This window comes from Bacillus massiliigorillae (genome assembly GCF_000380245.2).
Lineage (GTDB): Bacteria > Bacillota > Bacilli > Bacillales > DSM-1321 > Bacillus_AD > Bacillus_AD massiliigorillae.
This window is the reverse complement of record NZ_HG428741.1, coordinates 1035790-1093460: the sequence shown is the minus strand read 5'-3', so window position 1 is coordinate 1093460 and position 57671 is coordinate 1035790. Positions and strand designations below refer to the sequence as shown.

53 protein-coding genes and 2 pseudogenes (2 of these 55 only partly in view) are annotated in these 57671 nt (G+C 32.6%); 14 read left to right on the top strand and 41 right to left on the bottom strand.

Translation table 11 applies throughout. The annotated features are described in order from the left end of the window. The 4 genes from yhfH to TX86_RS27555 form a co-directional block, all read right to left on the bottom strand. On the bottom strand, positions 1–124 hold the 5' portion of the coding sequence (yhfH, locus tag TX86_RS26140; protein ID WP_081707564.1) for a protein YhfH. 17 nt of this gene lie to the left of the window's left edge; only the first 124 of its 141 coding nucleotides appear in the window; the start codon lies at positions 122–124; the stop codon falls past the left edge of the window. Between the two features lie 78 nt (positions 125–202). Continuing rightward, positions 203–1483: an isocitrate lyase gene (aceA, locus tag TX86_RS05160; protein ID WP_042346880.1), complete on the bottom strand. Its 1281-nt coding sequence runs from the start codon at positions 1481–1483 to the stop codon at positions 203–205. A gap of 717 nt (positions 1484–2200) precedes the next feature. Then, positions 2201–2743 (bottom strand): MFS transporter, encoded by a 543-nt coding sequence (locus tag TX86_RS27560; RefSeq protein ID WP_336469850.1) that lies wholly within the window; start codon positions 2741–2743, stop codon positions 2201–2203. A gap of 65 nt (positions 2744–2808) precedes the next feature. Further along, positions 2809–3402, bottom strand: a complete 594-nt coding sequence (locus TX86_RS27555) for an MFS transporter (RefSeq protein WP_336469849.1) — start codon at positions 3400–3402, stop codon at positions 2809–2811. 200 nt (positions 3403–3602) lie between these two features. Between TX86_RS27555 and TX86_RS26950 the strand changes: the two genes are divergently transcribed. Then, positions 3603–3746, top strand: a complete 144-nt coding sequence (locus TX86_RS26950) for a hypothetical protein (RefSeq protein ID WP_042346877.1) — start codon at positions 3603–3605, stop codon at positions 3744–3746. A gap of 47 nt (positions 3747–3793) precedes the next feature. Here the strand turns inward: TX86_RS26950 and TX86_RS05145 are convergent, their stop codons facing one another. The 5 genes from TX86_RS05145 to TX86_RS05125 form a co-directional block, all read right to left on the bottom strand. Next, on the bottom strand, positions 3794–4198 hold the full coding sequence (locus TX86_RS05145) for a sporulation protein (RefSeq protein ID WP_042346875.1): 405 nt from the start codon (positions 4196–4198) through the stop codon (positions 3794–3796). A 208-nt stretch (positions 4199–4406) separates the two neighbouring features. Continuing rightward, on the bottom strand, positions 4407–6566 hold the full coding sequence (locus TX86_RS05140) for a PAS domain-containing protein (protein ID WP_042346872.1): 2160 nt from the start codon (positions 6564–6566) through the stop codon (positions 4407–4409). A 194-nt stretch (positions 6567–6760) separates the two neighbouring features. Further along, positions 6761–7612 carry a LysM peptidoglycan-binding and 3D domain-containing protein gene (locus tag TX86_RS05135; protein ID WP_042346870.1) on the bottom strand — a complete coding sequence of 284 codons (852 nt, stop codon included), beginning with the start codon at positions 7610–7612 and terminating at the stop codon, positions 6761–6763. Between the two features lie 225 nt (positions 7613–7837). Then, entirely contained in the window at positions 7838–8023 is a 186-nt protein-coding gene (locus TX86_RS05130; RefSeq protein ID WP_042346869.1) for a cold-inducible protein YdjO-related protein, read from the bottom strand. A gap of 298 nt (positions 8024–8321) precedes the next feature. Then, positions 8322–9032 (bottom strand): HAD family hydrolase, encoded by a 711-nt coding sequence (locus TX86_RS05125; protein ID WP_042346868.1) that lies wholly within the window; start codon positions 9030–9032, stop codon positions 8322–8324. Positions 9033–9227: 195 nt separating this feature from the next. Here TX86_RS05125 and TX86_RS05120 point away from each other — a divergent pair, with 195 nt between their 5' ends. Beyond that, complete coding sequence (locus tag TX86_RS05120) at positions 9228–11378, top strand: MMPL family transporter (protein ID WP_042346865.1); 2151 nt, start codon at positions 9228–9230, stop codon at positions 11376–11378. Between the two features lie 165 nt (positions 11379–11543). On the opposite strand, the gene TX86_RS26135 is transcribed toward TX86_RS05120, so the two are convergent. Beyond that, positions 11544–11684, bottom strand: coding sequence for a YrzI family small protein (locus TX86_RS26135; RefSeq protein WP_081707563.1), 141 nt, complete (start codon positions 11682–11684; stop codon positions 11544–11546). A 695-nt stretch (positions 11685–12379) separates the two neighbouring features. Between TX86_RS26135 and TX86_RS05115 the strand changes: the two genes are divergently transcribed. Both TX86_RS05115 and TX86_RS05110 read left to right on the top strand, forming a co-directional pair. Continuing rightward, on the top strand, positions 12380–13411 hold the full coding sequence (locus TX86_RS05115; protein ID WP_042346862.1) for an ATP-binding cassette domain-containing protein: 1032 nt from the start codon (positions 12380–12382) through the stop codon (positions 13409–13411). Next, entirely contained in the window at positions 13408–14223 is an 816-nt protein-coding gene (locus tag TX86_RS05110) for an ABC transporter permease (protein ID WP_042346859.1), read from the top strand. Before TX86_RS05115 ends, TX86_RS05110 begins: the two co-directional genes overlap by 4 nt. A 100-nt stretch (positions 14224–14323) precedes the next feature. Here the strand turns inward: TX86_RS05110 and TX86_RS05105 are convergent, their stop codons facing one another. After that, on the bottom strand, positions 14324–15205 hold the full coding sequence (locus TX86_RS05105; protein WP_042346855.1) for a CvfB family protein: 882 nt from the start codon (positions 15203–15205) through the stop codon (positions 14324–14326). A 214-nt stretch (positions 15206–15419) separates the two neighbouring features. On the opposite strand from TX86_RS05105, the gene TX86_RS05100 reads away from it, so the two are divergent. After that, on the top strand, positions 15420–16595 hold the full coding sequence (locus TX86_RS05100; protein ID WP_042346853.1) for an LL-diaminopimelate aminotransferase: 1176 nt from the start codon (positions 15420–15422) through the stop codon (positions 16593–16595). Positions 16596–16694: 99 nt separating this feature from the next. On the opposite strand, the gene TX86_RS05095 is transcribed toward TX86_RS05100, so the two are convergent. Both TX86_RS05095 and TX86_RS05090 read right to left on the bottom strand, forming a co-directional pair. Beyond that, complete coding sequence (locus tag TX86_RS05095; RefSeq protein WP_042346851.1) at positions 16695–17198, bottom strand: hypothetical protein; 504 nt, start codon at positions 17196–17198, stop codon at positions 16695–16697. 529 nt (positions 17199–17727) lie between these two features. Next, complete coding sequence (locus tag TX86_RS05090) at positions 17728–17928, bottom strand: hypothetical protein (RefSeq protein ID WP_042346849.1); 201 nt, start codon at positions 17926–17928, stop codon at positions 17728–17730. Between the two features lie 374 nt (positions 17929–18302). Here TX86_RS05090 and TX86_RS05085 point away from each other — a divergent pair, with 374 nt between their 5' ends. From TX86_RS05085 to nfsA, 3 genes are all read left to right on the top strand, one after another. Further along, complete coding sequence (locus TX86_RS05085) at positions 18303–19922, top strand: ABC-F family ATP-binding cassette domain-containing protein (protein WP_042346847.1); 1620 nt, start codon at positions 18303–18305, stop codon at positions 19920–19922. 300 nt (positions 19923–20222) lie between these two features. Beyond that, a complete protein-coding gene (locus tag TX86_RS05080) occupies positions 20223–20423 on the top strand; it encodes a hypothetical protein (protein WP_042346845.1) in 201 nt (66 codons plus the stop codon). A 169-nt stretch (positions 20424–20592) separates the two neighbouring features. Beyond that, a complete protein-coding gene (gene nfsA, locus TX86_RS05075) occupies positions 20593–21357 on the top strand; it encodes an oxygen-insensitive NADPH nitroreductase (RefSeq protein WP_052343539.1) in 765 nt (254 codons plus the stop codon). A gap of 87 nt (positions 21358–21444) precedes the next feature. Here nfsA and adhE read toward each other — a convergent pair whose 3' ends face one another. From adhE to TX86_RS05060, 3 genes are all read right to left on the bottom strand, one after another. Next, on the bottom strand, positions 21445–24063 hold the full coding sequence (gene adhE / locus TX86_RS05070) for a bifunctional acetaldehyde-CoA/alcohol dehydrogenase (protein WP_042346843.1): 2619 nt from the start codon (positions 24061–24063) through the stop codon (positions 21445–21447). 120 nt (positions 24064–24183) lie between these two features. After that, a complete protein-coding gene (locus TX86_RS05065; RefSeq protein WP_042346840.1) occupies positions 24184–24411 on the bottom strand; it encodes a hypothetical protein in 228 nt (75 codons plus the stop codon). Positions 24412–24631: 220 nt separating this feature from the next. Beyond that, complete coding sequence (locus tag TX86_RS05060; protein ID WP_052343538.1) at positions 24632–25567, bottom strand: DMT family transporter; 936 nt, start codon at positions 25565–25567, stop codon at positions 24632–24634. A gap of 126 nt (positions 25568–25693) precedes the next feature. On the opposite strand from TX86_RS05060, the gene TX86_RS05055 reads away from it, so the two are divergent. Further along, positions 25694–26254, top strand: coding sequence for a biotin transporter BioY (locus TX86_RS05055; protein WP_042346837.1), 561 nt, complete (start codon positions 25694–25696; stop codon positions 26252–26254). Positions 26255–26349: 95 nt separating this feature from the next. Here TX86_RS05055 and TX86_RS05050 read toward each other — a convergent pair whose 3' ends face one another. Further along, entirely contained in the window at positions 26350–27015 is a 666-nt protein-coding gene (locus tag TX86_RS05050) for a YybS family protein (RefSeq protein WP_154663051.1), read from the bottom strand. A gap of 238 nt (positions 27016–27253) precedes the next feature. On the opposite strand from TX86_RS05050, the gene TX86_RS05045 reads away from it, so the two are divergent. Continuing rightward, positions 27254–28684 carry a PQQ-dependent sugar dehydrogenase gene (locus TX86_RS05045; RefSeq protein WP_042346835.1) on the top strand — a complete coding sequence of 477 codons (1431 nt, stop codon included), beginning with the start codon at positions 27254–27256 and terminating at the stop codon, positions 28682–28684. A 109-nt stretch (positions 28685–28793) separates the two neighbouring features. Here the strand turns inward: TX86_RS05045 and trhA are convergent, their stop codons facing one another. The 12 genes and pseudogenes from trhA to TX86_RS26125 form a co-directional block, all read right to left on the bottom strand. Further along, a complete protein-coding gene (trhA, locus tag TX86_RS05040) occupies positions 28794–29444 on the bottom strand; it encodes a PAQR family membrane homeostasis protein TrhA (RefSeq protein ID WP_042346833.1) in 651 nt (216 codons plus the stop codon). Positions 29445–29548: 104 nt separating this feature from the next. After that, positions 29549–30442 carry an LCP family protein gene (locus TX86_RS05035; protein WP_042346831.1) on the bottom strand — a complete coding sequence of 298 codons (894 nt, stop codon included), beginning with the start codon at positions 30440–30442 and terminating at the stop codon, positions 29549–29551. Between the two features lie 71 nt (positions 30443–30513). After that, entirely contained in the window at positions 30514–32769 is a 2256-nt protein-coding gene (locus TX86_RS05030) for an AAA domain-containing protein (RefSeq protein WP_336469848.1), read from the bottom strand. 209 nt (positions 32770–32978) lie between these two features. Further along, entirely contained in the window at positions 32979–33200 is a 222-nt protein-coding gene (locus TX86_RS05025) for a hypothetical protein (protein WP_042346828.1), read from the bottom strand. A gap of 283 nt (positions 33201–33483) precedes the next feature. After that, positions 33484–34110 carry a cell wall hydrolase gene (locus TX86_RS05020; protein WP_052343537.1) on the bottom strand — a complete coding sequence of 209 codons (627 nt, stop codon included), beginning with the start codon at positions 34108–34110 and terminating at the stop codon, positions 33484–33486. A gap of 206 nt (positions 34111–34316) precedes the next feature. Further along, positions 34317–34472, bottom strand: coding sequence for a hypothetical protein (locus TX86_RS26590; RefSeq protein WP_154663050.1), 156 nt, complete (start codon positions 34470–34472; stop codon positions 34317–34319). A 579-nt stretch (positions 34473–35051) separates the two neighbouring features. Next, positions 35052–36293 carry a 2-oxoglutarate dehydrogenase complex dihydrolipoyllysine-residue succinyltransferase gene (odhB, locus tag TX86_RS05010; RefSeq protein ID WP_042346825.1) on the bottom strand — a complete coding sequence of 414 codons (1242 nt, stop codon included), beginning with the start codon at positions 36291–36293 and terminating at the stop codon, positions 35052–35054. Between the two features lie 20 nt (positions 36294–36313). Continuing rightward, entirely contained in the window at positions 36314–39151 is a 2838-nt protein-coding gene (sucA, locus tag TX86_RS05005; RefSeq protein WP_042346823.1) for a 2-oxoglutarate dehydrogenase E1 component, read from the bottom strand. 328 nt (positions 39152–39479) lie between these two features. Then, positions 39480–40268, bottom strand: a complete 789-nt coding sequence (locus TX86_RS05000) for a polysaccharide deacetylase family protein (protein ID WP_081707562.1) — start codon at positions 40266–40268, stop codon at positions 39480–39482. 420 nt (positions 40269–40688) lie between these two features. Continuing rightward, positions 40689–40904: a twin-arginine translocase TatA/TatE family subunit gene (locus TX86_RS04995; RefSeq protein ID WP_042346820.1), complete on the bottom strand. Its 216-nt coding sequence runs from the start codon at positions 40902–40904 to the stop codon at positions 40689–40691. Positions 40905–41507: 603 nt separating this feature from the next. Further along, positions 41508–41912, bottom strand: coding sequence for a hypothetical protein (locus TX86_RS04990; RefSeq protein ID WP_042346818.1), 405 nt, complete (start codon positions 41910–41912; stop codon positions 41508–41510). A 255-nt stretch (positions 41913–42167) separates the two neighbouring features. Beyond that, positions 42168–42248: pseudogene (locus TX86_RS26125) on the bottom strand (vitamin B12 dependent-methionine synthase activation domain-containing protein); the annotation flags it as partial. A 672-nt stretch (positions 42249–42920) separates the two neighbouring features. Here TX86_RS26125 and TX86_RS27145 point away from each other — a divergent pair. From TX86_RS27145 to TX86_RS04975, 3 genes are all read left to right on the top strand, one after another. Then, on the top strand, positions 42921–43601 hold the full coding sequence (locus TX86_RS27145) for a hypothetical protein (RefSeq protein ID WP_052343536.1): 681 nt from the start codon (positions 42921–42923) through the stop codon (positions 43599–43601). Between the two features lie 674 nt (positions 43602–44275). Next, positions 44276–44677, top strand: coding sequence for a DUF3888 domain-containing protein (locus tag TX86_RS04980; RefSeq protein WP_042346812.1), 402 nt, complete (start codon positions 44276–44278; stop codon positions 44675–44677). A 187-nt stretch (positions 44678–44864) separates the two neighbouring features. After that, entirely contained in the window at positions 44865–45410 is a 546-nt protein-coding gene (locus TX86_RS04975; protein WP_052343535.1) for a hypothetical protein, read from the top strand. Positions 45411–45971: 561 nt separating this feature from the next. On the opposite strand, the gene TX86_RS04970 is transcribed toward TX86_RS04975, so the two are convergent. Continuing rightward, positions 45972–46574 (bottom strand): recombinase family protein, encoded by a 603-nt coding sequence (locus TX86_RS04970; RefSeq protein WP_042346806.1) that lies wholly within the window; start codon positions 46572–46574, stop codon positions 45972–45974. A gap of 762 nt (positions 46575–47336) precedes the next feature. Between TX86_RS04970 and TX86_RS27135 the strand changes: the two genes are divergently transcribed. After that, complete coding sequence (locus tag TX86_RS27135; protein WP_230203569.1) at positions 47337–47540, top strand: hypothetical protein; 204 nt, start codon at positions 47337–47339, stop codon at positions 47538–47540. 106 nt (positions 47541–47646) lie between these two features. Here TX86_RS27135 and TX86_RS26110 read toward each other — a convergent pair. The 11 genes and pseudogenes from TX86_RS26110 to TX86_RS04915 all read right to left on the bottom strand — a co-directional run. Then, positions 47647–47742 (bottom strand): annotated as a pseudogene (locus TX86_RS26110) (GMP synthase (glutamine-hydrolyzing)); the annotation flags it as partial. Between the two features lie 148 nt (positions 47743–47890). Then, positions 47891–48427, bottom strand: coding sequence for a GIY-YIG nuclease family protein (locus tag TX86_RS04960; RefSeq protein WP_042346801.1), 537 nt, complete (start codon positions 48425–48427; stop codon positions 47891–47893). Between the two features lie 128 nt (positions 48428–48555). Beyond that, complete coding sequence (locus TX86_RS04955; RefSeq protein WP_042346800.1) at positions 48556–49575, bottom strand: reverse transcriptase domain-containing protein; 1020 nt, start codon at positions 49573–49575, stop codon at positions 48556–48558. Positions 49576–49774: 199 nt separating this feature from the next. Next, positions 49775–50104, bottom strand: coding sequence for a hypothetical protein (locus TX86_RS04950; RefSeq protein WP_042346798.1), 330 nt, complete (start codon positions 50102–50104; stop codon positions 49775–49777). After that, entirely contained in the window at positions 50097–50987 is an 891-nt protein-coding gene (locus TX86_RS04945; RefSeq protein ID WP_042346796.1) for a phosphoribosyltransferase-like protein, read from the bottom strand. The genes TX86_RS04950 and TX86_RS04945 overlap by 8 nt, the downstream gene beginning before the upstream one ends. A gap of 628 nt (positions 50988–51615) precedes the next feature. Further along, positions 51616–52776, bottom strand: coding sequence for a hypothetical protein (locus TX86_RS04940; protein WP_042346794.1), 1161 nt, complete (start codon positions 52774–52776; stop codon positions 51616–51618). A gap of 536 nt (positions 52777–53312) precedes the next feature. Next, a complete protein-coding gene (locus tag TX86_RS04935) occupies positions 53313–54356 on the bottom strand; it encodes a hypothetical protein (protein WP_042346792.1) in 1044 nt (347 codons plus the stop codon). After that, entirely contained in the window at positions 54346–54912 is a 567-nt protein-coding gene (locus tag TX86_RS04930) for a hypothetical protein (protein ID WP_042346789.1), read from the bottom strand. Before TX86_RS04930 ends, TX86_RS04935 begins: the two co-directional genes overlap by 11 nt. Before the next feature lie 15 nt (positions 54913–54927). Then, a complete protein-coding gene (locus TX86_RS04925) occupies positions 54928–56133 on the bottom strand; it encodes a hypothetical protein (RefSeq protein WP_042346786.1) in 1206 nt (401 codons plus the stop codon). A gap of 560 nt (positions 56134–56693) precedes the next feature. Beyond that, positions 56694–56873, bottom strand: a complete 180-nt coding sequence (locus TX86_RS04920; RefSeq protein WP_042346785.1) for a hypothetical protein — start codon at positions 56871–56873, stop codon at positions 56694–56696. Positions 56874–57351: 478 nt separating this feature from the next. Beyond that, positions 57352–57671 carry the end of a tyrosine-type recombinase/integrase gene (locus tag TX86_RS04915; RefSeq protein ID WP_154663049.1) on the bottom strand. The gene runs 673 nt beyond the window's last position, so the window shows 320 of its 993 coding nt (coding positions 674–993); the start codon falls outside the window, past its right edge; the stop codon is at positions 57352–57354.

The window sequence follows — 57671 nt, the reverse complement described above, 5'->3', positions numbered from 1 at the left end:
TAGATAAACAACGATCACATTCCATTAAGTAGCATTCTTGACTCATATGAATTGTTGCACCACACTCTGGACAGCTTTTTTCTGTAGAAATTTTAAAATATTTTGTTGTTGGTTGATTTTTCATTATAAATTCCTCCAATAAATTGTTTTTTGTTTGATTGCCCCTCTGCGATATAAGCAGAGGGACAATTATTTAAATTACTTATTTAGTAGTTTGAAATTGTTCTGCTTCAGTTGATCCAGCTAGAGCTGTTGTTGAAGAAGTTCCACCTGATACAATTGTTGCAACTTCATCAAAGTATCCAGTTCCAACTTCACGTTGGTGTCTAGTTGCACTATATCCATCTGCTTCACTAGCAAATTCAGCTTGTTGTAATTCAGAGTATGCAGCCATACCATTATCTTTATATTTACGAGCAAGCTCGAACATACCGTGATTTAATGAGTGGAAACCAGCTAATGTAACGAATTGGAATTTGTAACCCATTTTTCCTAATTCTCTTTGGTAGTTAGCAATTGTTTCATCATCTAATTTAGCTTTCCAGTTGAATGATGGAGAACAGTTGTAAGCTAACAGTTTACCTGGGAACTTCGCATGAATTGCATCAGCGAAAGTTTTAGCATCTTCAAGACTTGGTACTGAAGTTTCACACCAGATTAAGTCAGCATATGGTGCGTAAGCAAGACCACGAGCGATTGCTTGATCTAAACCTGCTTTAGTGCGGAAGAAACCTTCTGTAGTACGTTCTCCTGTAATAAATGGTGCATCTGCAGGGTCAACATCACTTGTAATTAAATCAGCAGCATCAGCGTCAGTACGAGCGATTAATACAGTTGGAACACCCATTACGTCAGCAGCTAAACGAGCAGCGATTAAGTTCTTTACAGCTGTTTGAGTTGGAAGTAATACTTTACCACCTAAGTGACCACATTTCTTCTCAGAAGAAAGTTGATCTTCGAAGTGAACGCCTGAAGCACCCGCTTCAATCATGCCTTTCATTAATTCAAATACGTTTAATTGACCACCGAAACCAGCTTCAGCATCTGCTACGATTGGAGCGAAATAATCAACATCTCCTGAACCTTCCATATGTTGAATTTGGTCTGCACGTTGAAGAGTTTGGTTAATACGTTTTACAACTTGCGGTACAGAGTTTGCTGGGTATAAGCTTTGGTCTGGATACATTTGACCAGCAATGTTAGCATCTGCTGCAACTTGCCATCCACTTAGGTAGATTGCTTTTAATCCTGCTTTAACTTGTTGCATTGCTTGGTTACCAGTTAATGCACCAAGAGCATTTACGAAATCTTCTGTATTGATTAAGTTCCAAAGTTTTTCAGAACCACGACGAGCTAACGTTTGCTCAATATCAATTGAACCTCTTAAACGAATTACTTCTTCTGCAGTATATGGACGAGTGATTCCATTCCATCTTTCTTCTTTCCAGCTAGCTTCCAATGCATTAATTCTTTCTTGAGTCATGTTATTTTCCCCCAATTATTTGTTTATATTTTTTCCTATTCAGATGTTATTAAAAATTCCGTAAAGCTATCTCTTTTAATTAGCTATTGGAATATGTACCAACTTTTCACATTTAATTATTTGATATTTCAATAGAGCATGTTTTACCTCTAGTTGTTTTTGATTATTTTGAATTTTCAGTTTAGTCTATGTAGTTTTCCGCTCGAATCATCATCCCCTCTATTCCCCCGTCTCCCTTTGTTCCTTTTGTTATAATACAGTGTGTGTGTTTCTATTTGTATTGTATAACATAATTCCGTTTTTTGTCACTACTTTTTTTCAAAAAAATTGAAATATTTAAAACAATTACCATAAAAAACCTTAAAAACCCTTGCTATAACTGTGTTTAACCCTATTTTAAAAATTGTTACAGTTTTATGTTTTCACATTTGTTATAGAACAGAATGTGTATTAATACAGCTTTTTTTCGACAAAAAAGAGGCTTTCCAATAAGTCCTATTCGCTACATTTATTTGTATGGATGAGAAATTAAATTCGTTGATTTTTTTGGAGTCACGTGAGTTTCATCTTAACCAAAAGCGCTAAAAATCAACTTTTTTAGTTTACTAAGTAAAAATGAGATGTAAATGAATACGACTTCGAATGGTATAAAAAGCGTAAAAGGGCGTTCGAAAAATGATTAAAAATCATTTTTTCGGACAGCCCCTTCTTCCTCTTTTATTCATTGACTTGAATTTTTCGTATAACTAGCCATGCTAAATATAACGTAATAATAGCCCCACCATATGATGCTATTGTTAAATCTTTTTTAATTAGCATTGACATAAATGGAGGTCCAGCAGCCACACCAATAAATCTAGCAGAACTGTAAAAAGAGGTAATAAGCCCTCTCTGTGACTTCTCGATATTTTCTGTAATTAAAGCGTCTAAAGTAGGCAATATGCTACCTATTGCTATGCCGTTTAAACTAATGATTGTTAATAATAAAAAAATGGATTCATATTCTTTAAAGAAAGTTAGCGTTGCAGCTTGAAGAAGCAATCCTAAGATTATAATTTTCTTCATAATTTGTTTATTACCCTTAATCAACTTCCCACTTACAAGAGATGAAATACATAAAAAAAGCAATGGAATAGCTAAAACTAGTCCTTTTTTCACACCTTTCATATGAAATTGTGTTTCTAAATGACCAGATAAAAACACTTGCAGTGAAAAAAGAATAAACATCACGAAACCACCAACAACGAATAATGTATACAACCATCTTCCTTCTTTATGAAATATTTTCTTAGCATTTACAATGAACTTATCCATTGGAATAGGTGTTATTTTTTCTTTGGTGTTTTCACAAAAATACAAATAAGAATAAATGATATGATACTAAAAAGAGAAATTAAATAAAAAGGAAGATACCAAATAATTGCTGCAAATACTGCTCCTAATATAGGACTGAGTACTTTTCCAAATGTATTCGATGTTTCAATAATACCTAATGCAGAACTTGCATCATCGTCATTCTTATACAAATCACCAATCAATGGTAACACGATAGGTGCTGCACCTGCAGCCCCTATCCCTTGTAAAATCCGTCCTACTATAATCATCCAATATGGATGCTCCATATTAGAAGCGGCAAATCCTGATACTAACCCGCCAATTAACACAATAGCTAAGCTCGGTAAAATAATTTTCTTTCTCCCATATTTGTCAGAAAGATAACCTGCTATCGGAATTAACAAAATGGATGCAATCGAATAACAGGTTATTAGAAGACTTGATTTAAATGCAGATATATGTAATTGCTTTTCAATTAATGGCAACGCAGGAATTAACATACTATTCCCTAACGTCATTACTAATGGAATAGATGCCATACTCACTAAGCACCATTTACTTACTGTTTGATTATTTTTCTTCATTCCTCATCCTCTATTTCCTTTCTACATTCAATTCATTTCTTAATATGTGCTCATTCGTAGTATTTTATTATAGATATAATACGTTTTCATCCACCTATTCAACGGTCTCCAAATACAATGAGTATTTACTCCCTTTAACAAACATGTTACGAATATACTTTTAAAAATTCCGTATGTTAATCAGTAAAGGAGTGACAAGAATGAAGAATGAAAACACCCATACAGGCAAATTTACAGTTGCTGGTACAAATATAGAAGAAGTAAAGCAATTAAATGCTCATTCTGGATTAACATATAACGAAATTAAAGCTTTAATACAAAAAGAATATGAAAATAAACAGTAATAAAGAAAAGGCTGTCAAATCAATACTTTTGACAGCCTAACTTTCATCTATACAATAATGACTTGATCTTCATCCTCAGGATCAACTGCTTGTGGAACAATTATTTTTGTTCGTAAAATCGTTTCTACACCTTTTTCAGTTATTGGGTGATTATCCAAAATATCAATTGAGAAAGGAATACTACAATATTCATTGGAATCAACATGATGAATATCTTTTAAAATTATTTCATGTAAAGTTTTTTCATGATATGAGAAATCACTATCTTCCCTATCTTGCTCATATTTTAATACTAAGGTTAATACGATTTCGTCTATTACCTGTTCAGCTGCGCCACCTTTTATATGTACTATCCCGTTCATAGACTCTCCACGACGATATTGCTTATGATCTAAAATCGTATCCACCATAATATTTCCTAACCCTATACTAGACATGAATTTTTTCCACATTTCAAATAGCCTCCCTTCCAATTAGTAAACCTTTTACATTGTATGATGTACTATACTGTATTTTTTCCATATTAGAAGTGACGAAAACATTTTTCTGCAACTCTCTTCAAATTTTTTTGATTGCTAAACTTCTCCCATTTACTACAAAACAAAAAGAAGCCATATGGCAGATGATTTGTAATCACTGGCCATATAGCCTCCACTCTAGTCATTCAAAGTACTCAACAAAAGGTAAACTAATTTTGAAAGAAGTTCCTTTATTTTGCTCACTTTCAATTTCAATTTTCCCTTGATGGCTTTCAATAATTTTGAAACTAATCATTAATCCTAGTCCCGTTCCCGTTTCTTTCGTTGTATAAAATGGCTCTCCAATTTTCTTCAATTGATCATGAGGTATTCCTACACCTGTATCCGTAACAATAATATCAACATATTTTTCTTTTGTTTCTACATAAATGTTTAATTGCCCACCATCAGGCATAGCCTCTATACTATTTTTCACTAAATTTAAAAATACTTGCTTCAATCTATTTTCATCACATAGTATCAAAAACTCTTCTTCACTTGCATGAAAATGTATTTGCACCTTCTTCTTTTTCGCTTCATATGCAAATAATGCGAGCGTGTTTCGCAAAATAGAAACAATATTTTTCACTGCAAATAAATCTGACTTTGGCTTTGCAATCATCATAAACTCTTCTACAATAGTATTCACTCGATTAATCTCATCCAGAATTATTTCAAGATGCTCTTTTCGTTCTGCTTTTTCTTCATCGAGTAGCAAAAATTCCGTATATCCCCTCATACTAGTTAAAGGATTTCGAATTTCATGTGCGATTCCAGCCGCCATTTGCCCTAAAGCAGATAATTTATCTTGTCGATGAAGTATTTCTTCTTGTTTTTTCTTCTCGGTAATATCATTACGAATAGCAAGGTATTGATAAGGTTTATTCTGCTTATTTAGAAAAGGAACAATCGTCGTTTCTACCCAATAATACGTTCCATCCTTCGCCTTATTTCGAATTTCACCCTTCCACACTTTACCATTTCCGATTTTTCTCCAAAGACTCTTGAAGAACTCCTTCGAATGTAAGCCAGAACTTAATATTCGATGATCACTTCCAATTAGTTCATCCTTCGTATACTTCGAGATGTTACAGAAATTATCGTTTACTTTTGTAATAACCCCTTGCGCATTCGTTACAGCTACAATTGATGCTTGATCGAGCGCGTATTTATATTCTTGAAGCTCTTTAAGTGTATTTTGTAATTCTTCCTCTACTTTTTTACGATCTGTAATATCAGTTTGTATAGCGACATATTGGTACGGTTGTTGTTTCTTATCTAGAAAGGGAAAAATCGTTGTATCTACCCAGTAATACGTTCCATCTTTCGCAACATTACACAATTCACCTTTCCAAATTTCACCTTGTTCAATAGTAGACCATAATTCCACAAAGTAAGATTTCGGATGTTGGTCGGAATTTAACATCCCGAATCTCTTTCCGACTAACTCCTCTTCTGTATACTTAGATATTTCCACAAATTTATCATTCACATATGTAATACTACCTCTTGGATCGGTAATTGTTACTATAGACGATGCATCTAAGGCAGACATAATATCTTTAGAATAAAGATTGGTTTTAACCACTCGTTTATTTGCCATCATGCTACCTATTATTAATCCTCCAAATACGATTATACTTAACAAAAGAAATATTGAAGGTAGCCAATAACCATCCATAGATAAATAAGATAATACCGTATCATGATTTTCCAATTTAAGAGAAGATTTAATAACTAATAAAAATCCCTGTCCAATCGCCACCGTTATAATGCATGCCGCAAGTGGTTTAATCCACACTTGAGGAAATTGCTCATCCGCATCAAAAATAAACCAAAAAGCAAAAAAGCAAAAAAGCATAATTAATAAGAATGCCATGCATAACCAAAATACACTATATTGAAAACTGACATGAATGGAATGCATGCCAATAATATGTGTTACTAAAACAGCTATAGCAATAATAGCGCTTCCGATATATAAATTCCTCTTCTTTTTTTTCTTCTCTAAAAACTTAAATGCAGCAAAAGTTAAGATAAAACTACAAAACATTGAAATTGCGCTTATTAAAACAATGTATTCAGCAGAACTATTCATATCAATCGCAAGCATTCCAAAGAAATTCATCAGCCATATGCCAATTGCCATGCAAAATGAACTTCCCAAAAATAAAAAGTTATGATTGCTTTTCATACTAATCATGTTAGTAAACAAATCTAATGATGCATATACTGCAATACATGTTAAAAGAATTCCTATTAAGATTAAAATAGGATTAAATGAAAAAATAAAACCATCCATGAGCAAGTGTCAACTCCACTACCAAAATACAACCTATCATTGTTCATTATTTTACATCAATATGTACTAAACAATATCATTTTCTTATAAAAATGTATTAAAAATCTCTTTTTAATGCATTTTACTTACTGATAACTCCAAAAAACCGCCCAGAAATGAGCGGCTTTACTATATCATATGGTTAATGGATAGTATTAATCAAGTATTTGAACTTTTACTTGTTTTACACCCCATTGATTTACTTCACTTTCATTTGGAATGTAAACATCAATTCGATTGCCTTTTATTGCCCCACCAGTGTCTAAAGCAGTCGCATAACCATAACCTTCAACATATACTTTACTACCTAGTGGAATGACATTTGGATCAACAGCAATTACTTTTGCACCTGGATTTGCTTTTAAATTAAAACCGGTTGCTGTTATACCCGTACATTCATCACATGTTTCAGAATATGCTGTTGCGGTCACTGTTATTGTTTTAGTAGCTGTTGAAGCAGGCGTTTCTTGTTTAGGTTGACTAGCTGACTTTTCTTGAACAGGAGCTGCTTTAGTAACAGATTTTTGTACTTGTTGTTGTACTGGTTGTTGTGGCTTTGGGCTAGTAGCTACATCATTCGATTTCTCAACTTGCTGTTCTTCTACTTTATTAGTTGAAGTAATCGGAGCAGATGTACTCTTTTGTTTACTACTTGATTCCTTAATTAGAAGTTGTTGTTTAGGATGAATTAAATCGCCAGTTAGATTATTCCAGCTTTGAAGGTCGGTTACCGTTACATTAAACTGTTGACCAATTTTCCAAAGTGAATCACCTGCAACGACTGTATAATGTTGCTCCGATGAAATCACAAGTGGTTGATTTACATTTATTAAATCCGATTGTAAATTATTTGCTCTTTTTATATCAATAACTGAAACATTATACTTTTGCGCTAATTCTGATAATGTGTCTCCTTGTTTGACAACAACCTCTTCTGCATGTGCGTTAATCCCTACCGTAGTAGAAATAGCAGCTGCAGCAATAAGTGATACAATTGTTTTTCTCATGTTGATTTACTACCCCTCTCCATTAGCTCGAAATTAGCTAACGAAGATAAGCATAGCATGAATTTTCTTAACAATGAGAACAATACAGTTATAATTGCATAACAATAATTACAGTAACATATCAATATAATGACAAGAAAAACAAAAAATGAAATGACTAACCAAAAAGTATATTATGCTCACTATTACACAGCTAGCTTAAGGTTTTAAAGTTAACATTAACAATTAAGTAATTTTAGGTAACTGTCGAACTTCTTCTTGCATATCACTGCCACATAACGGACAAGCAGAATCATCGGATATAAATTGTGTCCTCATCCATCCGTTACATTCCTCCGATGTACAAGCATATACAGGTGTATCTTCAATTATTACTTCATCAACTTCTTGTTGTTTTTTGGAAAAGTACATGATGAAACCTCCTGAGAAATTCTCTTTTTAAAAATGAATCATACCTATAGTATATGTTAATTTATTCAAATTATCCCTTTTCTCTTTTTCTAAGAAAAACCGTCACCGGTCTTTTTTGATTGATGTTTATGCTCCTTGATTTGCTCCAATCAAAAAAGGGCTATGCGGCAGAAATAAGACGAGCTGTTCTTGAAAACCCTCACTTGGTTTTCAAAACAGGTTGGCTTATTTCCAAGCATAGCAGGTGTAAGGTTAGACACCATACGAATTTCACACATTCCTTGCTTTTTTCTAAATCCTATGAAGTTTTCAACAAGCTTGGTATTTCAGTTAACTTTTGAATCGGTTTATACAGTGGGTTTGTCATATCAATATCATACTGATCTGCTTGCCATGTATCTTTAACAACGTGAATTCCTAATATATTATTAGCAAGTGCTGGATAAATATCGCTCTTTAAAGAGTTTCCTATCATCGCATAATGTTGCTTATTATGTTTCATCATTACTTCTTGTAGAGTAGCTGGTGTTTTATAAGGATACACATGAATTTCATCCATGAATTCAGCTACACCTGATTGTATTACCCGCTTTTTCTGTACCTCTTCTTCTCCTGCTGTTAATACAGCCATCGAAAAACCAGCCTCTTTTAAATTACTAATTACTTCTATTGATTCAGGCACATTCTCATATCTACGAACATATATATCTCTTACTGCATTAGAGATATCTTTTAACAAAGAAGGATGCGGAACTAATCCATGATTTTTGAAATATGTATGCGTTGTTTCTAACCAGCTATTTAAATAGCGTGAGCGAATAAAACCAAATTCAGAAACCATCTTTAAATCTAGTACTCTTTGCATTTTCAAAAGGTCTTGCTTCGCACGACCATCACCATGTACTTCTTTAGATAAAAGTTCTGCACAGTAATTATTTGTTTTTTCGAATTCTGGATTTGTAATTATAATTGTATCGTCCAAATCCCAAAGTAGCATCGGTTGATCCATTACTCTTTAAACTCCTTACTGTAAATAAATTAAGTCCAATTCCTCAATTAAATTCCAATGTCTTAGGCTCTAAAATAAGTAAACTTATCATTATATTTTATGACAAAACTTTCTTTTAGACAATTGTTGGTTTTTCACTTTATCTTTCGATTACTTTCTTTCATAATAAAAATGTATCAGAAAGGAGGACATAAAATGAATCGAATAGCTAAACAAGTTATTAAAAATTATAAATTCACTCTTGCCATATGGTTAGTTATTTCCATCGGATTAGCTTTTTTCGCCATTAACCTACCATCTAAACTTAAAGGTGACGGGTTTGAAATGAAAGGAGAATTTAATCAAGTACAAGAAGAACTATCGTCAACATTTGATTTCCCAAAAAATACACTCTTTGTAGTCTTCGAGAAAGAAAAACAGCAAACGCAACAAGAATTTGAAAAACACATTGCCTCTGTAACGAATAAAATTGAAAAACTCGATATTACAACAAGCATTCAGTCACCACTTACATATAAAGAACAAAGTAAGCAAAATATTGCTTATACCATACTAAATTTCGATAAAGACGAAGACAGTATGGCACCTTATGTTGAGAAAGTTCGTAAAGTTACAGATCAATACGATCAAACGATGTTAACAGGTAGCTCTGTTTTTAGTGAGGACATGAACACCGCTAGTCAGCATGATTTAATGAGAGCCGAAATGATTGGACTTCCGGTTGCCTTAATCGTGTTACTTGCAGCATTTAGTAGTATAGTAGCAGCAATTGTTCCTATTATCGTCGGAGCGTTAACAGTTATTGCTTCTCTAGGGATTCTTACACTTCTTGGAGACCATCTAAATTTATCCGTATTCCTGCTCAATGTTGTGCCTATGATTGGTCTTGCTCTAAGCATTGATTTCGCCTTATTATTTATCAATCGTTATAAGGAAGAAATTAAAAATAACGATATTAAGCAAGCAGTCATAACAACTATTCGTACCGCTGGTAAATCCATTATTTTCTCAGCCATTTGTGTATTTATCGGATTAGCTGCGATGTTAATTATTGAAATTGATATCTTTAAAACGGTTGCTATTGGCGGAATGGTTGTAGTAGCAGTTGCCGTTATTTCTTCGATGACATTACTTCCATCAATATTATTGCTATTAGGCAAACATTTAGATAAAGGAATTGTGTTCAAAACGAAGAAAGATAGCAGCAAAAAATGGCGTGCATTTGCTGAAGCTGTTATGAAAAGACCAATTATTATTAGCATTGTAGCCATTTTAATCTTAATAGCTGGTATCATTCCTGTAAAAGATATCGTTCTTTCTATACCTGATGAGAATTCATTACCAACATCCTATGAATCTCGTGATGCATTTTCCATCATGAACGATAAATTTCACTTAAAAGACAATGCAACAGTCTATATAATAGCTAAACGTGATGGCTCATGGACGAGCGAAGAAGGTTTGCAAGATTTAGAGAAAATCACACACGACCTTGAAAAAGAAAGGCTTGTTGAATCAACTAACTCTCTTTTCAGTATTGCAAAAGTAACCGATAGTAAACAATTATATGGAATGTTACAACAACCTCAAGGTAAAGCAGCTTTACAGCCTGCTATCGAACAATTAATTAGTGATGACCAATTGCTAATCCCTGTTACACTGAAGGCTAAAGCAACTTCAACTGAAGCACAAGATTGGGTTCGAAAATGGAGTACTAAGAAATATGATATTCCTCTTCTTGTAGGTGGAGAAGCTAAATTTAATCAAGAAATTTTTGATGAAATATTTGATAAGGTTTGGATTGGCATTGCCATTGTCTTAATAAGTACCTATTTCATTCTCTTATTCGCTTTCCGTTCTGTCATTATTCCTTTGAAAGCGATTATTATGAATGTTGTAGGGCTCACATCGACATTTGGAATTTTGGTCTGGATATTCCAAGAAGGACATTTTGGACTTGATCCATCTAATATAGCATTAATTATTCCTGTTTTCGTATTCAGCATTGTATTTGGATTAAGTATGGACTATGAAGTTTTCTTAATCTCACGCATACACGAAGCCTATCATGAAACTGGTAATAATGATGAAGCAACTATCGTTGGTTTATCATCGACTAGTAAAATTATTACGTCAGCCGCTCTCATTATGATTGTATTAACGGGCGCCTTCGCATTTACAGGTGTTGTTCCTGTTAAACAAATCGGGATTGGAATAGCACTAGCCATCTTCATCGATGCAACAATCATCCGTTTATTACTAGTACCATCACTCATGAAATTACTAGGCGAATGGAACTGGTGGATGCCTTTTGCAAAACGTAAGAAAGTTAATAAGAAAGCTTAATTAAGAAAAACTAGCTAGGAAAGCCAACCACCCTAGCTAGTTTTTTTATTTAGATTACACATCAACGGTTAGCCACTATCTGCCTGAATCCATAACTTTTCTAATCTTTTCATAATGATTTTTTTCATAATCATCTCCACCTCTCATTTTTTTGACTAATTTTCATTACATAAACGGTCCAAACTTACTAATCTTCGTAGCGTTTTCCTCAAAGATTTTCTTAATTCTTTCTTGATGAAGTGCCTCTTCAGCAGTTATCTTTTTACGTTTAAAAGTAACTGTAAAAAAGATTAAATTTATCGTCATTCCCTTTCACCTCCCTTCAAATTTTCACAACAAAAAAGCCGCAAGGAATTACATTCCTGCGACTGCTGCTATGTTGCATATAAATAATTGTCTAATCAGTCGACAACTATTTCTATTTAAGCATAACAAAGCCGTAGGAAAGAACATTCTCCTACGGCTAAATTGTATTAATAAAAAAGATTTAACAACTTTTCATTAACAAATTTGTATACCAATTAGGTCGAATGTAGAAGTATGAAATTTTACGTCTAATAAACAATTAAATTTCAACATATTCCTCGACCTCCTTAAATCAAATTTGTTCTATAAGTTAGTATAGCCAAAATGAAACATTTTGTAAATCATTTTATTTGACTTTTCATAATTTTTTATATAAAAGCTCCTATGAGAAGAATTATAGCTTAACACTCCAATAAAACACACAGCAAAATTTGTGCTGTATATACTTCAATTAACGTACCTCCATTAATAAATTTTGGCTAACAATTTATGTTCAGTTCACATTCTCATAAACGTATACATTCAAACAGAGCAGCAATCAAAGTTCATAATCAGTTCATAACTTTGGAGTATGATCCTGATATGAAATGAGATATGAAAATGTAACATTAAAAACTCTTTCTATTTTCTTAAAACAGCAAGAATTATCCAATGTAAGTTAATTGTTAGAGCAATCCAAAGATGGAGGAATTACTATGAATACTGTAAACAAAAGGGGAACAACCCCAAACAATGGGGATTGGGCCATTGAAGCAAATGAACTCGTCAAAAATTTTGGCAATAATCGTGCGGTTGACAATGTGAATTTGAACGTACGCGCCGGTACAATCTACGGTGTACTTGGCCCGAATGGAGCTGGTAAAACCACCACTATCAGAATGTTGGCAACATTACTCCGACCGGATGCAGGATCAGCACGTATCTTTGGGCACGATGTAGTGAAGGAGGCCCAGATTGTACGTCAATTGATTGGAGTAACAGGGCAATATGCTTCAGTTGATGAGTCTCTTAGTGCTACTGAGAATTTAGTTATCTTCTCTCGTCTGCTTGGGCTAGGGAGAGCTGAAGCGCGGCGTAAAGCTGAAGAGTTGCTAGAAGAATTTAGTTTAACGGAAGCTGCCAAACGTCCATTGAAAAACTTCTCTGGTGGTATGCGTCGCCGTCTAGATTTGGCAGCAAGTCTTATTGCACAACCACCACTAATTTTCTTAGATGAACCAACTACTGGTCTAGATCCACGAACTCGTAATCAAATGTGGGACACAATTCGACGACTAGTAAAGACAGGTTCAACTGTAATGTTAACAACCCAGTACCTTCAAGAAGCAGATGAATTGGCCGACCGCATCGCAGTTATTGACCGTGGTCAAGTTGTCGCGGAGGGTACCGTGAATGAATTAAAAGCATCCGTTGGTACTTCTTCATTGCAATTAAGCATTCAAAATTCAAAGGACATACAAGTTGCCCGTCAAATCGTGGAACGTATGCTTCAAGTTCAGTCGAATGTTTCTGCGGAAGGAGGAAAAATTACTGCTCCGATGAAGGAGGCTGATCGAGCTACAGACCTTCTCATTGCTCTCCGCGAGGCTGGAATACAATTAGCCGAGTTAAGTGTACAGAAGCCAACTTTAGACGAAGTATTTTTAACTATTACTGGTCAAGAGGTGAAGGAGAACGAAGCAAAGGCATCGACTGAATCCCACAAAACAGAGGAGATAAGAGGATGAAAAGTACTTCTATTAAACAAGTAGACGAACGTCAACTAAAAAACAAAACAAGCTTTAGCCAATCGATACAAAATTCGTTAACGATGGCCTACCGAGGCTTGCTAAAAGTTCGACGTACACCTGAGCAATTATTCGATGTCACGCTTCAGCCTATTATCTTTACACTAATGTTCACCTATATTTTTGGCGGGGCTATTTCAGGAAACGTCCAAAGCTATTTACCAGTAATTATCCCAGGCATCCTCGTGCAGACTGTTATCACAACTTCAATAGTTACCGGCGTCCAACTTCGTGAGGATATGGATAAAGGCGTGTTTGACCGATTCAAATCATTGCCAATCGCGCGTATTGCTCCATTAGCAGGTGCTTTATTGGCAGACACCATTCGGTATACTATTGCGACTGTGCTTACTTTCACCATGGGTTATATCATGGGCTACCGTCCTGAAGGCGGTCTAGGTCACGTTGTCATCGCTGCGCTTCTTGTAATTGTTTGTTCCTGGTCAATCAGCTGGATTTTTGCTTTCTTTGGAGTAATTGCACGTACAGCTTCAAGCGTACAGGGAATTTCAATGATTGTGCTATTCCCACTCACTTTCCTTTCCAATGCTTTTGTACCCGCTGAAACAATGCCGGACTGGCTACAATGGTTTGTAAAGGTTAACCCAATCTCCCATCTCGTTACTGCTGTCAGAGATCTTGCTAACTCTGGTACCGTCGGTTGGGATTTAACGTTCTCTCTCATTGGAGCAGCCATCATCGTTGCCATTTTTGCACCAATTACGGTACGTGCATATATGCGTCGTACTTAAATAAAGAAAGGCTCCGCTACAATAAGAAATTAATTTATACGCAAAACTTTGAATAGAAAAGAGGCTATTCCATCTGGAATATCCTCTTTTCTGCTTCACTTTAGCGACGGTCACTTGTATATGTCCAACCATCTTCTTGATAGATTTTATCTTCCTTCATTAACTTTCCTAAAGCACGTTTGAAAGCCGCTTTACTTAAGTTGAACGTCTCCATGATATCCTCTGGAGTGCTCTTATCACTAAAAGGCATTGCTCCACCACGCATACCTAAGTATTCTAGGATAATATCACTATCTTCTTGCATTTTATCTAACGCAAAAGGTAAAAGTGATACATTTAGTGAGCCGTCTTCTTTTTGATCAACAACGCGACCTTCTACGTATTGACCTAAACGTGGCTCTTTGCTTCTTTCCTTTTCGTGAATAAAACAACGATAACCTTCATCAGTAATTAAATAACTACCAACTTTTTTCGTTTTGTAAATGTACCCTTTAACAATTTTATTGTACATTTTCTCAGGTGCTGGCTTGCAAAGATCTTCTTGAATAATGTCTTCCGTTGCTAATGAACCGAACAAACGACCTGTTTTATCGTTGTATAAGCACATATACAAACGATCACCAGCTTTTGGCCATAGTTTAGCATGTAAAGGCATTTCATCAACAGACACTAGCACATCTTTTGTTACGCCAATATTTACAAACACACCTAGATTACGACGAGAGCCTACAACTTCTCCCCAGCCGAACTTATCTAAAGTGATTTCAGGAATCGTCATAGATGCTGTCAATCTTCCCTGCTTGTCATGAAACAAGAAAAAATCTAATGTTTGTCCAACTTGAATTTCTCCGGTTACTTCTTTATTAGGTAAAAGAACATCGTCTTCTTTTTTCTCACTCGTACCATTAGTTAAAAAATAGCCAAAATCAGTTTTGCGGTCAACTTTTAAAGTTACAATTTCACCTGCAAATAAATTATTCATATAGTAGTAATCCTCCTTCTACTTTTAAACATAGTAGACACTGCATTTAACTGTATCATTTTTGCATACATAAGTATAGTTCAACAATATGTATTATATTATTTTTCTAAAAAAACTATCAACTCAACATTATTAACAATTAAGGCTCACATTAAAGTATAATAATTGTATATATTCTAAATAATCATTTTTCGTCTAAGGTGGAATAACTATTATGGAAATTAAACTTGCTAAACGGATGGAATCTTTTTCATCATCAATATTCAGTGAGCTTGCACAACACAAATCTAAATTGCTTGCAGAAGGAAAAACAATTATTGATTTAAGCATCGGGAGCCCTGATTTACCACCACCTGATTTTGTTAAAGAAACAATCCATTCATTATCAATGAATAATAATCAATACGGATACTCATTGGCTGGTACGAAGGAATTTCACAATGCGGTAGGTTCCTATTATAAGAAAAACTATCAAGTTGATTTAAATCCTGAAACAGAAGTACTTCAACTCATGGGCTCACAAGATGGATTAGTTCATTTACCAATGGTTCTCGCTAATCCTGGCGATATTATCTTAGTCCCTGATCCTGGGTATACCGCTTATGCAACAGGAATTGCTATGGCGGGTGCAACACCTTACTTCATGCCATTAAAAAAAGAGAATAAATTTATGCCTGATTTTGCAAATATTCCAGAAGAAATCGCACATAAAGCAACTTTAATGATATTAAATTTCCCTGGAAATCCTATACCAGCTATGGCAACAAAAGAGATGTTTCAAGCTGCTATCCATTTTGCTAAGACCTATAACATAATAATCCTACATGATTTCGCATATTCTGAACTATATTATAGCGATGATAAACCGATTAGCTTTTTATCTCTTCCAGGTAGTAAAGAAGTCGGCATTGAAATGAATTCTCTATCCAAAAGCTATAATATGGCTGGATGTCGTATCGCATACGCTACAGGTAATGCTAATATTATCGCTGCACTTCAGCAGCTAAAGTCTAATTTAGATTACGGTATATTCTTCCCTATTCAAAGTGCGGCAACACTAGCATTACAACAAGGCTCTGAATTTAATGAACGAACTCGCTCCATATATAAAAACAGACGTGACTGTTTAATTGCTGGCTTAAATGAGATTGGGTGGAATATTGAAGCCCCACAAGCTGGAATGTTCGTATGGGCTGAATTACCAAAAGGCTGGACATCAAAGCACTTCGCCTTTGAATTAATGAATCGTGCAGGTGTTGCTGTTACACCTGGAATTGCATTTGGTCCATCTGGAGAAGGTTATGTGCGTATTGCCCTTGTTCAAAATGAAGAAACTTTGCAGCAAGCAATTCACACTATTTCTAAGAGTGGTATGATATCATCTAAATAAAGAGTAAAAAGTCGTCTTATTATTTCCATAACAAGACGACTTTTACTCTTTTTCTTTCCTGTATTAAAAAACTTATTATTCACACAATTCCCTCTCGTTTTAAACACCATAATTAAAGCTCATATTATCAATTTTCCAATCATCCTTTTGCTTTACTACATATACATTTATCTTTTGATTTCTTTCATCTGTATATTGATCAAAAGTAAGACAAACTTGATCTGAATAGTTCCACTTGGCTTTTTCCAAATATAATCTTAAATATTCTTTCCTGTTAATTTTAATGTCCCTATTATTTGGTAATGAAAGGACGTTACTAGTTAACTTAATTCGCTCAGTGATTTTTTTTCTCGCTTCATCTATATCTCCTATATTGATACTATAAAAAAACTCACTAACTAACTTCTGAATTTCTAGCTCAGATTGGCTTCTTTCATTTTTCTCTTCTATTTCTTTCTCTAATTCTGCAACTTTATCTTTCAATCGAAGATTTTCATTAATTACTTCCATCTCATCCCTTACACTGGAGTTAGTACGATTGCTACATGAACATAATATTAAAATGGATAATAACACCAAAACACTACATGCTGTTTTTTTCATCGCTCTCCCCCTATAACTTGTAAATTTCAACCACTTTTCACAACTAATTAAATGAATAAAAATACCAAAATTCAAATTCTTAAATATATTATTCGGTAATGACATTAATTTTATCAACACTCGTATAAACAAAGGTTTTTTACCCTTTTTCATAATTATACAAACATGCACTTTTCAATGAATATTTGTATCTGTTATATAATCTATTCAAACTTAAAGAAATAACAAATTACTATAAAAACACAAAAAAAGACTTTAGAAAATCTAAAGTCTTTTTTGTGTCGTCTTAGTTTGTCACTGAAATAATACTGGAGTAGTGAGAAATTTTGAATGTATTATTAGTTTACGTATTAATGCATTCATAAACAAGACAGATTCCGTTATTGTAATTGTATATACAAACATAATTGAATAAAACTTCACAAACAATAGCATCTGTGAAAAAAGTGAAAAACAATAATAAAAATTCTAACTCTTTAATACTTTCATCTACGACTAGATACTTAAAGTTTACTAAGTTCATTTTTATTCATTTTTTCATTTCACTTCTATCAACATAGACTTTTTCATCAAATTGTGTTTTATATTCTACTTCGAGCTTTACAGCACATTTACCACAATAATACCCATCTAGTTCATAGTCATGATAAATAATTTCACCAGTAAAAAACGGTCTAGATTCACACGCATCTCCTTCACAAACTGTGTCATATCCATATACCTTTATCATAACCCCACCTCCCATACTTACAAATTGTTAATTGACGTAAGCATAAAGGCTCATTCTCTCGAAAATCTCTCAATTTAATTAGCTACTAATTACTTAGTACATAAAATCACATAAAAATATTCACATTACTACATACAACATTAGCTAATACTAATAAGTAGATTGTTGATTGCATGAACAGGAAAAAGTGTGAATGGAAGAATTTTTTAAATTTAACCTTACTGTATTGAAGAAGCATTGTAACTGCTTTATAATTAACATTTGATGCTATTGTTTAAAAAACGATGAAAATCACCGGTTTTAAGAACTTATTCTAGAACAATAAGTCAACAAAGCCTTGATATTATAAAGAAACTTTGGAGGTATGCTCGTAAATGATTACTGTTACTAATGTTAGTTTACGATACGGAGACCGTAAATTATTTGAAGATGTAAATATAAAATTCACTCCTGGAAACTGTTATGGTTTAATCGGAGCAAACGGCGCTGGGAAATCAACATTCCTAAAAATTCTTTCTGGTGAAATTGAAGCACAAACTGGTGATGTTTCAATGGGACCAAACGAAAGACTTGCTGTCTTAAAACAAAATCACTTCGAATATGAAGAATTTGAAGCAATGAAAGTAGTTATTATGGGACATCAACGTCTTTATGAAGTAATGCAAGAGAAAGATGCAATCTATATGAAAGAAGATTTCTCTGATGAAGATGGTATGCGTGCAGCGGAACTTGAAGGTGAATTCGCTGACTTGAACGGTTGGGAAGCTGAATCAGAAGCAGCAATCCTACTTAAAGGTCTTGGAATCACTGAAGACTTACACGATAAGAAAATGAGCGAACTTACTGGTGCAGAGAAAGTTAAAGTACTTCTTGCTCAAGCACTATTTGGTAAACCAGATGTTCTTCTACTAGATGAGCCTACCAACCATTTAGACTTACAAGCAATTAAATGGTTAGAAGAATTCTTAATCAATTTCGAGAACACTGTAATTGTCGTATCCCATGACCGTCACTTCTTAAACAAAGTATGTACACACATCGCTGACTTAGACTTTAGTAAGATTAAAATCTATGTTGGTAACTACGATTTCTGGTATGAATCAAGCCAATTAGCACTTAAGTTAACATCTGATGCTAACAAGAAAAAAGAAGAAAAAATTAAAGAACTTCAAGCGTTTATTGCTCGATTTAGTGCAAATGCTTCTAAATCAAAGCAAGCAACTTCTCGTAAGAAATTACTTGATAAAATTTCTTTAGATGACATTCAACCTTCATCACGTCGTTATCCATATGTTAACTTCACACAAGAGCGTGAAGTTGGAAATGACTTATTACGTGTTGAGAATCTTTCAAAGAGTATTGAAGGCGAACAACTTCTTAACAACATTAATTTCATCATGAACAAAGGTGATAAAATCGCCATCGTTGGACGTAACGAATTAGCGAAAACAACGTTATTCAAAATTCTTGCTGGTGAAATGGAAGCTGATGGTGGTAGCTATAAATGGGGTATCACTACTTCTCAAGCTTACTTCCCTAACGACAACTCTGAGTACTTCGAAGGCTGTGACTTAACACTTGTTGATTGGTTACGTCAATTCTCACCTCAAGATGACAGTGAAAGCTTCTTACGTGGATTCTTAGGACGTATGTTATTCTCTGGTGAAGAAGTATTAAAGAAAGCTAGCGTTCTTTCTGGAGGAGAAAAAGTTCGTTGTATGCTATCGAAAATGATGCTTAGCGGTGCAAACGTATTGTTATTAGATGAGCCTACGAACCACTTAGACCTTGAGTCCATTACAGCACTAAATAATGGTTTAACGTCTTATAAAGGTTCAATGATCTTCGCTTCTCATGACCATCAGTTCGTTCAAACAGTAGCGAACCGCATTATTGAAATTACGCCAAAAGGTGTAGTTGACAAAATGATGACTTACGATGAGTTCTTAGAAGACAAAGATTTACAAGCACAAATCGAAGAAATGTATAAATAATAAAAAAATGAGGCGCCCAAAAAGTGATTTTCAATCACTTTTTGGGCGCCTTTTGTAGCATTCGGAATCGTGTTCATTTCAATTTCATTTCAATTTCATTTTTACTTAGTAGACTAAAAAAAGCTGATTTTTAGCGCTTTTGATCGAGATAAAATGCAAATAACTCCTTAAAAATCAACGAATTTCAATATCAATAAATACATTTAACAAATAGAACTTATCGGACAGGCTCATATTTTTTGTATATAGCACTATCTTAAGTGGCAAAATATAGCTAAAAACGAGAACGGAGTGTAATCAATGATGAATCATCCGATTTTAGATGAATTTGCTTATAAATTATATGTCACAGGTCTTCTCAATGATGAAAATGTACATATTGTGGAGGCATTTCTTGAACAACTTGATTTCTCAGATCATGATAATTTCACTTTTGATATCTTCCGCTCCCAGTTTTTACTATTCAAAGCTGCTTATATAAACAATGAACTTCCATTCTAGATTTATTAGTAATAATAAAAAGCAGATGCAACAAAATCTCGGCGCATTGAAGAAGCTTCTAACTAAGTAAAATCCCTCATCTTTTTGAGTGAACATCAAAAAATGAGGGATTTTATTAGTTAATTCTTCATTACTCCTCCTCTAATTTCACAAAGGATGTCTCCGCCAAATGTTTCAGAAAATGAATACAGTTATTGACAGAATTATGAACCATCGCTCTATCCGCAAATTTAAAAATGAAAAATTAAGTGAAGAACAGATACATACAATTATTCAAGCAGCTCAAATGGCATCCTCTTCTCGGTTTATGCAAAATTATTCTATCATTGGTGTTTCTGATCCACAAATAAAGAAGCGTCTTCATCAATTAACTGGTAAAGAATCCGTAGAAGTAAATGGACATTTCCTCATTTTCTGTGCGGATTTACATCGTATTACATTAATGGCTACAGAAGAAGAAAAACAAAAAATGAGGATTATGTTAGAGAGTACACAATTTTTTCAAATCGCTACGATTGATGCAGCATTGGCCGCTCAAAACGCCGCACTTTCAGCTGAATCTATGGGACTTGAAATTGTATACATTGGCGCTATTTCAAATCATTTAGAAGAAATCGATAAAATGTTACAATTACCTGATTATGTCGTCCCTCTATTTGGCATGTGCATCGGGGTGCCTACGGTTAAACCTGAGCAAAAACCCCGCTTACCTCTGAAATCAGTTTATTTCGAAAATCACTACAATCAAAACGCAGGTGAACAACGTCAACTAATTCAAGCATACGACGAACAAATGTATCATTATTATGGAACACGAACGAAAAATAATAGTTCACATACATGGTCACAAAAAAATATCACGTTATTTCAAGGTAAATCACCACTTGAAAATATTTCTTCGTACGTCCAAAACAAAAAGTTAAATCGATATTAATCAATTTAATGCTACATAAAATTAAAAAGGACCCTATCCACAAGGAATAGGGCCAAAAGGAGATGATGATTTATATATAAAGGAGAATTAAACCCCTTTATAAGTGTTTTTATAAATTTCTACCAACTCAGAAACTAGAGGTAGCTTTGGATTTGCAGTTGTACATTGATCTTCGAATGCTTTATCTGCAAGGTAGTCTACTTTGCTATCAAACTCAGCTTTAGATACGCCGAAGTCAGCGATGCTCATTGTTACATTCATTTCTTTAGCAAGTTTGATAATAGCTTGTACTAGGCTTTCAACGCCTTCTTCAGTAGTGCGGCAAGGTAATCCTAGCATTTTTGAGATTTCTGCATAACGCTTATCAGCAATAAAGTGCTCATATTTAGGGAATGCAGTGAATTTCTTTGGTTTTGTCGCATTGTAACGGATTACGTGTGGCATTAACATTGCATTTGCTCTACCGTGTGGGATGTGGAATTCAGCACCCATTTTGTGAGCAAGACTGTGGTTAATACCTAAGAACGCGTTCGCAAATGCCATACCGGCAATTGTAGATGCATTATGCATTTTTTCACGAGCTAGTTCGTTACTACCGTCACGGTAAGCTGTTGGTAAGTACTTGAATACTAATTCGATAGCTTTCAAGCATAGACCATCTGTATAATCATTCGCCATGTTAGAAACATAAGCTTCAATAGCGTGAGTTAATACATCTAATCCAGTATCAGCAGTTACTGATGGTGGAACAGTCATTACAAATTGAGGGTCAATGATTGCCACATCTGGTGTTAATTCGTAATCTGCTAATGGATATTTAACATTGTTTTCTTTATCAGTGATTACTGCGAAGCTAGTTACTTCTGAACCAGTACCTGATGTTGTTGGAATCGCAACAAATTGTGCACGATGTCCAAGGTTTGGATACTTAAATACACGCTTACGAATATCTAAGAATTTTTGTTTTAAGCCATGGAAAGGTACTTCTGGGTGCTCATAGAATAACCACATTCCTTTAGCAGCATCCATTGCAGATCCTCCGCCAAGAGTGATGATTACATCCGGCTCGAATGATCTCATCATTTCTGCACCTTTCATAACTGTTTCGATTGATGGATCCGGCTCTACATCAGAGAAAATTTCACAGTGTACATAGTCTGGACGTTTTCTTAAGTAGTAAAGGATTTTATCTACATATCCAAGCTTAACCATACCTTCATCTGTTACGATAAATGCTTTTGAGATTTTAGGCATTTTCGCTAAGTATTGGATAGAGTTCTTTTCGAAATAAATTTTTGGTGGAACTTTGAACCATTGCATATTCACATTTCTCATCGCCATTTTCTTAATATTTAACATGTGTACTGTTGATACGTTTTGGCTTACAGAGTTGTTTCCGTAAGATCCACAGCCTAGTGTTAATGAAGGCATATATGAATTGTAAATGTCACCGATTGCACCTTGAGATGATGGAGCATTTACGATAATACGGCAAGCTTTCATACGTAAACCATACTTTTCAATAACTTCTTGATCCTCAGAATGGATAACTGCTGAGTGACCAAGTCCACCGAATTCTAACATTTCTTCAGCAAGACGAATTCCGTCTTCAGTGCTTTGTGATTTAAAGCATGCTAATACTGGAGATAATTTCTCTCTAGAAAGTGGCTCTTGTGGTCCTACTGATTTACATTCAGCGATTAAGATTTTTGTATCTTCTGGAACCTTTACGCCAGCCATTTTTGCAATAACGTACGCTGGTTTACCAACGATGTCTGCGTTTACTGCACAAGTATTTTCATTGATTACTAACTTCTCAACTTTTTTCTTCTCATCCGCAGTTAGGAAGTGGCAACCGTAATAAATTAATTGGTCTTTTGCTTCTTGATAAATTTCTTTATCGATGATTACTGCTTGTTCAGAAGCACAAATCATACCATTATCAAATGTTTTAGAAAGAATTAAGTCATTGACAGAACGCTTAACGTTAGCTGTTTTCTCAAAGTAGCATGGTACGTTACCAGGTCCTACACCTAGAGCTGGTTTACCAGTGCTATATGCTGACTTAACCATTCCAGCACCACCAGTAGCTAATACTAATGAAACATCTTGGTGATTCATTAATAATTTAGTTGCTTCAATCGATGGTTTTTCAATCCACTGAATGCAGTTTTCAGGAGCTCCTGCTTTTACTGCTGCATCACGTAGAATGCGAGCTGCTTCTGCACTACATTTTTGCGCTGATGGATGGAAAGCAAAAATGATTGGGTTTCTTGTTTTAATTGAAATGATTGCTTTGAACATTGTTGTTGATGTTGGGTTTGTTACAGGAGTTACCCCAGCAATTACACCGATTGGTTCAGCAATTTCATATACATTTTCATATTTATTTTCATTAATAATTCCAACTGTTTTATCATATTTAACATTGTGATAAATATATTCAGTTGCGAAAATATTTTTTGTGATTTTATCTTCATAAACGCCTCGACCTGTTTCTTCAACAGCCATTTTAGCTAGTTCCATATGCTTATCTAATCCTGCTAAAGCCATTTCTCTAACGATGTTATCAACTGTTTTTTGGTCAAGATCCATAAATTCTTTAAGGGCTTTTTTTCCTTTTGCTGCTAGCTCATCGATCATTACTTGTACTGTATTTTCTTCTTTCACTACTTCTACTTTTGTATCTTTTACTGCTACTGTCATTTTGGCGTTTCCTCCTAAATCTACATTAAGCATATATAATCACAAAAAGTTTGTGAAATATTGAGCATATTTATTTTTTAAATTAACTAGCTTACTTTTGGCTAGTTTTCTATTTTTTGATTATCCACAAATAGGATTACGTGGTATTTTTGTAATAGAAACATCACTTATGATTCGTGCGTTCTCTTTTACAATACAAACATAATTTGTTGTCCAAATAATTGATGGAAAGTCTTTATTCTTTTCAAACTGCATCGCTTGAAAATCATCACCAATCATTTCTTCGAATTCTTCTTGAGAATATGTTTTTAAATCTGTACTAAATGGTTTCCATTCGCAAACCATCATGGATCATCACTCCTCTTTACTAGTACGTTTTCTCTTTATCTGTTTGTTTTACTCTTTCTACGTTTTTTATTATATACATGATTTATGTGCAAAAGTTTGTGAAATAATGAACAAACTATGTCATTTTTAAATTATTTATAAAATGATGAGTATTCTAAGTGTATACGAAACTATGAAAAAAGGAAAAAACGTTGATATACAGCGCTTTCCCCCCTGTAGTTTAAACTTCTTCTTCAACAATAACTTTTTTTGTTTCACTTTTTTCTTCTGATGGCCGCATTGCTAATAACACAACCATCAATACAATTAGTGCACTTCCTACCGCTTGATATACTCCAAAGGAAGTATTTAGCCAAACAATAGAAAGAATAATAGCAGATAAAGGCTCAGTACATCCTAATAAACTAGATTCCTTTGGAGTGATATATCTCATACTATCCATAAATAAAAAGAATGGTAGAATCGCTCCAAATATAATGACAAATGCGATTTGTAAAATCACTTTCACATTCCAATCAGCAGTTGATACATCAAATGGAGATTGAAATAAACACATGAAAAGACCACCAATTAACATACCAAATCCAACCACAATAATAGATGGTAAATGTCGTACCATGAAGCCAGAATGTATTGTATAGAATGCTAAAGTAAGTGCCGATGCAATCCCCCAGATAAATGCCTTTGGCGTAATCGTAATGGATTGAAGTGAGCCATTTGTTAATAATAAAAACGTCCCTACTAAGGCCATTATAATAGCACTTATTTCTAAAAGAGATGGTTTTATCTTTAAAACAATTAAAAAATATAAAGTAATGAAAACAGGAGCCATATATTGCAATAGCGTAGCAACTGCCGCATTACTCGTATCAATTGTCATAAAAAAAGTATATTGCGCCCCCAACATTCCGATTATTCCGAAAATTACAACTTGAACTAAGTAAAACTTATGTTTAAATACGGCGATAATATGTACCCTTCCACTTCCTAGGCTTGCGAAAAACAATATAAGTATCCCAGATATAACTAAGCGAATAGTAACAAGCCACTCTGCTGACATTCCATAATTCGAGAATAGATTTTGTGTAATTGCTGCTGATACTGCCCAAAGTATAGATGCAATTACAACCATTCCATAACCTTTCAATTTATCCAAATTCCCCCACCCTTTGCTAACTTCTCTTGAAGTGTAAAATAGTTGACAACCATGACCTTTGTAAAATAAAATTCTTATATGTTAACTTATATCGTTAAATAGTTTACTTAATTGAAAGGAGCTCTCATGAAAAAAGATCAATTAAAATTTCTAATCGTCACCGCATTATTCGCCGCAATTATTGGTTTATTAGCACAAATTACGATCCCCTTGCCGTTAATTCCTATTACCGGCCAAACATTTGCAATCGGTTTAGCTTCTACCATTCTAGGTGCTAGATATGGAACATTATCTGTTCTTCTATATATATTTTTAGGTATTGCGGGCGTACCAGTCTTCTCTGCTATGACAAGCGGCCTTGGAATTGTATTAGGACCAACAGGAGGTTATATCGTTGGCTTTATTCCTGCAGCATTTATTATTGGATTGTATATTGAGAAAACAAAACTAAACTTCATGAATGCCATGATTGCAAACACATTAGGAATGATTATTACCTTGCTATTCGGCACTGCATGGTTGAAATTCTCTGGCGATTTATCATGGACGACAGCTTTCATATCAGGTACATTACCATTTCTCATCGTCGGATTAATTAAAGCCGCTTTAGCTTCTTATTTAGGAGTTATTGTGAGAAATCGTTTAATGAGCGCTAGATTATTGCCACATTATAGCACGAAAATGTAAAAATAAGTAGTTAGAGAGATTTTTTTCTTGTTAATATTGAAAACATTTAAATTAAGTGTTACAAGAAATAGAGCCCAAGCATATCAGCTTCGGCTCTATTTCCTTGCTTTGACATTTTCCTCCTTAGCTGAACCATCCTCAAGATAGTTCAATTCCTGCTGGTCAGGTAACGAATTGATTACTCTATTCGGCAGGGTGTGAGCCAGTCGCTTCAGGACAAATGAACAAACTCCCGCCGCTAGCCATGCATATAAAAGACTGAATATCGCTACTAGCAATAAGAGACGGAAATGAAAAGATGTTCCAACTCCTGGTCCTAACACAGGAAAGCGGAAAATAAAAAGAATCGTTATAATTCCTATAAATAAGGCAGCGCCCGCCAAGAAAACAACCCAAAATCTTGTTTTCGACCTATAAAAGGAACCTCCGATTACCAATCCTAAAATACCCGTTGTAAAGGAAAAAGTCAGTAGTTCGCTAGGCTGGATTAGCAATAAAAGAAGGATTGTAACAAAATAGGAAAGTATTCCGTGTCTAACGGATACAAACGCAGATAAAAAAATGGGTAAAGTCGTCATGGCACTAACAAAATAACCGATGCCAGGCGCATATCCCCCTGCTGACTGACATATGGCTGCAAATGAACTTAATATAGCGGAAAGTACTAGTTTTGTGGTGGGTGACAATTCCATAAGATTGTGATTGATTCGAAAGAAAGGGTGTTGCCAATACTGTAAGGCTTTACTTTTTATTCTCTTCATGAATCCACCTCCAATGAATAGTAAATTAACCTTATACTATTCATTGTTTTATGTAAAAATCACTGTATCTTCATCCAACTTAATAATAGATGACTGAATGATGACTGAATGATTCCTCCGATGGTAATACGGATAATTATCAACTCCTTTTTAGATTCTTTCAATCCTAATTTGGTATTAACAAAATAGTTCTAATCATATTCTTAATAAAAGAAAACTAAGAGGAGTGTAATGTTTATTGAACAAAGTTAAAGTTCGTTTACAACCCATTGTAGGCAATATAAACTTACCGACTGTTTTAAAAACAACGATACTTCCTGGCGACTCAAAAGAAACATTATTTATCGCAACCCAAGTAGGAGAGATTTTTTATATAAGAAATAGAGTTATACGAACTTTTTTAGATATTAGCTCGCGAATCATAAAATTAGGTACTTCTGAACCAGGTGTTTCTAGAGGTGGTTATGATGAACGGGGATTATTAGGGCTAGCATTTCATCCTAAATTTTATAATAACGGTCTGTTTTATCTTCATTATTCAGTAGCTGGAACAAAAGGTCCAGGTGCTCTTACCAAACCTTTTTCACCTAACCCGTGTGATCCAAAAACTTTACATTTAAGGTGGAAAAATAGAGAAACTCAATATGATCATATAGATACCATAGAAGAATGGATTTTACAATCGAATGGTCAACCTCAGCAACGCCGGACATTACTAAACTTAAAAAGACCATTTTTTAATCATAATGGTGTCAACAGCTTAAATTTTTCACCTGAAACTGGAAAACTCGTATTAACTACTGGGGATGGCGGTTCAGGAAATGATCCATTCAATTTGAGTCAGAATGATATGGAAATCGCCGGAAAAATAATTGAAATTGATGTAGTGCAGAATACATTTATCCAGAATCCCCCCGTAGTTACTCGATTTCATGAACTTCCCATGCCTATTCAAGAGACTCTTACGGTAATTGCCAAAGGGGTCCGGAATATACCGGGCATTTCATATCAAAGATTTTACAATCAATATATCAAATATGTGGGAAATGTCGGACAAAATTTGGTAGAGTCCATCTTTTCATTTATTCAGAATAAACCCATACCAGTTACAGACCTTGTTCAAGCTTATTTAATGAAATCTGAAGTTAACGATGAAGGATTTATTAATTTTGGCTGGCGAGCGTGGGAAGGTGTTTTCCCTACTCCAGTAATAAAAGACTGCTCTGGAAATCCAACTTTGGATGAGAAAACAATTGCTTATTACGATGAAGCAGTAAAATGTTCCATAAAACGGCTTCAACCAATGACGTGTTATTATCATAAAGATTCACGACCAGATAAATTTAGAGGAACTGCCCTTACAGGAGTGCAAGCCTATATAGGGAATAGCATCCCCTCTTTAACAGGAAGTGTTGTATTTACCGACCTTGCTCAGAAAGTAGAATCACAATCTCCTACTAGAGGTGTCTTAGCTTATACAACGATAAGACCCGATTGCAAACTAAATGATTTTAGTATGATTCAAACCGATTATGATTTTGGGTCTCAATCAGCTTATTATGTAAGTTTGGGAACAAATTTGGATCAAACCACACTATATCTGGGGGTCTATGGCTCTATGAAGGTTACTGATTATAACCAAGGTACCGTTTTTGAAATTATTCCATAATCCCAAACTATAACTGTAATACTTTCGTTTCACTACTACAGAAAAAACCTAAATAAAAAACAGTGTGATTTCCTTCTGAAAAGCCACACTGTTTTTTAAATTACATCTTTTATATACTAATCGGTGTTACATAATAAAGAACGGCAAAAAAGTGTGCTGCAGACCCAGCTAGAACAAATAAATGCCATACTGCGTGATGGAACAAAAAACCTCTCCACACATAGAAGACAGCACCTACTGTGTATAAAATTCCTCCAGCAACTAATAATTGTATACCTGCCGCTGGGAGCGTTTCTACTAATGGATTCCAAGCAATAACAATCAACCAGCCCATCACTACATATAAAACCGTTGAAATAACCATAAATTTCTTTACAAAGAACGATTTAAAAACCACTCCACCAATCGCAATAGCCCAAACAATACTAAGTAATGTCCACCCTAATGCACCATTAAGAACAACCAACATAAATGGTGTATACGTACCAGCAATGAATAAATAAATCGCCGAATGATCAAATATCTCGAATATATCCTTCACTTTACCTTCTGGAAAACTATGTACAAGCGTCGAAGATACGTACAACAGAATCATAGTAGCACCATAAATGGAGAAGGATGTTACATGCCAAGCTGTTCCATACTTAGCCGCATAAATAACTAAAAATACAAGGGCCGCAATACTTAACAATACACCTATACCATGTGTAATTGCATTAACAATCTCTTCTTTCTTCGTGTATACATGAGTATCTTTCATACTGTAGCTCCTTTACAAATAATAATTATAATACTCATTATACAACACATTGCTTTTTTTGTTGACAGTTAATCGTATGTTGCGATAGTAACACTATTGAATCTTCAATTATTTACGGCTTTTGGAATATTAAAAAAAACATTTAATGCTTCAATATTTTTAGATTGATCCATTTGTAAGACAGCACCTGCATGTTCATACGTTTTATTTGTAAAACCTTGTGCTACAGGAATTGTCATTGTTTCTACATGATCAATCGAATTTAAAAACACCATTGAAGTTAACGATAATGTATCAGTAAGTGACAAATCGCTTTCTACATATTTCAACGTACTCTCCATAAGCTTAGGAAGAGATGCAATTTGTTCTAATGAGGACATTTCTTCCGTAAGACGATTTTTAATTTTAACCATTACTTCTTGTTGTCTTTTTACTCTTCCGAAATCACTTTCGGCATCATGACGGAACCTCACATATTTCAATAAATGTTCCCCATGCAAAAATTGCTTTCCAGGTTGTAATGGTAAATTCATATCAGCAATCATCTCTTCTGTTACTTCTACCTCTATTCCTTCTGGAGCAATAGCATCTATAACATGGGTAAAGCCTTGAAAATCTATCGTTACTACATGATCAATAGTAATGCCAAAGTTTTCTTTAATGGTTTTCACGAGCAATTCATTACCACCAAGAAAATAAGCCATATTTATTTTATTTGAACCTTTCGAATATGTTGGTATTTTCACATATGTATCTCTCATTATCGAAGCAATTTTAATACTTTTCTTGACTGGATTATATTGTCCAATCAGTATAGCATCACTTCGGGATTTAGCTTCACCACGAGAATCAATACCAATCACTAATACTTGTATCGACTTTGTAGATTGTTTCGAACTCTCGGGTGATTCATCTTTTTGTTTGGTTTCATTATTACTACAAGCAGCAAGCAAAAATACAAATAATAAAAGACACAATCCTTTCAATAAGGTTCTCATCGTATCATTCCTTATCATAATTAAATGTATTTTATAGCTTGCTTAATTTTCCATTTTTTATACAAAAAAATCTATAATTGTTCTTCAACCGGTAAGTGTTCAAGAAATTGTTTTGAGAAATGAGACGAATCAAGTCTTGCTGCAACAAGTGGTGGTCTAACACCTCGCATTAATTGAAATGGCTGACCAATCCATAAGATTCTTTCATCAATCACGACAAATGAAAAAGGTAAATTCTCATATTTTCTTTTATCAGGAGTAATTCCTTCAATCTCGCTAATAGTAATCAAAGTAAGCTTTACTTTAGAATTACGATTATTTAATCTACTAACCCATTCTTCAGGTATTGTACTACCCTCTGGTACCGATATGAAAATACTTTTCTTTGCATTTAATAAATCGTCCCAAACCACATTCTCTTTCTTCGCATGAAGCCATTTCAGACGATTATGATGATTGGTAGCCCATTTACCAATTTGCTGATGTGATACTCCCTGCTTCTCTTGATACTGATGCTCTACTAACTTACGAAAAGTTTTTAGTTGACCTACTTTGCGCCTTACGTAATCACGATTATTCACATGAATAAATTTGCCCTTCGTTCGTGTAATGGCTACATTGATCAGTCTTTCACTTTCTTTTCCTATTAATAACATTCCCGGTCTTTCTTGCGGCCAACTATCCACACTATCAAACACCATTACTTCTCTCTCACTACCTTGAAACTTATGAACAGTCGAAGCCATTATTTGGTCAGATAACATCTCTTCTTGATATAAATCCTCTAATAAATAATTCATCATTTCTGCTTGGACGCGGTAAGGCGTAACATAACCAATGGAACGATTCCCCGCTAAATAAGCTTCATGTATTAACTGAAAAGATACAAAAAGATGCCAAGGATTCCAACGTGACCCTGATAGCCTCTCATTAATACAATAATGACCTGTAAAACTCGTATCTAAAAGAATTGAAGCTAGTTTTGGAAAAGGTTCTCTCACAAGTATTTCTTCACGATTTTTCATCACAGATGGATGATCACTTACAAGTGAATGATAAACATGCTTATTCGTGAAAGATGAGATATCTGGATGCATACGTCTTTGTTGATTTAGTAAGAACAGATGTGGATGGAGTGAATCAAACTGAACCGTTTTAGCTACCCCAGCTTTATGAAATATATCTTCTTTTAGCCATTCCGTAACGATGCTATTCTTAGAATGTGCAATAGGTGGTAATTGTTTAAAGTCTCCACATATTATTATGCGCTTCCCTAGTGAAGCTGCAAATGCCGCTTGCGGCACATAACACATACTAGCTTCATCTATAATGACTACATCATATTTTTTCTCATAAATCGCAGAATCTGTTGCTGCTTTTGCTAATGTTGTCCCAATGATTTTGGCGTCCTTTAGTAGTGCTAGTTCTTTCCTTTTCAACTTTTCTAATAATGAAGCTAATTTCGTTTCAAGCTTCAATAATTGATGAGAATCTCGGGTACTAAATGACTTAGCCAAATCGTTTTTTATATTACTTTTTTCTTCTATTACTTCTTCTCTTTGCTTCGTTAGCTCTGGGTCACTTTTCTCTAAAAGATATTTCATCGTAATAGCATCATTTTCAAAGTTTGAGTTCGAAGTATTACCATAACGAAGAATATCTCCTTCTTTAAACTTTTTCTTATTCTCTAAGAAATGATACGTTTCGCTCATTAATACATCTACCGCAGCATTACTTTGCGCGAGAATTAAAACATTTTGTTTTTTCAAATATTTATTAGCTGCTACCCTTGCCAAAGTGTGCGTTTTTCCTGTACCTGGTGGCCCCCAAACAAATGTTACTGGGTTATATTTTGAGCGTAGAAACAATTCTTTCACATTGGTTGATTGTTCTGACATTGGATGCTTTGCTTCCATAGTAGGTTCCATTAACCTTTTGATTCTTGCTCTTTTATTTTTACTTTTTTTGATTTCATCTAATCTACTTGCCAGTTCATCTAACAATTGCCACGGGTCATACATTAAATAGGCCTGAGTAATATCATCTCCTATAGAATTCTCCAATGTGACAATAACACCTTTACCTTCAGAAGATAAGATTCGACCTTCTTCTATCGTATTTCCCCATTCTATCTTCACTGTAGACCCAAGTGGAATAACCATAGTTTGATTACTTTCAAAATAATAAGTGTAATCTTCTGTACCTGATAATAATCTTCCATTAAAGAGTAAGTACTTTTTACTTCCGTACTTTTTCAAATAACCTATTTCAATATTTAATGCCTCTTGCCATTCATTAATGTATTGTATTGATGACTTTCCCATCATGATTCATCCTTTATGTGCTATATCTCATATAAAAAATTATTTTATAAATGCTGTTACATTATATATTAGTTGTCTTGTACAGGATAGACATTATTGCAAAAAACTTTATATGACTTTTTCTCAATCGAATAAACAAATCCTGCACAAATTTTATTCCAAATAATAACGTGTTTTTTCTATCATAAATTAATCTATACTAATAACGAAAGCTAATTTTTAGTGGAGTTTTTTGATATATTATTTCTCTGTACGAAAAGTTCTCTTATAAATGCACCCAATCCTATCGAGCAAACAATAACAGAAAACAACATTAGAGCTCTAACAATAACAAAAGGAGAAAAAATAACTTGCAAACTTCCGCTAATAATTAGTATTCCAAATAGTACACAACCCAAAACTAATCGTTTCATAGTAACTGTTTGAATACTCATTTACTCAACTCCATCATCACAATTAGCTAGTTAAACGTTGGCCTCACTTCCATATATTCAACAAAACATCAAATTATATCAAAAGCATTTAATTTATTAATCAATTTGATAAGAAAAACCGTCACCGGTCTTTTTTGATTGATGTTTATGCTCCTTGATTTACTCCCGCATAGCAGGTGTAAGGTTAGACACCCCGCAAAATTATATACCTTCTTATCTTTTGAAAAAAGCTGTTTGAAAAGTGATAAAACATCACTTTTCAAACAGCCTTATGCGCTATAGCTTATAAAATTGAAAAATTATGGTTACCGATTTTCTTAATTACTTTTAGTGATTTAATCCAACGATCATTTGTCTTTCTTGGATTATAAAAGAAAGTTGCCTCTATACCTTCTTCTTGTAAAGCAATAGCTTCATTAACAGCTTTTTTACTTTCCAAAGAAGCAGGCTTTTTAATTGAACCATTTGCTACTGGCGAAAACTGACCTTTTGCTTTAATAACCTGGCTCACGTTATTAGGGAATTTTTTGCTATCAACACGATTTAAAACAACGTTTGCTACCGCTACTTTCCCTACATATGGTTCACCTTTTGCTTCAGCATGTACAAGCCTTGCCATTAAATCCTTTTCTTGAGACGATAATGTTTTAGGTAAAACGAGCTGTGTACCGTTTGCTAATGTTTTCGTTTTTATATTATTTTTCTTTAGTAATTCTACTAAAGATACTCCATATTTTACTGCTATATCTTTAACACTCTCAGTTCCTTTGACAGTGTGTATAATTTCACCTTTACTATTTCTTTTTATAGATGTTGAAGCAGCTTCTGCTTTTGTCGCTTCAATCGTAGGTGCCAAAGATATCAGGAGCATAGTAGCAGTTATTACTAGAACAGATAGTAATTTCTTCATATTATTTCCTCCTCTTCTCTAAGTCCTATTAACCTTAACATATAAAAAAATAGTCGTTCATTGTAAAATAATTTCCAGTTGTATTTTTTATTTCAAAAAAAATAGCAATGAATCCTTATAATTCATTGCCTTTATATGCATTTATGCACCATATTAATTACCTAATATTAGTAAATACCCCTTAAATTACTATTGATATCTATAAATTAATTACGAATTTCTAAAATCTTTTCTGCTTTTGTGCTTAAAGATTGTTGGTCCCCATTTGAAAAAATCCCTGCAAAACCTGAAAGTAATAAAATCGCACAAATACCTAAAACCCAATTTGTAGCCTTTGAATTTTTTTCTGAAACTTGATTCATTGTTGTTCTCCCCCTTTGTTGTACAATGAGGACATTATATAATAGGTTTCATATATAATTCAAAAGATTAGACTTATTTTTATAATTTTGTTTGTATTTTTATTCACATAGTGAAGTAACCTATTGTGTAAATCGCCCATAAATGAAGCGGATAGAAGAAATAAAACATATATTTAGTGAATGTATTATTCACTCCACTTTCACCGTTATATAGTAATATAAACGGAATTGCGAACACCATTGCTCATTGAAAATCAAATACAAACATAGCATCAAATGTATATTCAGATACACTTCCCACCGTTAACCCTAGCGATAGAAAACCATAAAGACATCCCAGGAATATAAGTATGAAGTTGATCTAGTACCATAAGGACCATTGCAAATATTTTTAATTGAAATGCACTAAGTCTCATATAAAACCTCCGTCTGGTTTTTCTCTTTCATAAATATATCGCATAGTAAGTGGATGACCTATTGCATTTACTTACGTACATCTTACATTTTCGTAAGGTAACCATTTATTCCAAACAAAAAACTCCTGTGGATTGAATCCACAGGAGTTTTTCTAAATATATATCAACCTTCTAATAATAATTGCTCTGGATCTTCTAATAATTCTTTAACTTTCACTAAGAAACTAACAGCTTCTTTACCATCAACGATACGGTGATCATAAGATAGCGCAATGTACATCATTGGTCTGATTTCCATTGTATTTTCATCAATAGCAACTGGACGCCATTGAGTTTTATGCATACCAAGAATACCAACTTGAGGAGCATTCAAAATTGGTGTAGACATTAATGAACCGAATGTTCCACCATTTGTAATTGTGAATGAACCACCTGTTAGGTCTGATAAACCTAATTTGTTATTACGAGCTTTTTCAGCTAGTTCACCAATTGATTTCTCAATACCAGCAAAGCCAATTTTATCAGCATCTCTTACTACTGGAACAACTAAACCATCTGGAGCTGCTACAGCGATACCGATATCATAGAACTTCTTGATAACTAACTCGTCACCTTGAATTTCAGCATTTAATAATGGATACTTCTTCAAAGCACCTACTACTGCTTTTGTAAAGAAAGACATGAAGCCTAATTTTACATCATTATTTTTTTGGAATTGATCTTTTCTACGTTTACGTAAATCCATGATTGCTGACATATCTACTTCATTGAAAGTAGTTAACATTGCAGCAGTATGTTGAGCTTCTACTAAACGTTTTGCAATTGTTTGTCTTCTACGAGACATTTTTACAATTTCAACAGGCTTATCAAATTGTTGTTTTGGTGCTTCTGCCGACTTAGCTGCTGGTGCAGGAGTTGCTGCTACAGGAGCTGGTGCTGCAGGTGCCACTGGATTATTTAAATCTTGAACACGAACGCGTCCTAGTGGATCATGCGTTGCAACAGCGCTTAAGTCAATACCTTTTTCACGAGCTAATTTACGTGCTGCTGGTGAAGCGATTGGAGCATCACCGATTTTTTTAGGTTCTTCTTTAGCAACTGGAGCTGCCTCCGCTTTAGGTGCTTCTGCTACAGGAGCTTCCGCTGCTGGCGCAGGCGCTTGACCTTCTGCAGCTTCTCCAACGATTGCGATTGCTTCCCCTACTTGAACTGTATCTCCTTCTTCTTTAAGAAGATTAGATACAACTCCACTATGTTCTGAGATAATCTCTACATTTACTTTATCTGTTTCTAACTCAGCGATATAATCGCCTTTTTCAACTACATCACCTGGTTTTTTAAGCCATTGAGCAATTGTTCCCTCTGAAATTGATTCCGCTAATTCTGGTACAATGATTTCTGCCATGTTAGTTTCCCCTCTTTGCTTTATTGTTGAAATGCCTCAGCGATAATACGAGCTTGTTCTGATTTATGGAAGATTGGATCACCTTCCGCAGTACTTGATCTTCTTCTTCTTCCGTTGTAACAAACATTTACGTTCTCCGGAGCTAAGTCCTTAAGAATTGGTTCTACAAATGACCAAGCACCCATGTTCTTAGGCTCTTCTTGTGTCCACACAATTTCTTCTAAGTTCGTAAATTGTTTAAAGTATGCTTCAATTCCTTCATATGGGAATGGATAAATTTGCTCTAAACGAACTAATTTAATACCTTTCACATCTTCTTGAGCTTCAGCATATTCATGTAAATCAATACTGATTTTACCTGAGCTAATTACAAGTCGTTTTACTGATTTATTATCAACAGATTCTGAAATAGGATCTTCAAAGAATAGTTTGAAGTTTTCTTCAGTGAATGCAGCTGGTACTGATGCAGCATTCGCATGTCTTAGCAAGCTTTTTGGTGTCATTAATACTAATGGTCTCACTTCTTCTGTTTTAAGAATCTTCGCTTGTCTTCTTAAAATATGGAAGTATTGAGCTGCACTAGAAAGGTTTGCAACTGTCCAGTTATTCTCTGCTGCTAGCGATAAATATCTTTCTAAACGTGCACTAGAGTGTTCAGGTCCTTGTCCTTCATATCCATGTGGTAATAAAATAACAATCCCTGATTTTTGTCCCCATTTAGCACGTCCTGCTGAAATGAATTGGTCAAATATAACTTGAGCAACGTTTGCAAAATCACCAAATTGAGCTTCCCAAATAACAAGTGTCTCTGGAGAAAATACATCGTACCCGTAATCAAATGCTAATACTGCAGTTTCAGTTAACGGACTATTGTGAACTGAAAGTGAAGCTTTAGCCGTTGGAAGAGTGTGTAATGGTGTGTGTAATGAACCATTCACACTATCATGTAATACTAAGTTTCTATGAGCAAATGTTCCACGTTCAGCATCTTGCCCTGATAAACGAATTGGTGTTCCGTCTTCTAAGATTGTACCGAATGCTAATGTTTCAGCTAAAGCCCAATCAATCTTACCGTTTTCCTTAAATGCATCTAATCTACGTTTTAAAATACGCTCTAGCTTCTTAAATACATTGAAACCTTCAGGGTATTTTAATAACTCATTATTAACATTCATTAGTCGCTCTAAGCTAACTGCTGTGATTTGACTTGGAATACCTTTTTCAACTGTTTCAGGTGGTTCTGTAACTCGTGTAACACCTTTTTTGCTATTTGAGATTTTTTCATAAGAAGCAGACAATTTACTATAAATAGCCTCTTCGATTTTTTCATATTCTTCTTTTGTAATTACTGTATTTTCAATCAATTTATTTGCATAAATTTCTTTTACAGTAGGGTGGTTGTTTATCAATGTATACGTAGTTGGTTGAGTAGTCATAGGCTCATCCATTTCGTTATGTCCGAAACGACGGTAACCCATCAAATCAATCAAGAAATCTTTTTTAAATTCTTTTCTATATAAGAACGCTAAGTGTACAGCAGCTAAACATGCTTCAGGATCATCTGCATTTACATGTACAACCGGAATTTCATAGCCCTTCGCTAAATCACTTGAATATTTTGTTGAACGAGAATCATAGCTTTCAGTTGTAAATCCAATCATATTGTTAGTAATAATATGAACTGATCCACCTGTTTGGAAACCTTTTAATCTACTTAAATTCAATGTTTCTGCCACAATACCTTCCCCTGGGAAAGCAGCATCTCCATGAATTACGACAGCAAGTGATTTAGATACATCTTGTTTAGGGTATCCAGCTTGTGTACGGTCATCTTGAACAGCTCTAGAATAACCTTCAACGATAGCTCCAACAAATTCTAAATGACTTGGGTTATTTGCTAATGAAAGTCTTGCCTTAACGGTATTATCAGCTTTAATTTGCTTATCTCCACCAAGGTGATACTTCACATCCCCAGTCCAACCATAATTGATACCAATTGAACCTTCAGATGGTACTAAATCCTTGTTTGGAGCATTTTGAAACTCTGAAAATATAATTTCATATGGCTTTCCAAGAACATGCGCAAGCACGTTCAATCTACCTCTATGAGCCATACCAATGTTAATGCTCTTTGTACCGGTTTGAACGGATTCTGAAATTAATTCATCAAGGATTGGAATTAATGTATCCAGTCCTTCAACTGAGAAGCGTTTTTGACCGACAAATGTCTTATGAAGGAATTTTTCAAAGCCTTCAACTTCTCCTAAACGTTTTAATAAAGAAATTTTCTTTTCATTAGAAATTTTCGGAAATAATCTTCCAGACTCAACAAGATTTGTTAACCATTCACGTTCTTTAAGATCATATACATGATGGAATTGGAATGCAATTGTCTTTGTATAAAGCTCTTTTAAGTATTGAACAGCTTCAAACCCATCTTTTACAAAGCTTGGTGCTTCTTCAACTAGTAATCTAGCTGGAATTGCTCTTAAATCTTCTTCTGTTAAATCATAACTTCTGTAATCTAAAGAAATCGTACTTTCTTCACCATTACCTAACGGATAAATGTCCGCTGCAAGATGCCCATATTTACGAATATGCGCTACTAGTTTTACTGCTGATTTCATTTTTTGCATATTTAATGCGCTTGTGTTTTGTAACCTAGTTGTACCTTCACTTACTTGAACATAGGTAGCCGCACTTTCATCCGGACCTCCCCATACATCAAATAGCTCTTTTTCTTCTGAATCAACGGAACTTGAATCTTGCACATACTGATCATATTTTTCTAATAAATATGCGTAGTTTGGTCCCGTTAAATTTCCCCATGGATTCCCACCCATTCTATGGCTGGCCATCTTTAAACCCCCACCTTATGAAGTATATGATTGTATAAAACTATTACCCTTCATTGTATAATACCCATTTTCACTAAATGTTGAACATCAATTTCATATGTAAAGAAGTTTGTTCAAAATAAGAGTATTATCCCATTTGAAGTATAAAACGTTTTCACAGATATATTAACACTTTAAGTGCGACAGTTCAAAATATTGACACAGAAAAATACGTTTTTTTTGCACACCTTTTTTCTAGTCGAAAATTATAGCTTCAAGAAATGACTTCCACTATTAAAATCCCTGAAATCCTTAGAATAATGGAAGTCTTTTTTATGACATAACTTCGCTATTTGAACTGCATTTCTTCTGTTTTATCATCAATCACATCAAAAGCAAATCCTTGAGACTTCAGCCCTTCAATAATAGTAGGAAGAGCTGTTACAGTATTTTTCATTAAATTAATATCATGTAGTAAAATTATTACTTTTTCCTTACCTTTAGCACCATTTAACACATTCGATGTTATTGTTTGCACACTGACCGTTGGACTAATTCCATCCTTTGAATCCACATTCCAATCAAAATAACGATACCCTCGCGTCTCACACTGTGACGTTATCTGAGTCATAATTGTTGGGCCACCATAAATTTTGCTTGAAACATTTTTTGATCCACCTGGAAAACGTAAAATATTTGATTCTATTGAATAATTATCTTTCAAAAACTTCTCTAACCTTTCAATATTTTGAAAGAAAGCATCTTTAGAGACATAAATTTCACGATAATCATGAGTATATGTATGTAGGGCAATCGCATGTCCTCTTTTAATCATTTCTTTATAACCCACTTTAGCCTCAGGAGCAGAATTCGCCATCACAAAAAAAGTAGCCTTAACTTTGTATTGATCTAAAATATTTAAAATAGGAATCGTGTTTTTAGAAGGTCCATCATCAAATGTTAAATAAGCCACTTTTCGATTCTCATCGCTTTCATCAATAGGTAGAATATCTTTTGTTTGAATGGCCTTTACTGCATTTGCCTCATCATTACAAAAAAATGTCAATAACATAGCACCTATAATTGTAAAAGTTATAGCAATAACTTTCATAATTCTTTTCCCGTTTGTTAAAAGCATTATAAACGCTCCTTTCTATTTATTTATGTTTAGCTATTTTTCTATTTCTATTCAGAAATACCGTCACCGGTCTTTTTTGATTTATGATATTCTTCTGTTCTACACCAAATCAAAAAAGAGCTATGCGGCAATATCGAAAAGCTGAAGCTACCCTTTTAGCCCCTATTAGCATAAGACAACTCGCTCAAGAAATACGCTTTTCATTTCTAAAGCGAGATGGCTTATGCTAATAGGGGAGCTAGACAACATGTATAAGACGAACTGTTCTTGAAAACCCGTCTTTGGTTTTCAAAACAGATATTGGCATATTTCCGAACATAGCAGGTGTAAGGTTGGACGTTGAAATACCGTTAACTTCTAATAATAAAAGACTGACCTAACAGCGAATAAATCACTGTTAGGTCAGTCCTTTACATTCATTTATTTTTGTAATGAATCTTTTGTTTCTTCTGTTATTTTCGAATTAGTTTCAATCGTCTCTTTTTCATCATCTATTAAACCTTTTGTTGATTTTTTAAATTCTCTCAATGTTTGTCCAACAGAACGACCTAGTTCTGGAAGTTTCTTTGGCCCAAAAATAATTAGTGCAAGAACTAAAATTAATATTAATCCTGGAACTCCGATATTTGATAACACTTTCATCCATCTCCTTAAAATCATAAATTTAGTACAGACTATACAATTTTCATCACTTATACGTAATGTCCGAAAATTACTATCACACAAATGACGAACTTTTTTGAGGAATCGATGGGAAAATAGCTTCTTTTAATTTCATCTTCTATATTCCAACATCATAATTCAAACCTACATTTACTTACTTATTTAATTCCTCAAAACCACCTCTTTTTTGTGATAAATTGAGCATAAAGAAATAGAATTTTAATTACTATTTCTCTAACGTTAGCTAAATCTTAGAAATCTTCTAAGTAAAAAAATATTACCGAACAAAGATGGGATACCAAAAGATACGGTATATCAAGGCTGGTATCCCAACTCCAAAGTCACTTCTAATCATTTAGTAACGTTTTACGAATAGATACGAAAAAACACAAAGTAATTTCCGAAATAATCAGTTTTATAATACCTTTTTAAGTATCGGAAAGCAATGATAATCATAACTATACACACAAAAGACAATTCTTTATTTTATTACATAAAAGCTTTTCCACTTACATTTAAATACGACGTTCGAAATGTTTACTCTATTTACTATGTAGGGTTAAAATGCATCATAGTCTATTTTTTTATATTATTAATTATTTCATTTATATATTTAGAATCATTTTCGTTTAACTCAATATATGTATTATCTTTTTTTAAGATAGTTTCATTTCCCTTTTTCAACCAAATAGAATGTACAGTAAGCTTATTTTCTTTTTTACGATCATTAAAATAGATCATATAATTCGGTGGTGGCGGAGACTCTTCTGTAAATGAATATGACTTCCCATTAGCATTTGTTAAAATCAAATCTACTTTATTGGCTGTTGTACGGGGTATGTCTTCTTTATATGCAATAAACTGATGTTCTTTGTTGTTCTTCAGTTTTGATATAGTTATTTTGTTTTCGGCGTTCTTTGAACAGCCTAGTATCAGATTAAATGAAAATAAAATGATAATCAGTAATAAAAATCTACTCATTCAGCAACCTCCTATCACTGACAATAATAAATTTGAAATTCACTCTCTTTGTTAATAATTCAATATGCTGCTACCTAATACCTCTATCGATAATGTTATTTTACTAATAGAAAAAAGCCTTCTTCCACCCAATTATTGAATTAGATAAAAGAAGGCTGTATTCGAACTTAACTACTGGTTATTTCAAAGATATCTTAGTAAATTTCGGGTATCTAAAGATAGTTTCATATATATGAAACTGAATATCTCCCAGCACTATCTCTCCACATTAAAGTATCTCGCCTCAGGATGGGCAAATACTATCGCTGATACAGATGCTTCTGGCTCCATCATGCAACAGATACAATCAAATTCGTTATGAACGTTGATATAACAACATTCTTCTATCTAATTTAGGTTAATTATAGCCTTATCAAATGGCTTTATCAATTTTTAAATAAATTTGATACATTCAAAACGTATGACCAATAAGGGTTACAAGATTACCACTGAATTATTTGTTCTTCCTCTTAATTAAATATAATAAATAAAGAAGTTACTCACGAAATTTGAGTAACTTTTAAAACACCATATTATAAGAAACTTCCCGTCACAAAATAATCTATCACTGAAAGAACAACTAAACCTACAACATAAAAACCAACTGGCATATGCTCACACCACCTTTTGGTTTTAGTATGTTCAATTTTTCATTTTTCTTTTCATCCATTATTTAGTATCTAAATGAAAGGTGTATAAATAGGGTTATAAACTTTTACATCTGTCTAAATAGTAGGTGTCTATATGGTATCGCAACCGTCTAAATGACCGTCTAAATAATTATTTAGACACTTTAGAGCTTGGAAATCCCTTGAGCCATAAGGGTTTATGGGATTTCCAAAAGTGCAGACTCTATATATATTGAGGGAGAAAGTTGAATAAAATAATTAAAACCTTAAGAGTGATTATTGGATTTTTTTCTAATCATCATCTTATAATCCTAAGATAAGCATATTAGGGGGAAAAAGGATGGCTGCAAAAGAAAAGACAAAAAAACCATTTTATAAAAAATGGTGGGTTTGGGCATTGGCAATAATAGTTATCGCTATTGCTGCTAGCAGTGGTGAAGACGAAAAAGAAGAAACTACTTCACCAAAAGAAGAAGTAAAAGTCGATGTTAAAGAAAAACCCAAAGAAGAGGCGAAAAAAGAAGTAAAAGCCGATGTTAAAGAGAAACAAAAAGAAAAAGTGGTAAAAACAGTTACTCAAGAAGAGTTTGAATCCTATGCAAGAAATATTAAAGGCGGTACTTTTATTAAAACGATTTCTGTTTCACAAAATAAAGGTAATATTGAATATTTCTCTACATTTGATGAATATAAAACAGCAAATCCTCAAGGCTTGCTTACTGAAGATGATTACAAAGGATATTTCGATTCTGGCGAAGCAATACAAAAGATTTTTGTCGGTGAAAATGTACGTTTATTAAGACAATTTCCTGCTTTAGATTCTACTTCTATGACTCTTTCTTTCGATGGAAAATCATATTCAATTGATTTAAAAAGAGATGAAGTGAATGCATATTTAGGATTTAAAGTAGAAGAATTAAGCACTAATGATGGTTCATGGAATAGTAAATTTTCAGACCCTTACATCTATAGCGATGAAAAGCGACAAGCGTTCTTCAATAAATTCGCAACTGTAAAATAAGTAGATACAAATTATCTTAGGGTAATGAATTTTAAACATATGTAAATAAAGAGAACTAATATATTATATATATCAAATATGTTGGTTCTCTTTTTATTATGTATGGATATTTCTGAATAACTATTGCTTTTGAACTTTTTTTCTTATGCAACAAACGGGGCAGGTTAGTTCAATAATTAATTTCCTGTATTTTACAAAAAACAGAGAAAAAATGATAAGATTTTAATATGTATGGACATAAAATAGGAGGGTGATTCAGAATGGAGTTCAAATTTGAGAACGGCGCTATAGTCCTCCCCCCCTTTACACATTACATTTATCGCAATAATTATTATTATCTTATTAGTAAAGTGGAGCAAACAATTAGAAACAAGACGATTTACGGTTTTCTTTTACTTTTTAATTAGCACCTACATTGCCCCAATTTTTTCTCTGAGTACAAATGAAGGTTTATTTCGGCTATGGTTTCCCTTAGGGTTTGTTGTAATATGTTTTTACTTGTTTCGTAGCAAAAGAAACCATCCATCTAAAATGAAAGCGAGTATTTTAGGACTGTGCATAGCGTTATATCAGTTAGTTTTTCAATACTTTGGGTAGTTTTGTTATAGCACTAACGGCAGGTTTGTGGAATATTACCTTTAATTGTTGGGAAGCTAACAATAGGTGAAAACGTTATGAAAAAATTTCTTTTTATTATATTATTGCTTATTTCATTAAATCATTTTACTATACCTGCTTATTCAGCAACTATAAATGAGTCGGATAGTGAACTATGTGAGGCGTTTAAATATGCACTTATTATTAGTCTAAGAAAACCAATTGATAAAGCCATTTCTGAAATTTATAACAAAGATAAAAATGCACCAGAAGACCTTACTTGGGCTCCGTATGCTACTGAAATTCTTAAGATTAGGCAATCAAATGGAATCGGAGGTGCTTATGAAATCACTTTGAAAGTTACACCTTATTATCGTGCTCACATTACTTATGGAGAGGATAAAATTATCGTAACGGCAGATGGAAAATTAATTGATTATAAACATTTGAAAACTTATCCAAAAATAGACTTCAAATAACAGATTGTTAAATGACATCTATTTGTGAAGAAATGTACTTAAACAAACGGGTGCTAGAGCTGAAGTTCAAGGCTGCTTATAAGCAGTCTTATATTTGTTATGGCACTAACGGGCAAGATAGCTTAATAAAGATAGTCGCAATAGGCTTGGGAACAATATATCTAATATATAGTTTAGGGTGATGAAATTGAACAATAGTAAACCTTATTTATTGCTTTTATTCAGTATTTTAATGTGTGTAACAGTAGGTGAGACAGTCTATGCACATCCGAACGATAAGCCCCCATCTCTTGAAAAAATGTATACTCAAATTGGGTATACAACTATTGAGGATGCCGTTAAGGAATTTGAAAATCATTTTAAATGTAAAGTAAAACTTCCTTCTCTTCAACCTTCTATCCCTTTCACACACCAATTCGGAATATTCCGGGAAGATAAAAAATATAAAATAAATGATATGCTTGAAATTCATTATGTAAACGAAAAATTATCACAAAATCATTTCAAAATAGACATTAGACCTATTAAAAATAAAGTACCCTTTGAAGATAGTTTAAATAAACATTTTTTCAAATTAAATGATGGTCAGAATGCTTTATATATTGACGGGAAATTTTTAAAATTTTTTGTATTTGAAAAATATAATTTGCAATATTTATTTGGAATTGATGAAAGGATTTCTAAACAAGTGACACCAAAAGTATTACTTGAAATTGCTAATTCAATTGATTAAATCCCTTCAGCAGTATTAGTTTTCTCCAGAAACATTGTGAAAGATTCCACTTAAGCTATCAGGTGCGTTAGTTGAAGAACGGAGATAGCCAAAAAGCTGTCTCTCTTTTTTTAAAAGTACATTATTCATACAGATTCACGAACATATAAATGTCTAAATGATATAAACATTCGTATTGATACAACACCATAAATCTTTGCAACCGTCTAAATGACCGTCTAAATTATAATTTAGACACTTCTCCTTTTACACAATAGTTGGGGCTGTAAGCATGGGAAGAAATCATGATTTGCAGACTCTATATATTAATTTATTATTATTTTAAATAATTAAATATATAGAGTTGGGCGAAGAACCAGAGCGAAGTTAAAATTCGGATTAAATCTGAATTTTATATGAAGCTTACTTAATAATCAATTATCTTTTCATATTCACATAACCTCATTTTTCGTGAGTGAGTGTAGGAGCGGTAATGCAACCTTATATTTTCAAAATCTTTCTATTCCTTTTGATGACAAGTACCTCCCCATAAAAAAGAAAATGACACCCCTAGAAGGATGTCTAAATTGTTTGTTCATATTCTTTAAGAACTTTATAAAATGAGTTCTTTTTCAACTCTAACAAAGACATAAACTGAACTCCTGTTATCTCTTTTCTTTTCCATTTAGGATAGTTACTATCTAACTTTTTTCTTTGTTCCATGTTTAATGTTCCTAAATTTAATTGCGGTCTACCTAAATGCTGACCTTTTGCTTTTGCAATCGCTATCCCTTCAGCTTGACGTTGTAAAATGTTATCACGCTCACGCTCACTAACAAAGGCTAAGACTTGGAGAACTAAATCACTTACAAAAGTTCCTAATTGGTCTTTATATTGTGTTGTATCGAGTAAGGGCATGTCTAATACTTTTATATCTGCTTTAATATTTTGGGTTATATCTTCCCATTCTCGTTTTATTTCTTTAGAGTTTCTTCCAAAGCGGTCAATTGATTTCACATAAAGTAAGTCTCCTTCACGCAAACACTGTTTCATGGCTTGATATTGCGGTCTATTAAAGTCTTTACCGCTTTCTTTATCAATAAATATATCTCGTTCATGAATACCCAATTCTTTGATTTCCATAAGCTGTCTTGCTTCATTTTGGTCTTTACTCGATACTCTTATATAAAAAAATGTTTTTTACTCACTTATAATTCACTCCTTTCTGATATTCGTATTACAATTACATCCAATCTGTTTATAAAAGTATATGCTAATAGATAAACGTTTATAATAAAAAAAACAAATTTTACAAACGATACATACTCAGTATTTCTAATAACCTTAAAGGTATACATTTATAAACTTTATACGATTATGCTCTAGAAAACGGCTAGTCTGATCGAGTTTTTACGTCCTGATGAGTTAGATGTTGTGATTGAGCAGATTAAGGGTAGGAATCCAGAGGAGTGAGGAAAAATGTAAGATTTTCAGATTAATTTATGAGCAGAAAAATGGATTAAAAACATGATAAACTTAAGAAAAATATAAACAAATTCAAATAAAGAAGTAGCGAATAAATCAACAAATTTAATTGATATTCCAAAAAATAACAAAATATAGTAATATATTACTTAAAAGGAGGCGGATGTTATATCTAATAATGTTTTTTATGCAGATTTAGACCTAATAAATGGAAAAGGCGTATTAGTCACAGGTCATGGAAAAGGCTTAGTTAGTAAGGATTCTAATATTAACGGAGAATACATAGCTAATGACAGTGTTAGACTAATAGCTAAGAATGGAGATCTATTTGGGTATCAAGGATATGTTGAAAAAGAAGATAACGAATTAACTAAAATAGAGTACCTTTTATACTTTTTCGCACAATCCGAACCTAATCAACCACCGGCACCCACTATTATTACTGCTAAAGCATATTTATCATTGAGTAAACATAATATTGTTACTGGTGAACAAATTGCTCAGATGTTTAATTCTTTCTTGGGTAAAGCTTCTCAAAATTCAAAAAGTGCATACAGTGAGTATGAAGAAATTTTAGGGCAAGTAAATAATGCTTCTTTTATTTCAGTCCCATTTACAGAAAATGAAAACCAGAGAGCAACATTTGTAAATAATCTTATTAAGTAAAAATCATCTTAAATAACTTAATTCATCCGATTGTTTGTTGATTATTTGCAAAAGAATAAGAAAAGAGCCTAGAACCCTTTTAAAATTACGGATTCTAAGCTTTTTTTTATAATTCCCACTCAATAGTAGCAGGTGGCTTAGAAGTAATATCATACACAACGCGGTTGATGTGTGCTACTTCGTTTACGATAAACGTTGATATATCAAGGTTTATTAGCCGTCTACTAATAATTGAGGTTTTAAATTACAGTTCAATTATTTACGTTATTTTTGTAAGTCAATTGTAGCAGGTGGAAAGGGTTTTGTTCAACATTTTTCACCTTCAATAATGATTATATGTTGTTTTAGTTTTATCTACTACTTCCTATTAATGGCTGTAACTCGGCATGAAACATAGCTTCTAATGCTGCAATAACTATATTTTGCTTTGCATTATCTAAATCACTATTGAATGAGAAAGTCATAATTTCTAAATTTAACTCTTCACCAATAAACTTAGCAAAGCTCCCTAAATACATAGCATATGTACTAGCTTTATCAGTTTTTACTTGTAAATGCTGATTTAATCTTTTTGAAAGGCTTTCAAATCTTCTTCCTACATAAATAACTCTAGAACCTTTATTTTTTATTTCTATTCGTTCCTCATTAATTCTTGGAACTTTTTTAGTTTTATCTTTAAAAGCTAACCAATTCTCATTAAATTTATTAAATTCACTACAATGGAATATATAAATACCTGGAGATTTTGGGAAAGGTCCACTTTTATTATTTGCTTTCCCGCTTTTGGTAATATTAATATTGTAAGTACCTATTTCAATATTGTCTTCCGCAATTATATTTAGAATCGATTTCAATTTTTCTATATTTTCTAAAACAAAATTACTCACTTTATCTACTCCCCCACATTTTTATAAATCATTTTCTAATTAAATATAATAAAAAACCGCTATTAAGTTCTTCTCTTAATTTGCGGTTTTGCTTTTAATATTTACAGGTAATCACTGGATAAATACTCTTAATAAGACCAATGTAAACGATTTAATCTTTCAAGAAACTGATCAGCTACTTCTGGCTCAACACTCTTTATGAAATACACCTTACCATAGATATATTCTTTAAAAAAAGACTTCTCTGCCATACCTTTCGCTCTTAAATGACCGTATATTCCATATTTCTCACAATAATAAATTTGTTGTTCAACCTCTTTTTTAAATGCTCTTTTAACTTGAACACCATTATTAACCAAGAGCCCTGTAACAAACTGCGCTTGGTTCTTAAATTGCATACGCTCTTTTTTATTATTTAAATTAAAACCATAGAACTCAACAATTTGCTTAAAAGCTTTTCTTTTAGATAAAAAAAGAGGTATGTCATTAGTAGATATAGTCATGTCATCTGCATATCTAGAATAATTTGCACTAATTTCATTTGCCATAACCTTCATTGATTCATCCATTTTATTGCAGAGAATGTTAGATATAGTTGGACTACATGGTGAACCTTGAGGTAATTTCCCACAATGTGTAGTCAAACAAGCAAAAGCATAGGAAATCTGAGAAGAGTATCCTACATTATAAAATAAAAAATAAACATCTTTGAATGAGATTGATGGAAAAAAGTCCTTAATATCTATGGTATAAACTAACTCTTTATTAACATGAACCTTTGCATTATCTACAATACTAGTTTGTTTTTTAAAACCAGTTGCACAAGCATTAACAGGAAAATGTAATAATATGTTATCAAGAATCCATTTTTGAATCTTTTTTAAATTCAAACTTGGTGCTTCAATAATTCTATAGTCACCAGATTTTTTAGGAATCTTAAACTCTTTATAAAATGTTTCTGTATTTATTATATAATAAAACAGCGTATTGTAATTTATCCCCATCAACATTGATAAATGCTTAACATCAAAAATCACAGGAAAATTTTCATTATATAAATTTTCTGCATATTGGGTACATCTTTTTATATATTTATCTGAAAATCCTTTTGCAATTAATTTCACCTTTAATTCATCTAAATAGTTCATATTATTCCTCTGTAAGATTATCTAGCTTCTACTATAATTTATTGTTTTACTAAACATAATATCGCTTGTCGATATAAAACCATGATCATTTTTTTGGTTTTAGGGATTAAAAAGCGCTCTCCTTTTTAATCCCTAATGCTATAAAGTAGCATTAATTATGACTAGGACTCCCAGCCAATCTAGAAGCTAGACAATCTTATTATATTATATTTGATTTAAATTTTTTATCAAACCTTTTTGGTATATAAACTTCTGTAAAACTCATAGGAGTTTGTGTAAAGATTTCTTCTTCATCTACGCTATCGTAATCCACTTCTAATAAATTTATTCTCTTTAATTCATCCAATCCTTTATCAGTTAGTTTAAAATATTGGTCAAGTTTTAACATATCCGCTTTCAATAATTCCTCTAACATTAAATCTAATTGTTCTTTCTGGAATCCAAATAACATTAATAACTCATTATAGGAATAACTAGCTCTAACATTATTAAAATAATGTAATATCATTACTGTTTTATATTTATCCATTAGGCATTTGTTTCCTCTTCTTATTAGAGTAGTTTTGTTTTCGACGATTTGGAGCAGTGATACGAACAAACAACCTCTTCCACTTATCTGGATCTTTATCCGAATAATACCAAAAACTACTTACCGTATTATTTGGTATATTATGAGAGAACAATACTAATAACTCTGATTGTTCATACCCCAATATATTTCTGTTATTTTCTCCCCATAAACCTTCTTCCATACTATATAATTGGTCAAATTCTTCTTTTGAAAGAATTTCTATCGCCGATAATTTTTTCAACTCAAAACAATAGACAAATTCAATTTCAATTTCAGTATAGCATTTTGAAAGAGAATTAAATTCATCAATCGCTTGTTCAGTGACTGCTAAAAATAAAAAAACAATTTTCTTGCCCTGCATTTTTTTGTGATGATAATTTACAAATTTTCTTACAGTACCACCCGTTCCAGAAATATCATCTATAAATATTAATGTATTACTATCATCCGCATATTTAATATCATTAATAATAGAGTCTCGATATGGTAATAATCGTGTTCCTTTTACCTGTTCTTCCATATCAAGTTCCTTAACTAATGAAATCATTTCATTTGAGCCGCTATATCTTCCATCAATCGGTGTTAATGGTAAAAGAGCAGTAGTATTAAAATTATTATTGTCTTTTTTGAATACTATCATTTTTTCTTTTAATAGACTTTTTATTTCTTTTTTTGAAAAGAACCTTAAATTATAAAATAGCTCATTCAAAATTTTTTTATCTGTTCCTGATGTAACGTTTTGAATCCACTCTCTATATTTTGAATCTATATCTTTAAAGTATAATTCATCATCATAATCGGCTTTCACTTTCTGCAAATATTCCACCATTTTTCCATCCATGAATAGACTCATCCTTCAATGTTAATCTCTAATTATTTTAAATATAACATATTTCCAACTTAATCTAGTCGTATCGAATTAAGTTTCTTTTAATTTTGCATGAATGAATCTACCTACCTATATACTTAATGGCTATTTGTGTATCCTCACCTTAAATAAAATTCTTACTTTTAGTTTGGTCTACCTTACTTTCATAAAAGTATAACTTTTATGAAAATTTAGGCTCAGCACGTAATCACTAGATTAAAAACAACACACGATTCATTCTTGATTACGGTTGCACATAGAAAATCCACACAAAACATTGTTTTGCTACGTGGAATCGATGTCTTTATCCACAATCATTTTAACTCAACTAGATATGTCAATTTTCCTAAGTTAATAAGCTTGCACTTAAATTCACACAAAATAACGTTTATAGACAAGATTCACTTAACGATTTCACACACATTAAATTTTATAACATAGTGCATGGACAGTAGTGTTAAACTAAGGAATTTATCATATAAAATTCTTCTTTTATCAAAAGTAATTTCTCTATAGCATGATTTTTTGAAGTTATAATTATGAGGATAAAATGAGTTTTTTTAAAACTACGTTTTTCTAGCTCACTTATTTAAACTAAATATTAGGAAAAATCATAACCATAATATTTTTGTAGTCCTTCAATTCTTTCAATGTATAGTCTATCAAAATATAATTTATAGTAATCTTCATCAACACAATAATCAGCTAATTTAGGAGTATTATATGTTGATTTACCACCTAACTCTTCATCAGTTTCTTTAACTAGTCTTGGTTTTAGAAATGCATGTACTTTTTTTTCTGCTTCTTCAACCACACACTCTAAACGCTTCATTTGAAAATCTTCTTTATTTTGGATTAAGAACTGAGTTTCATCTAATTTAAATTGTTCAATGGCTTCTTTATTATATTTTTTTAAGTATGCAATGATTTTCTTTTTACGTGCTTTAAGATATATTGCATATTCTTCAAAGCAATAACTTAATCCTAATACAATTCCGTTGTCATCAGTAATTGTAGCAATTTTTTCATCAAACTCTTTTTCATACGCTTTTGTTTTTTTAGTTTTTCTATATGTAGAGATATACCAATCTGTTACATCATGTTTTTCCATTAATGTACGTTTAAGACTAGTTGCTTCTTTATGTGTTCTTACAGATAAGTTAATTTCTTCACCATTTAATAACTTACCTTTGTGAACAGGATAATACTCAATAATACCTAACCCTTTCATACGGTTTAATGTACCTGCAATTTGTTTAATTAAACCTTTAACGATTAGTGTATAATCATCAACTAATCTATCCTCTCCACTTTGAATAATATTCCCTTTTTTTAATTCTTTAATAAAATTATCTCTATCACGTTCCCTCCAACGTGAACGTAATATTTCGTAAGTTTTAACGTTAATTACTCCAAAATCTAATGCCCATCCAGCAAGTGTTTGTGAATCTTCCTTTTCTAAGCCTTGCTCTAACACTGAAACAACTATAATATCAAGATTTTTTGTATATGGTTTCCAAGCACCGTTTGAAATACGACCATCTTCTCTTACAGAACGTTCCTCTTTTTCTACCCCAACTCTATATACATTGCCACTACCATGAGGATTCTTAATAATCTCTACAAATTCATAAATTTCCTCCATTGTTTTTATAACAGCATTCTCTACATGCTTACTTTTAAACTTGCCATGTTTTTCAAAATGTGCTTTCTGATTCTCATTACCATATTTATCCACAGCTTCTCTTTTAGTATAAACCATTTAATCTTACCCCTTTTTTATTATCTTTTCTTAAAGGGCAACATAATCAGTAATAATATTATTTATTATATATTGTTAGTGATTATGTTGCCCTTAATTGTGAAACAACTTCATTTATTATGTACTTTTTGACCACCATCCTCCGACTGTACGCTACGCAAGACAGTCGAAGCCTAGCCACAAAAAGTACGCAAAAATGGCTCGTCCTATATTTTTTTCAATATATAATATAGTATTGGATTAATTTAAATCCAATACTATATTATACCATAAAAATACTTTTTTGTCAATTTAGGTGTCAAGAGTTCAATATTTTCCAATAAATTCTTTATAAAAATCTATTGTTTCTTATCTACTTAACAATTATTTGCTTATTAAGACTTGAGCACAGCGTGAGCCTTTACCTAATAGCTTTAATATCAAAACTTTTTACTTAAAAGTATGATGGAATATATAAGATTCAAATAGAAATAATTTGTAGAGGAATATAAAGGGTAGGCATTTAAATAAAAAATAAACATTCCAAATATGAATGTTTATTTTTTTAACAAATTTAAATGGTAAGTCATAGTATTACTATTTGAATTTTTATAAACTATATCATAATTTGATTTTAATATATCTTGAATATCATCAGAGGGTGTTTGTGCAAAATTCTCCTGGATTTTTAACGAACAAGATAGTAAATCTATTGTTGCATCATTATTTTGAAAGCTACACTTATAACTTCCAAAATGGGAGCAACTACTCGATTCATATACAAATAAATTTTGCGTACAACTGTTCTTAATTTTTTCTACTAATCCTTCATAGTTCATTAGTGATAAAGTATGATGGTGATTAACAGAAAAACGTTCCAAATTTTCATTGTTAGTCTTCTCAATTTTAATTAATACTTTTTCAAAATCAGTCCCACAAAATTCATAAATAAAAATCACTTTAGTTATTGGTATTTGTTGTTTGAAATAAATAAATAGCTCTGTTTGTTGTCTTGGTTTTATCTCTAAAATTGGTTGGATCAGGTCTATAATAAAATTGTTTTCGTTGTAAGGAAGCCCTTCTAAATATTGAAAGAACCGCTTGAAATGCAATCTATTCTGAATATCAAGCTTTAAAATAGGCTTCTTATTAAAAAATATCAATATGAAAGGTAGTATAGTAAACGTTAAAATAACAACCAAAAGAGCTATAAACGTAGAGATTTCATCAGCAAGCCCGATCTTCATTTTACCATTCTCACGATTAAGCCAATAACCAACCCCTGCAATAAACCATGCAATTCCTGATAACCAAGAAATTATAGAAAAGAACATTAAATTAGATTTATATATTTTTGTACCACTTATACCATAAATCATTTCGTTTACCTTTTGAATAACTACATTATTTGATTGGGTAGAACTTTGAAAATGTGCAATAATTTCTTTGTCTAATTGTTTAGAGTGATAAATTATCTTTTCATTATATTGACTAAATACAATAGTTGTAAGTGCTAGTAAAGCTGCAACTATAGGAGAAGTCCAAGTTAAAATTTGAATAGAGTAGGTGGAAACACCACTAAAAAAATTACTAATACTCATCTACTTTATTTTCTCCATATAAATTTATTATTTTTAAGGAAGTTATTAATATTTGCTCTACTAGCTGTTTATCATTTGTAAATGGAAAGGTAATTACACCATTTGTATATAAGTTAATTAGATATTTAGAATAAAGCGTTCCTTTTATACCATATATTCCATCAGCTTGAATTAAACTAAAATTTTCTATATTAACATTATTAAAATTAACTAATTTACCTTGCTTCAATGGTATTCTTAAAATTTCAAATATAATTTCATTTTCAAACATATGATTAATAATTTTTTTAAAAAATTTTATATGCTGAATACTTGATGTAAAAAGATAAAAAATGTTGTCTTTATACATGAAATTCAAGATATTCATTTGACCGTATTCATAGGAATTAGTATAGCAAACTTCACCAGTATTATTATTTTCATCATAAAAGTTTATTGAAAAGAACTTTCTTGTATTTTTAGAATGAATGTTTTTCTCAAAAAAATAGTGGTCAGTTAGTTTATCATTACTTATATTAGTTACTTTTACTGGTATAGCACTATTGCAAAAAAACATTTTGATTCTCCTTTATTAATTATGAGTATATCTTGCAAGAGGAAATTTAGATACAAAATAGTTCTCCATAGCAATTTTATCATCAATATCCGTAATGATTTCTGAAAGCTCTCTATATATATCACCAACTAATTGGTTATTAGTTTTTGGTAATGGTAATTTTTCATGTATTAATTTAGCTCCATTTTCAACACTTGAATAATCATAAATTAAATCAATAAGAGCTGCTTGTATTTTTATACATATATCTCGAACAGCTTGGTTAGTATTAGGGTCATCTGCATCAAATATAAATGAGAGCTTTCCTTGTAAGTCGATGATAAAAGAAGTTGTAAATATAACCTCTTCTCCATTATTATGGCTAACTTTTTGTAGTGAAATTTTCAAATTGTCTACTTCATCACGACTATGGATTCTATTTAGGACTTCCGGAGCACTTAACAAATCAGTACCTTTCATTTTCATACCTTGAACTTTGGCTGCATCTAGATTGGTAAAGCTTACCGAATCAATTGTAAAATCATAATTTAAATCAGGTATAGTTTTATAAATCAAGTTAATAATTAAAAGAGTTGTATTAGAAAATTCCGTATCATTATTTTTATCCATGCTTTTTTTTCTTTTCAATATATAAAAAGGCTCTAAAGTATTTCCTGTACGTTCTCTTATTAAGCTCATTAACTGATTATGACCCTTATCATTAGTAGATTTTGAAGATATACATCTTTTATTTTTAAAATCAAATATTATCTGAATAACACCTGAATCTTTCTGGTATTTTTTATCATCAATTACATCTACTCCATTCTCACAAAAAGTAAATTTGTACTGTATTGTTTGATTAATATTGTCTATAGAGTATTCACTTAACTCAAAGTCGAAATCATTGTAATTAATAGGTTTTGAAAAACAACTTAACAAATTTCTATCAAATACATCAACTTCTATACCAGTTGAAAAAGAATAAATATAATTTGGATTTTGAGCTGAATAAGAGTATTCTAATAAATAATATAATTCATCAAATATGTCTTCTGATGTATCAGGTCGGTCTATGGTATACTGAATAATATATTGTATACACTCTGTTTCATCACCAAATGAAATTTTTCTCTTTTCTTGTTGAGAAAAGTAGTTTGAGATACTTTCAATCCGTTGTTTTTTAGTTGGATTAAATTGCATTTTTTTGTTGAAATAAATAGTAAATCTTGTAATGTCCATATAAAAGCTCCTGTTTTTTTTTGTTAATTTTATAATAACAAATAATTAGGATACATTAATAATATAAATGCATTTATGGTTCAATTATTTATTTCGTAAAATTAACGTTAGAGGGTTCTTTTATGTTTATATTAACGAAAATAGTAGAGCCGTTAAGATTCTGATTAGATAACTTTTTTTAGCAGCCTAAGTGGCTTTCAGTTTAACTATCACAATTCTAATTCATCCTCCTGCTAATGCTTTAACCGCTCTTTCTTCATGTTTTAATACTTCCTTATGTGTATTTCGCATAACCTTACCAAAGTACACTAGACGTTATTTAGAGCCTTTTCCATGAATGAGAATGTTCCTACGAATCCGATATCAGATAATACAGAGGACAAAAAAACGATGGACTATCTATTGAAGAAATCAGAGCGATATTGTAGCACCTTTTAAATAGACCTAAATATAAAAAGAAGTGCTGACTGGTGCAATATTTTGAACCAGTCAGCACTTCTTACTGTAAACATTCACCATGTAGATAAACTAAATCCGTTATTTTTACTCACTTTTTAAAATTAAATATATCTTCTCAATTTGTCTTCTGCATTTCTTAATGATGCAAAGAAATCCTCTTCATCATATTTTAATTTATCTCCATAAACTTTACGCTCTTCATTTGCTACTTGTAATCCCATAACCTCCATCATTAATAGTGATGCTAATAGTGATTTTTCTGCTTCTGTGTAACCACTCATATAAAACACTCCTTTTGTTGATTATTAATTTATAGTATGGACTAACCGAACATGTTTAAGACGAATAGCAATTTAAAATTAATTTCAAACCCTTTTAAGCATTATTTAAATAACCTCAGTAATCAGCTAACTGCCTTTAAAGCAATTTTAAACCTTTTAAAATGATAGGTTTTTGAGCTACGGGTCTATGCGTAATAATAAAAGACTATATAAATTATCTATATTTTATATTAAAGGTTAGTATAGTTATTTATTCGGTCTGAACCCGTAGCTCCAGTTCTATCGTAAAAGTCCCTAGAATCAATTCTAAAGGTCTTGAACGTTATTTGTATTAGTAGTAAATAAGTAATACGCTAAAACGTCTTAGAAAGTAAATGATGGAAAATTCAGGGCGTCAGTGTCGTTAAATGTTTTTATTAAACAGGTTCTTTTACAACGTTGCCTTTAAGTTGACAGTAATATTTTGAATAACTAATAATCAATCAGTTTTGGTTTTTCTTTTCTTTGAATCTTCAAGAGCATTAATTAAAGAATACTTATCATGCAAATCATGCACCACAGAGTCCAATACATGAGCATACCTTTGTGTAACCGTAATATCCGAATGACCTAAGATTTTTTGTAATACACGTATATTTCCTGTTTCTTTAATAAAATGAGCACTTGCTGTATGTCTAAACAAATGAGGATACACTCTTTTATTCACACCCGCTCTTTTAGCATATTCTTTCATCTTTGTAGAAACTTCTCTCCCGCTATTTTCCAAGGGTTTACCGTTCCAAGATTGAAAAATATAAT

Excerpts from the sequence above, each read along its gene's own strand:
- aceA (WP_042346880.1), bottom strand. The coding sequence starts at position 1,483 with ATGACTCAAGAAAGAATTAATGCATTGGAAGCTAGCTGGAAAGAAGAA.
- TX86_RS27555 (WP_336469849.1), bottom strand. The coding sequence starts at position 3,402 with ATGAAGAAAAATAATCAAACAGTAAGTAAATGGTGCTTAGTGAGTATG.
- TX86_RS26950 (WP_042346877.1), top strand. The coding sequence starts at position 3,603 with ATGAAGAATGAAAACACCCATACAGGCAAATTTACAGTTGCTGGTACA.
- TX86_RS05145 (WP_042346875.1), bottom strand. The coding sequence starts at position 4,198 with ATGTGGAAAAAATTCATGTCTAGTATAGGGTTAGGAAATATTATGGTG.
- TX86_RS05140 (WP_042346872.1), bottom strand. The coding sequence starts at position 6,566 with ATGGATGGTTTTATTTTTTCATTTAATCCTATTTTAATCTTAATAGGA.
- TX86_RS05135 (WP_042346870.1), bottom strand. The coding sequence starts at position 7,612 with ATGAGAAAAACAATTGTATCACTTATTGCTGCAGCTGCTATTTCTACT.
- TX86_RS05130 (WP_042346869.1), bottom strand. The coding sequence starts at position 8,023 with ATGTACTTTTCCAAAAAACAACAAGAAGTTGATGAAGTAATAATTGAA.
- TX86_RS05125 (WP_042346868.1), bottom strand. The coding sequence starts at position 9,032 with ATGGATCAACCGATGCTACTTTGGGATTTGGACGATACAATTATAATT.
- TX86_RS05120 (WP_042346865.1), top strand. The coding sequence starts at position 9,228 with ATGAATCGAATAGCTAAACAAGTTATTAAAAATTATAAATTCACTCTT.
- TX86_RS26135 (WP_081707563.1), bottom strand. The coding sequence starts at position 11,684 with ATGACGATAAATTTAATCTTTTTTACAGTTACTTTTAAACGTAAAAAG.
- TX86_RS05115 (WP_042346862.1), top strand. The coding sequence starts at position 12,380 with ATGAATACTGTAAACAAAAGGGGAACAACCCCAAACAATGGGGATTGG.
- TX86_RS05110 (WP_042346859.1), top strand. The coding sequence starts at position 13,408 with ATGAAAAGTACTTCTATTAAACAAGTAGACGAACGTCAACTAAAAAAC.
- TX86_RS05105 (WP_042346855.1), bottom strand. The coding sequence starts at position 15,205 with ATGAATAATTTATTTGCAGGTGAAATTGTAACTTTAAAAGTTGACCGC.
- TX86_RS05100 (WP_042346853.1), top strand. The coding sequence starts at position 15,420 with ATGGAAATTAAACTTGCTAAACGGATGGAATCTTTTTCATCATCAATA.
- TX86_RS05095 (WP_042346851.1), bottom strand. The coding sequence starts at position 17,198 with ATGAAAAAAACAGCATGTAGTGTTTTGGTGTTATTATCCATTTTAATA.
- TX86_RS05090 (WP_042346849.1), bottom strand. The coding sequence starts at position 17,928 with ATGATAAAGGTATATGGATATGACACAGTTTGTGAAGGAGATGCGTGT.
- TX86_RS05085 (WP_042346847.1), top strand. The coding sequence starts at position 18,303 with ATGATTACTGTTACTAATGTTAGTTTACGATACGGAGACCGTAAATTA.
- TX86_RS05080 (WP_042346845.1), top strand. The coding sequence starts at position 20,223 with ATGATGAATCATCCGATTTTAGATGAATTTGCTTATAAATTATATGTC.
- nfsA (WP_052343539.1), top strand. The coding sequence starts at position 20,593 with ATGTTTCAGAAAATGAATACAGTTATTGACAGAATTATGAACCATCGC.
- adhE (WP_042346843.1), bottom strand. The coding sequence starts at position 24,063 with ATGACAGTAGCAGTAAAAGATACAAAAGTAGAAGTAGTGAAAGAAGAA.
- TX86_RS05065 (WP_042346840.1), bottom strand. The coding sequence starts at position 24,411 with ATGATGGTTTGCGAATGGAAACCATTTAGTACAGATTTAAAAACATAT.
- TX86_RS05055 (WP_042346837.1), top strand. The coding sequence starts at position 25,694 with ATGAAAAAAGATCAATTAAAATTTCTAATCGTCACCGCATTATTCGCC.
- TX86_RS05050 (WP_154663051.1), bottom strand. The coding sequence starts at position 27,015 with ATGAAGAGAATAAAAAGTAAAGCCTTACAGTATTGGCAACACCCTTTC.
- trhA (WP_042346833.1), bottom strand. The coding sequence starts at position 29,444 with ATGAAAGATACTCATGTATACACGAAGAAAGAAGAGATTGTTAATGCA.
- TX86_RS05035 (WP_042346831.1), bottom strand. The coding sequence starts at position 30,442 with ATGAGAACCTTATTGAAAGGATTGTGTCTTTTATTATTTGTATTTTTG.
- TX86_RS05030 (WP_336469848.1), bottom strand. The coding sequence starts at position 32,769 with ATGATGGGAAAGTCATCAATACAATACATTAATGAATGGCAAGAGGCA.
- TX86_RS05025 (WP_042346828.1), bottom strand. The coding sequence starts at position 33,200 with ATGAGTATTCAAACAGTTACTATGAAACGATTAGTTTTGGGTTGTGTA.
- TX86_RS05020 (WP_052343537.1), bottom strand. The coding sequence starts at position 34,110 with ATGAAGAAATTACTATCTGTTCTAGTAATAACTGCTACTATGCTCCTG.
- TX86_RS26590 (WP_154663050.1), bottom strand. The coding sequence starts at position 34,472 with ATGAATCAAGTTTCAGAAAAAAATTCAAAGGCTACAAATTGGGTTTTA.
- odhB (WP_042346825.1), bottom strand. The coding sequence starts at position 36,293 with ATGGCAGAAATCATTGTACCAGAATTAGCGGAATCAATTTCAGAGGGA.
- sucA (WP_042346823.1), bottom strand. The coding sequence starts at position 39,151 with ATGGCCAGCCATAGAATGGGTGGGAATCCATGGGGAAATTTAACGGGA.
- TX86_RS05000 (WP_081707562.1), bottom strand. The coding sequence starts at position 40,268 with ATGCTTTTAACAAACGGGAAAAGAATTATGAAAGTTATTGCTATAACT.
- TX86_RS04990 (WP_042346818.1), bottom strand. The coding sequence starts at position 41,912 with ATGAGTAGATTTTTATTACTGATTATCATTTTATTTTCATTTAATCTG.
- TX86_RS27145 (WP_052343536.1), top strand. The coding sequence starts at position 42,921 with ATGGCTGCAAAAGAAAAGACAAAAAAACCATTTTATAAAAAATGGTGG.
- TX86_RS04980 (WP_042346812.1), top strand. The coding sequence starts at position 44,276 with ATGAAAAAATTTCTTTTTATTATATTATTGCTTATTTCATTAAATCAT.
- TX86_RS04955 (WP_042346800.1), bottom strand. The coding sequence starts at position 49,575 with ATGAACTATTTAGATGAATTAAAGGTGAAATTAATTGCAAAAGGATTT.
- TX86_RS04950 (WP_042346798.1), bottom strand. The coding sequence starts at position 50,104 with ATGGATAAATATAAAACAGTAATGATATTACATTATTTTAATAATGTT.
- TX86_RS04945 (WP_042346796.1), bottom strand. The coding sequence starts at position 50,987 with ATGGATGGAAAAATGGTGGAATATTTGCAGAAAGTGAAAGCCGATTAT.
- TX86_RS04940 (WP_042346794.1), bottom strand. The coding sequence starts at position 52,776 with ATGGTTTATACTAAAAGAGAAGCTGTGGATAAATATGGTAATGAGAAT.
- TX86_RS04935 (WP_042346792.1), bottom strand. The coding sequence starts at position 54,356 with ATGAGTATTAGTAATTTTTTTAGTGGTGTTTCCACCTACTCTATTCAA.
- TX86_RS04930 (WP_042346789.1), bottom strand. The coding sequence starts at position 54,912 with ATGTTTTTTTGCAATAGTGCTATACCAGTAAAAGTAACTAATATAAGT.
- TX86_RS04925 (WP_042346786.1), bottom strand. The coding sequence starts at position 56,133 with ATGGACATTACAAGATTTACTATTTATTTCAACAAAAAAATGCAATTT.
- TX86_RS04920 (WP_042346785.1), bottom strand. The coding sequence starts at position 56,873 with ATGAGTGGTTACACAGAAGCAGAAAAATCACTATTAGCATCACTATTA.